The following is a 47,017-nucleotide window of genomic DNA, read 5'->3' as shown; positions in this document are numbered from 1 at the left end:
ACCGCCAGCGTCAGTGGTCTCGATCAACATGACCGGGGCCAACTCAGCAGCAATACCAGCCTCTCCCTTGACCTGAACAACGGCGTGCTCAATAACCAGAGCGCCTTGATCACTACGCCAGGCGCGCTGCTGCTGAAAAACCTCAACGCTGTCGTCAACCAGAGTGGCGAAATATTCAGCAATCAAGGCTTCACCCTGGCGGCCACCAGCCTCGACAATACCGCCGGCAAAGTCCTCAGCGAGCAATACCTCACACTGCTGATCAACCAGACCTTGAACAACGTCAAAGGTCTGGTTGCCAGCAATGGACTGACGATCAACGCCAACAACCTGCTCAATGCAACGGGCGTGTTGTCCAGCCGGGCCGGGATGAATCTCACCAGCGCCAACCTCGACAACCGTAGCGGCGAGGTCTCCAGCCAGAACCTTCTGACCCTGGCTGGTGGCACCCTGGACAACAGCAACAATGGCCGCCTGCTTGCCGGCGGCGACTTGAACCTGACCGCCACGCAGGTGAATAACTCGCTCAAAGGCCTGATTTCCAGTCAGGGCGCAGTACAACTACGTGCCGCACAACTGAACAACAGCCAGGGCGGTAACCTCTACGCCAAACGCAATATGGGCCTGACCCTGAGCGCGCAACTGCTCAACAATCAGGGCACGCTCAAGGGCGACGGTGCGATCCTCCTCAGTGCCGGCAGTCTGAACAACGATGGCGGCACCCTGACCAGCGTTAATGCGCTGAACCTCAACAGCCAGGGCCTGCTGAGTAACCTCAACGGCCAACTGACCAGCGGCGACACCCTCGATCTGACCAGTGGCCAGCTCAACAACGGTGCTCTCGGCCAGATCTCCAGTTCCAAGGCCCTGACCGCCAGCGTCAGTGGTCTGGATCAGCAAAACGGCAAACTGCTCAGCAACAGCTCGGTGAGCCTGGATCTGAACAACGGCCAGCTGAATAACCAGCACGGCTTGATTAGCGGCCCCGAGCAGTTGCTGCTGAAAAACCTTAACGGTGTGGCCAACCAGGATGGCGAAATCTCTAGCAAAAACGCCTTCAGTCTGACGGCGACGAGTCTGGACAACACCCGTGGCAAGGTCATCAGCAGCCAGCAAAGCCTGACCCTGCGCATCAGTCAGGCCTTGAACAACACGCTTGGGGTGATTTCGGCCAAGGGTATCGACGCCCGCACCGGCAGCCTCGACAACACCGACGGGACCTTCAGCAGCGCCGCCGCGTTGCTGCTTGATACCCGCGGCGCTGTGACTAACCTGAGTGGCGAGCTGTCGAGCGCCGGCACCTCGACCATCAGTGCTGCCAGCCTCGACAACCGCGATGGCGGCGTAGTGAGCGACCTGGGCCTGAGCATCGACCTTAGCGCCGCGCTGGATAACCGCAACGGCACTCTGGGCTCGAAAAAAGGCTTGAGCGTCAGCGCTGCCAGCCTGGATAACCGCAATCAGGGCAGACTGCTCAGCGACGGCAATCTGAGCGCACGCATCACCGGCAAGTTCGACAACCAGAGCCAGGGTGCTCTGCTGGCCATGGGCGACGTCGACATCACCACCGGCAGTCTCGACAACCGTGGCGGCAGCCTCAAGGGCGGTGGCCTGCTGACCTTGCGCGGCGACTCGGCGGATAACCGTGGCTCGCTGATTCATGCCGACAAGGCCCTGCAATTGTTCGTCGGGCAACTGGACAACCGCGACAAAGGCCTGCTCACCGGCAACGCCGCCATCGGCTTTACCGGCACCCGTCTGGACAATCAGGGCGGCCTGCTCAGCGCCGTTGGCCCGGTCAGCCTCAAGGCCGATGAAGTTGCCAACGCCGGCGGCCGCATTGCCAGCCAGACCGACCTGAGCGCCACCATTGGCGCCCTGAACCAACAAGGTGGCTCATTGGTTGCCCAAGGCAATCTGACCCTCACCGGTAGCAGCCTCGATAACCGCAACGGTGGTTTGGTCGGCACCTCAAAAGCGCTGAGCATCAACGTTGACCAGATCGACAACCGCGCCGGCGAGCTGTCCAGTACCGACACCAGTGTCAACGCCAGCGGGGTCAAGCTGACCAGCCAGCATCTGGATAACAGTGCCGGCGGCAAAGTCGTCTCGGGCACAGGCCTTGAGCTGAATGTGGCGCAATTGATCAACCAGACCAAGGGCCTGATCCATTCCCGCGATGCCATCCGCCTGAGTGGTTCGCGGCTGGATAACCTCGGTGGCACCCTCGACAGCAGCAACGCGCTGGACATCACCCTCGATGATGCGCTGCTCAACAACAACGGCGTGATCAGCGGTCAGACCGGGCTGAGCGTGCATGCCGCCAGTGTCGATAACAGCAGCGGCAAGTTGACCAGCGCCGGGGCTCTGGCGATCACCAGCAGTGGCGCCCTGATCAACCAGGGCGCAACACTGTTTTCGGGTACCGGCATGACGCTGCAAAGCGCTAGCCTGGATAACAGCCACAGCGGCCAATTGGCGGGTATCGGCCCGGTGCGTATCACCACGGGCACACTGGACAATAGCCAGAATGGCAGCCTGACCAGTAGCGATACCCTGGACCTGACCGCCACCAGCGTCAGCAATGGCGCGGGCGGCACCCTCTCCAGCGAAAAAGCCCTGACGGCGAGCGTCACCGGCCTCGACCAACAGGGCGGCGGGCTGTTCAGTAAAACAACACTGAGCCTGGACCTGAACCACGGCCAGTTGAACAACCAGGGCGGTTACATCAACGCGCCGGGTAGTCTGCTGCTCAAGAATCTCAACGGCGTCGCCAACCAGAATGGCGAGATATCCAGCACCGAAGCCTTCATCCTGGCCGCGCAAAACCTCGACAACAGCCACGGCAAGCTGGTGAGTAACCAGGGCCCGTTGACCCTGCGCATCGCTCAGGCGTTGAACAACACCTGGGGGGTGATTTCGGCCACCGCCATCGACAGTCGCAGTGACAGCCTGGGCAACAGCAACGGCCTGCTGAACAGCCATGGCCTGCTCGACCTGAGCGTCAACCAAGCGTTGAACAACCAGAACGGGGTGCTCATTGCCGAGGGTTCATTGCAGCTCACCGGCGCCAGCCTGGATAACGGCAACGGTTCGATCTCCGGCAAGCGCGACATCGTCGCCAACGTTACCAACCTGAACAATCAGAATGGCCTGTTGATCGCCAGCACCTCTCTGGACCTGACCGGCAGCACCCTCGACAACCGCCAGGGTGGTCTGCTGGCCGCGACAAAAGCGCTGAAACTCAACGTCGGCAGCATCGACAACCGAGGCGGCGAGCTGTCCAGCAGCAGCGGCACGGTGAACCTGCTCGGGCAAAAACTCGATAACAGCGACAGCGGCAAGGTGTTTGCCGAGCAAGACCTGAACCTGGGCGTGAGCCAGGTGCAAAACGTCAATGGCCTGCTTAACGGTAAAGTCAGCCTGAGCCTGGACGGCGGCGTTCTGAACAACTTGAGCGGCAGCCTGTATGGCCTGCAGAAAATGCGCCTGACCCTGAGCGGCGACCTGGATAACAGCCAGGGCCTGATCAGCAGCGAAGGTGCCCTCGACGTCACGGCGAACAACCTGAGCAACAATGCCGGCAAGCTCTCCAGTGCCGGCGCCCTCAACCTTAAGGCCCGTGGTGATCTGCACAACCAGGGTGGCAAGCTGATCACCGACAGCAGCCTGACCCTGAACAGCGCCAGCCTCGACAATCGCCAGAACGGCAGCCTTAAAAGCAAAGCCGCGATGGTGATCAATACCGGTGCGCTGGACAACAGCCAAGCCGGGCGCCTGGACAGTGATGACACGCTGAACCTGACCGCAGGCCAGGTCACCAACCAGGCCGGTGGCAGCATTGGCAGCATCAATACATTGACCGCCAGTGTCCGTGGCCTCGATCAACAGAACAGCAAACTCTTCAGTAACACCAGCCTGGCCCTGGACCTGAACCACGGCCAGTTGAACAATCAGAGCGGCTTTATCAACGCGCCGCTGTTGCTGCTCAGCAACCTCAACGGCGTCAACAACCAGGGCGGTGAAATCTCCAGCCCCCAGGCCTACACACTGGCGGCCACGAACCTGGACAACAGCAACGGCAAGGTGCTCAGCAATCAGGCCCTGACCCTGCGCGTGAACCAGGCGCTGACCAACCTCAAAGGCCAGATTGCCGCCGCAGCCCTCGACGTCCAGGCCGGCAGCCTGGACAACAGCGGCGGCATCGTCACCAGCCGCAGCGACTTCGGCTTGACCGTCAATGGCCTGCTGAGCAACCAGAGCCAGGGGCTGATCAACGCCGCACAGACCCTCACGATCAACAGCGCCGACATCAACAACCAGGGTGGCCAACTGCTCGGCGTCAGCGCCGTCAACCTCAACGCTATGGCCCTGGACAACAGCGCTAACGGCCTGATCAACAGCAAGGGCAGCCTGATCCTCAAGGCCACCAGCCTGAACTCCAGCAACGGCGGGGAAGTCTCGGCCAAGGGCGATATAGACCTGACCCTCGGCGCGCTGACCCAGCGCGGCGGGCGTCTGCTGGGTGACAACGGCCTCCGCCTTGACCTGGCCGGAGGCGACCTCGATAACAGCAACGGTTTGCTCACCGCCCAAGGCCCGCTGAGCATCAGCCGCATGCGCGACCTGAACAACCAGAACGGCGAACTCTCCAGCATCCAGAGCTTCAACCTGACCGGGCGCACCCTGGACAACACGGGCGGCAAACTCATCAGCAACAACCTACTGGGCCTGAGTGGCGAAACCTTGCTCAATCAGGGCGGGCTGATCTCCGGTTGGCAGGGCCTGAGCGTCAACGGCAGCAGCCTCGACAACCGCAGCGGCGGTGCCCTGTCCAGTCGTAGTGGCAACCTCGATGTGACCCTCAACGGTGCGCTGCTCAACAGCGGCGCCAGCGCACTGGTCAGCCAGAATACCCTGACCGTCAACGCGGCCAGCCTCGACAACAGCGCCGGTATTATCTCCAGCGGCGCGGGCCAGCGCCTGAGCATCAGCGGCCTGCTGACCAACGCCCAGGGTGGCTCGATCGACAGCGGCGCGGCCCTGACGCTGAGCGCCATGGCCCTGAGCAATATCGGCGGCAGCGTCAGCGCGCAACAAGCCCTGAACGTTAGCGGCACCAGCCTGGACAACAGCAATGGCCGCCTGTTCGGCAACGGCGCGGTGACCCTCGACCTGCTCGGTGCCCTGAGCAACAGCAACGGCAAACTCGCCAGCGGCGGGCCGCTGGTAATTAGCCGCAGCACGCAAATCAACAACCAGGGCGGTCAACTGGTGAGCCAAGGTTTGTTGAACCTGCTCACGGGCGGCCTCGACAACCGCAATCACGGCACCGTCGCTGCCAGCGACAGCCTCGTCATCAACGCCGGCGGCGCCGTGCAAAACAGCAGCGACGGCTTGATCTACAGCCAGAACGGCGACCTGCAACTGAATGCCGCGAGCCTGGCCAACGGCAAAGGCACCCTGCAAAGCCTGGGCGCCACCACCCTGACCGTCAGTGGCGATATCGATAACCAGAGCGGCCGGCTTCTCGCCCAGAACGGCGACCTCAGCGTGACCGCCGCCAACCTCGACAACCGCGGCGGCACTCTGGCCAGTCTCAAGGGCGCTCTTGCAGCCCGCGTGGTCGGTGTGTTGAAAAACGGCTACGACCTGAACAACAACCGCCAGGGCGGCATCACCCAGGCCCAGCGTCTGAACCTCAGCGCCCTGGGCGGTCTCGACAACTATGGTGGACGCATCTCTGCGCAGAGCGGCGATGCCATCGTCAATACCGGCAGCGCCGGCAACTTCGACAACCGCAACGGCGGGCTCTACGCCAAGGGACTGGTCCAGGTCAGCGGCAATAACTTCGACAACAGCGGCGACAACGACGGCCAGATCGCCGGCAGCCGGATCGACCTCAGCCTCAACGGCGCCCTGAACAACCGCCTGGGCATCATCGAAAGCGACAGCACCCTCAGCGTGCGCGCCGCCAGCCTCGACAACCAGACCGGCCAACTGCGCGCCCTGGGCACCAGCGGCAAGACCGACTTCCAGATCGGCGGTTTGTTCGACAACCGCAACGGCACCGTCGAAACCGCCAACAGCGACCTGACCCTCGGCGCCGGTGGTTTCATGAACGTCGGCGGCAGACTGCTGCATGTCGGTACCGGCACCTTCGACATCGCCACCGCGAACGTCATGGGGGCCGGTGGCACCCTCGTCACCCGAGGCGGCCTGACCCTCAACGCCGACACCTGGACCAACAGCAGCGTGATCCAGGCTGGGCGTTTGACGGTTAACGTGAATAATTTCAGCCAGAGCGCGGGCGGCCAGTTGTTGGCGTCCAACAGCTTTGTCGGTAGCGGCGGCAATTGGTACAACGATGGCCTGATTGCCAGTGACGGCAGTTTGAACCTGACCCTCGGCGGCACCTATAACGGCAATGGCCGGATCAGCAGTCTGGGCAACTTTGGCCTGAGCGCCGGGACACTCAGTCTGGCCAGCGCGGCGAGTCTTGCCGGGGGAGGCGATACCTGGATCAATGTCGGTGGTTGGCTCAATAACGCAGGACGGTTGACCTCCGCCAACAACCTGACCGTGACCGCGGGCGGGGTGTACAACACGGGCACCCTGGGCTCGGGCAACAACCTGACCGTCAACACCGGCGCGTTGGTCAACAACAATAGCCTGATCTCCAGCGGCGGCGACATGCAACTGCTGGCGTCCAGCGTCACCAACAGCTATGCGCAGATCTACAGCCTGGGCAACGTGCTGATCGCCAGAGACTCGTACCAGAACAAGGCCGATCTGCTCAATAACCGTTCCGGGAACATCGAGAGCGTCGGCAACCTGACCATCGCGGCAACCACCGTCAATAACGTCAGGGACATTCTGGAGTACACCGCCCACGAAAAAAGTTCTGCGAGTATTACCCAACTCGATTGCAACCTGATTCCCGGCCCTGGCTGCGACGAGCGCCATTGGGGTGGCATCAACGGGTTGTGGCGAGTGGATGAAGTCGATCGCTTGAACGTGACCAACAGTAGCGCGGCTTCCAGCTTGACCAGTGGCGGCAACCTACTGATCAACGCCCAGACGCTCAACAACACCAGCAGCACTCTGGCTGCCACCGCAAACCTGACGGCCAATGCCGACACCATCAATAACCAGGGGCTGCAGGCTCAGGAAATCAAGACCAGCCGCTCCTACTGGAACTTCGTCACGCAGATCAATCAGGCAACAGCCGCGGCGGCCACCTTCAATGCCTATAACAACCCAACGCCATCGGCCAGGTACGATTCGGACCTGAGTTACTTCCTTAGTCAGATGGGCGGTGGACTGATTCCTCAGTTCAACACCACCACGACCACCAACGTTGGCGGTCAGTCCTACGATGCCATCATCCAGGCCGGCGGCAACGTGAGCCTGAACGCTGCACAAAACATCAACAACAGTGTGATCCGGCCGTACTACGGGTACGTCGCCGCCGGGCATACCAACACCGGCACCGGTGCGGGACCGGCGTACTCCACGCCGATCTACATCAACGCGCAACTACCCCCCAACCTGGCCCAACAGCAGGTCAACCCACTGAGCCTGCCGGGCTTCAGCCTGCCCACCGGGCAAAACGGCCTGTTCCGCCTGAGCGGCCAGGGCGGCACCGTCCGTCAGGCAACCCAGGCCAACAACGCACCCCAAAGCTGGACCATGGGTGGCGCCAGCGTCAGCAGCGCCCAGCGCGAAATAAACCTGCCAAACGTTCAGGCTCGCAGCGTCCAGATCGGTGACATTGCCCAGGTCTCCGCCAGCGACCGGCAACTGGTGCAGACCGCCCGCCAGAGTGCCGGCGTCAGCGCCAGCGGCAGCGCGATCAACGTCACCGCGCCAAGCGACAGCAACATCGGCAATGTTCAGTTGCCCGGTCATGACCGCGCCACCGACACCATCACCCAGTCCGGTGTCGTGCGCGTCGATGCCGCGAGCCAGCCGCCAGTGGACGCCACCCACCCCGACCTGAGTCTGCCGACCCTGCCAGCCACCCAGCGTGACCCACTGACCGGGATCAGCGTACCGGGCGCGGCAGTACCGCCGATTGCCACGGCACCCGTGGCCAGCACCGCCGTGGCTGCCATTCCGGTAGCCATCGCAGCCGTGACCAGCACCCCGGCCACCAGCCAGACCGTGGCCCGGGTCCAGGGGCTGCCCGACACTTCGGGCAGGTCCAACCCGCAGAAATACCTGATCGAAACCAACCCGGTGCTCACCGACCTCAAGCAATTCATGAGCTCGGACTACCTGTTGGCGAACCTCGGCTACGACCCGGACAAAAGTGCCAAGCGTCTGGGTGATGGCTTCTACGAACAACGGTTGCTCCAGCAAGCGGTGGTTGCCCGTACTGGCCAACGCTTCATCGACGGCCAGAACTCGGACGAGAAGCTCTACAAGTACCTGATGGACAACGCCATCTCCAGCAAACAGCAACTCAACCTGACGGTTGGTGTGACCCTCACTTCCCAGCAAGTCGCGGCCCTGACCCACGACATCGTCTGGATGGAAAATGCCACGGTCAACGGCGAAAACGTACTGGTGCCGGTGCTCTACCTGGCCAACGCCAACAACCGTCTGGCCCCCAACGGCGCGTTGATCGCCGGTAACGACGTCTCGCTGATTGCCGGCCAGGACCTGAACAACGTCGGCACCCTGCGCGCGACCCACAACCTGTCGGCCGCCGCTGGCAACGACCTGGTCAACAGCGGCTTGATCGAAGCGGGCAACCGCCTGGACCTGCTGGCGGGCAACAACATTGTCAACAAGGCCGGCGGCATCATTGCCGGGCGTGATGTGAACGTGAGGGCGCTCAACGGCGACGTGATCAACGAACGCACCGTCACCACCCACGAAAGCAGCAATGGCGACTACAGCCAGCAACGGACCTTCGTCGACAGCGCCGCCCGCATCGAAGCGGCCAACAACCTGAGCGTCCAGGCCGGGCGCGATGTCAGCAACAACGGCAGCGTGCTGCAAAGTGGTGGTGATACGGCGATCAGCGCCGGGCGGGACATCAATATCGCGGCCACCGAGAGCCGTAACAAGGACGACTACGGCCGGAATAGAAACGGTAGCTCCGTCACCCAGTACGGCGCCACCATCAGCGCCGGCCGCGACCTGCAGATGAACGCCGGCCGCGACCTCTCGGCCATCGCCAGCCAGATCGAGGCCAAGCGCGACATCGCCATGGCCGCGACGGAAAACCTGACCCTGGCCTCGGCAGCCGACGAGAGCCACTCCTACTTCAAGAACAAGAAGGAGACCCGTCAGGAGGACCATGTCCAACAGATCGCCAGCACCGTGACTGCCGGTGGCAACGTTGCGCTGAGTGCGGGCAAGGACATGACGCTGATCTCCAGCCGTATCAGCGCGGGCGATGAAGCCTACCTGGTCGCCGGAGACAAAATCGAACTGCTGGCTGCGCAAGACAGCGATTACTCGCTGTACGACATGAAGAAAAAAGGCAGTTGGGGCAGCAGTAAAACCCAGCACGATGAAGTGACTCAGGTGACGAACGTCGGGAGTGAAATCAAGACCGGCGGGGATCTGACCCTGGCCAGCGGTGGGGACCAGAAGTATCAGGCGGCCAAGCTTGAAAGCGGTAAGGACATCACGCTGGACAGCGGTGGGGCCATCACCTTTGAAGGGGTGAAGGATCTGCATGATGAAAGCCATACCAAAAGCGATAACAACGCCTTCTGGGTCTCATCGAAAGGTGAAGGCAAAACAGACGAAACGCTTCGTCAGAGCAGCCTGATTGCCGCTGGCAATCTCACGATCAAAGCCGTTGATGGTCTGAAGATTGACATCAAACACATCGACCAGAAGAGCGTCAGCCAGACCATCGATGCGATGGTCCAGGCGGACCCTCAGCTCGCCTGGTTGAAGCAGGCTGAAGCGCGCGGTGATGTGGACTGGCGGCAAGTCAAGGAGATTCATGAGTCGTTCAAGTACAGCAACTCAGGATTAGGGCCTGCGTCGCAGTTGATCATTGCGATTGCATTGGCAGCAGTCATGGGGCCGATGATGGCCGGCATGAATTCGATATTGCAGGGTGTAGCTATCGATGTCGCAACCAAAGCCACAGTCAGCACTATCAACAACCGAGGCAATCTTGGGAAGGTCGTCAAAGACGTTACTTCTAAAGAAAGTATCAAAGGCTATGCCGTAAGCGCCGCAACGGCGGGTGTCGCTCAGGGGCTCAATTACAGCCCGGGAAGTGTTGGTTTTGATGTCAAGAGCCTGCAAACCGTCGCGATGAAGGTAGCGGCTGATGCGGTGATCAAAACGGCAGTTTATGGCGGCAGTTTCAAGGACAATCTTGCCAGCTCGGCTGCTGGTACGGCTGCAAGTATTGGTGGTGCTTTGGGAGCCGGGAAAATCGGAGACCTGGAACTGGCAGAGGGTGGCTTAGCGAAAATTGCCTTGCATGCCGGTCTCGGTGGTTTGCTAGCTGAAGCGATGGGTGGTGATTTCCGTACCGGAGCAATCGCTGGTGGCGCCAACGAAGTGTTGGTCGGATTGCTAGGGGACAAGCTCCTACCCTCCAATCTTGTTCAGGGCTCCCCGGAGTACAACCAGGCTCAAGCCAACCTAATGGCGCTCTCGCAAGTTGTCGGTGTGCTCGGAGCTGCTGCTACGGGTGGGGATAGTTCCGTCGCTGCTACCGTGGCGGCGAATGCAACCCAGTACAATTTCTTGGGCGATCACTCACAGGCTCAGCGTGATCGTGCGCGGGAAGCGTTTAAAAACGATCAGGGGATTGAATCTGCCAAGCAATTGGTAGGTTTAGAGACAGCGGACCAGCGCAGTGATGATCTGCTCGCGGCATATCATCAAAATCCTGATTCCCTTTCCAGGGCCGACAAAATAGAGCTCCAAGCCTATCTCCAGGTATACGGGTATGAGCAAACCCTCAAGTACGGTCCAGAGGTTGCCGAGGCCAGCATTCAGAAGCTGCTTCGTGACGGACCGGTTCCCGTCAGTGACTATCACTATGCAGGCATGGATGATGTCAAAAATGCTTACGCTGATGCAGCGCGTGCCCAAGCAGGAGGGTTTTGGGACCAGTTGGGTTGGATCAGGCCGAAATCCGAAAATGAGCTGATTTACAAAGATGCTCAAGGTTATCTGCGTATCAATAATGAGCAGCAAGGACTCGCAAATATCGGTGGACCGGCAATCTATGCGCTTTCAGGTCCACTAGGCGCTAGTATCCGTCTTGCTGCCACTGCGAACGGGGTTCTTCAGGCAAGCTATGGCGTCAACCAGGCGATCAATGGCGATACATGGAATGCCGTTGGAAATATCGTTGTTGGGGCGATGGGGGCTGCCAGTCTTGGTATTCCAGGCGTCAAGTTACCTAATGCTGTCAAGGGTGGGACTGGTGAAATTGTCAGCTCGCCTTCAGTGCCAGCCTGGAGCGCCTCTGAAGGAAGCTATAGCGGGAAACTAACGGGAAGTTATGCTCCGGGAAATGTCAGCTTTAATGGTAAGGCAACCGAAAGTATTTCTGATTGGCTCAGCGGGTTACTCGGTTCAAATCGGGTAACGTCTGTAGGCGGCAACTCTGTGGTCGGAGAAACCACAACAGTGTCCCGCGTGCAGGGCGGTGAAATGCCTTTCGCGAGCAAAGAGTTAATAACCTTCGATGCTGAAAACAATCCTCTCATTCGTGATGGAACGTTGAATATCAGCATGGGAGACGGAACTCATGCAGAGTATTTTCAGTCGCTGAGGCCTGGAAGTAATATTGTGACGTTTGAGATTCCAAAGTGGCTGGAGTCTTTTATTGTAGAGAATGCAATTTCGCAGTATAAGTACAAGACTAACCCCTTGAACCAAGGTGGCTTGGCACCTAAAATTGTGGATGTAGGAACGCCGGGACAGTCCTATGAGTTACCATCTATTTGGGCTGCTTGGTTGCAAGAATATGCTATTCCGGGTTCAGGTAAAGTCAAATGAGGGACTGGAAGGTGATAGACCTGTTGAGCGATGACGATGTAGTGGCCGTTGTACGATACAAAGAGCACATTCGTTGGTTTCGAAGCGACCGAGATATGTGGATTCTTGATTGGAGGAAGTGGCGGAATCATTTCGTGCAAGCTGGAATTGATGTTCCCGATGAAGAGGCATCAGCACCGGAGCGATTTGATATTGTGGTTGTCGATGAATACTCGGTCGATGAATTTCTTCAAGGTATGCATGAGTTTGAACTGTCAAAACATGATCTGCGCCTGCAATTGCTCAATCGTTATGAGGCTGCCACTTCGTGGTGGGATGTTTCTGATCTGTTTCCTATTGTTTTTGTGGACTTTGATAATAAAAAGTTGGGGGCTTTTTACTTTGATGGTGCGAAAATGGAGCGCTATGCCCCCGATGGTTGGGAGGCAGAGTTCGTTGATTTCGCTAACTGTTATCCCGATGAGATCTTTCCTGAAGGCGAGAAGTTCTGGGTGGCAAACGGGATGGATATGCTGAAGGGGCTCAATGAGCGTGGTGCGTCGAAAGTCTAGAGTGTTGTATTGGCTACACAATATTGTTAGCTGTTCATGGTTTTTCTGCAAGTAAGTGTTTTTCGAAAGCCTGTTAGGCTATAACTTTCCCTTTAGAGCTAGATCTCTAGTGGCTAAAGTCTTGAGTTTCAGAGTTTCTCTCTGTATAGCCACTTCTGGTCAGTAATATATCGAAGGATAGGGTTGCTCTTCAGGCAGCATTTTCTCGGCTTCCTCAAGCTGGTGATGGTTGATCCGTTCATGGATGCTATGTGCCAGCGGAGTTACGTCGGTTATATGCTGTATCCATTCATTTACATAAAGCTCAACGGCTTGATTGCTTAGGCCAATCTGGATGGCACGGTGCGTTTGCGGTTGCAGGTGCAAATCCCGCTCTGGGTCCCACTGGATCCGCACGGGGGTATTTTCCTTCACTGCTAGCCATTCTTCTTTACTCATCAAATCGCCAGGGTGGCTCAAGCAGCTATGGGCTAACGCCCACTCGAAGCCTTCGCGTGAAATGTCGATCGCCAAAATGCGGGACTGGCCAGCGTCTTTCAACCCCCATCCAGATCGATACATCATCCATAGGAATGAAGGCTTTATCCACGTCATTCGCCCCATCTTGAATGGCGGTGAGGCGAAGGTCCCAAGCGCCAGCGCGGCATCGGCAATAGTGTTCGAATAGGCCTGATAGACGCGAATCGTCTTATCGTCGTACAAGGCGCGAATTTGGCGGAGAGGCGGCATTAGATAGGCATATTCTATTTGATTGGGCATGTTCGTATTCTATGTTTGAAAAGGGTGAAAATTCATTTTTTTTTGTTATGACGATGCCTAAATTGATTTTTTGGTTCTTGTCCTGACGAGTAAAGGGGGGCTTCAGGAAAAGGCTGAGGGCCCCCCATTAGCCGGTCTAAAGTCAAGGCCAATGGGGGGCCCCTTTTGGAAATCATGATCGGGACCGGTAGCCCCAATAATTTGAATCAGAGCTTTTCCTTTGGCTTTCCAGCGACTAAGGATGGATTGAAGGAATTTTTAAAGGGGATTGGGCAGTGAAAATTAAGCGAAAAGGGGACAGATTTATTTATTGATGAACGATCTTGGTCGTCTAAAATAAATCTGTCCCCTTTTTTTGTTATCAAAATTTGAAATTAAGAGAAGTGGTTGGAGATGGCCTAGAGCATGATCATATCCCTTCATTTGCTGCGTTACGTACGGCGAAGGAAGCTGAGTTAGGTCGTCCCCTTACTGAAGTGGAAACGAAGGCTCTATATCAAAATGCTACTGCTGTAGAGGTGCCGAGAGATGTACATATTGCAGGTACTACTTATGGCGGAAAAAATACGCCTGCACAGATTCAGCGAGATGCGGCGGATCTCTGCGGTGCTGTTTGTCGTGATACAGACGCATTGCGAACAAGCTTAACGAGTCGAGGTTATGACTCGAAGCTTGTGGAAGAGACAGTTCAAAAAATCGTGGAAAGAAATCGGCAAATAGGGGTTATTAAATAATGAATATTTGGTCGGATTTTGTTCTGGCCCTTGGTCAAAAAGAGGCTGGGGACGTAGTAGAGAATGTGTTTCGGCGGATTGGAGAGTCTCCGAGTGTTTCAGAAACTCCAGATAGTTATAATGATCCGTTAGGGAAAACTAAGTTTTATAAGTTTTATGAGTCGGGTTTGGAATTTGGATTTCGTTCTGGGAAACTGAATCATGTGCATTTTTTTGTGCAAGATCATGAGGGGTATTCAGCTTATAGGGGGGATATGCTTGGTCGAGTTGCGCAAGTCTGGAGCTGTAAAGAAGTTGTTAGAGAGTTAGGTATTGCTAGTAGAGCGGGGGAGGGTAGGGTCGATATGCTCATCGGCTATGTACATCAATGGATGAGGTATGAGTATGGGGAATATGCGCTACGTATGGAGTTTTCTCAAAATGGTGATTTGTGGAAGGCAACTTTAATATCGACATAAAGATCGCTTCTATGAGCTGGACGAAAAGAGGACACCCATTAGCCGGTCTCAAGTCAAGGCTAATAGGTGTCCCCTTATGGGTGCAGATCAATTGCAGCTTGGAAGGCTCCACCATCGGGCCCACTCCGAAAACGAACCTTACCCTCAAATAAATCGAAAAGGGGACAGATTTATTTATGGATGACCGAGTTTTGTCGTTGTAAATAAATCTGTCCCCTTTTTGTTGACGAAATTGGCACTAAGGCCTACTACACCAGATGAGATTCCATAATGAAAATTAATACAATTAGGCCGTTTAGTGGTTTGAGTAGATATGAGTTGTGGAAGTCGAGTTGGGCTGATGAGGATAAGGTCGATATATTTTCTTATGTGAGCGCTGTGTGTAATCCTGAAGATGTTTTGTTGTTTTGTAGGCTGTTGTTTCCAGATTTTATAGTTAGTAATGGTGCGATTTTTTTAGATGCTAAGTATGATCCTGATGTTTTTGATTTGTGGTTAAGTAAGCTGGGTGGTGATGTGTGTGCGGTTGAAAGAGTTATGAATCACACTCATTTGTACGATGTTTTTTCAGGTTGTACTGATGAGGTCGATGATGTTGTTTTTGAACAGTTGTCTGAAGCTGTTGCCTTATCATGGCGTCTAGTCTTAAAGGATAAGTTTCCAGGGAGAAGATTTTCTGTTGAAGTTTCTAACTCGGATCAGGATTACGGGCCAACTGTTACTTTTTATCAAATAATTGGCTAGGTGCAAAAGGCTCGCTCGGAAAAGAAACGAAAAAGGGGACAAAACGAAAAGGGGACACCCATTAGCCGGTCCTACGTCAAGATCCAAAGCCGACCCGCCCTGCTTTTTAACGGCAGGGTGTTTCCTTCGTTAAACCTGATTGGTTGCACCGATCGAACCCGTTTCCTCAGCATTGGCTACGACCGAGTCGTGCCTGACACCCATATGGATCAAGCGGTAACGGTATTGAAAAGGGGACAGATTTATTTTCTGCTGATTTGCTAGGCTGAAAGCTCCATGGAAGGAGGTTGCTCATGCCCAGGATGGGACGCATTGTTTTGCCGAACTACCCGCATCACGTTGTCCAACGCGGTCATAACCGTCAGGTGGTGTTTGCTGCTGCCGAGGACTATCAGCGTTATCTTGCCGACCTTCGAGAGTTGGGGTAAGGGTGTATGCCTACTGCCTGATGACCAATAGACAGAAAAGGGGACAGATTTATTTATGGATGACCGAGTTTTGTCGTTGTAAATAAATCTGTCCCCTTTCTGTTTCACTAACTTGTGTCGAAACGCAGCCGGCGCATGCGCGGAGGTGTCAGCGGTTGACAAGTTGGTAAGGTTGGGGGTTAATCCGGAAAATGTGAAGTTTACAGATGCTTTGCGTCCGAAGACAGTCAGGGACGAAGGTGGGATCACCCCGAAAGCAATCATAGATACCTGTCCGAACTGTAAGGTTACTTGGCCGGAGAAGAAATAATGACCCTGAACAAGTATTGGAAGCCTGGATTTGGCGAGTTGATTACCTGGTTCGCCATGGATAAATATGGAGCCATCGCAGTTATGGTGAATAACTGCTTTGGGGCGCTGCCAGCAGCATTGCTGGAGTTGCCCAGTCTGGATGAGGAGCTTGATAGGTTTAATGAGTTTATGTGGGAAGAGTCTGCGGAGTTTAATACCTACCCTGAGAATAAAAAGGGGCAGGCGATTCTGGATTTGTATTCGGCATATGCCTATAGGCATACATCTTCAAGGTGGGAGGTTGAAAGTTGGGTTTCCGAGAGGTCTTTGTTTGGTGGGAAATTGACGGAGTATAGTTTACCTTCTATTAAAGGCTTCTATGTGTTTCATGGTGTAGAGGGAAGTGTTCCTGGTGAGGACTTTCCTGTTGGATATGACGGTCCTACGGTGATGGGGGATTATTTTCGCTACTTAATGCCGAGTGTATTTGCTGGAATAGAAGATATTCCCGTTGAGCTCAGAGGATTAATCGCTGTATCCGATTCCTTGGATTTTTCCAATGCGCCTATCATTTTTAGTCAGCGGATTGATTGTCTGTTTCCGCATACTTATGGGGGGTAATTGTCTGCGAAAAGGGGGCAGATTTATTTGTTGATGGACGATCTTAGTCGTCGAAAATAAATCTGTCCCCTTTTTCCTCGCTTTTTTCGGAAATGGTGAATAAGCTAACCGATCAGTTTAAAAGGTAGTGGTGTGATGAGTAAGTATTTTGATGATGAGTTGATTAGTGATTTGCATGATAAGGTTTCATCCGGTGAGTTGCGTATTTCTCGAGAAATAGATATTTATTTTGAGGCGTTAAGTTCAAGGTTCTCGATTAAAAATCGCAGGCTTGACTGGGTGGCGATGCCGTTCTCAAAGGAGAGGCTTGAAACTGATAGTAAAAAAAAGCCCGATGCTTTTGCATCTTTTTTTAAAGATGTAATGCTTGAGTTTGGGCTCGTGGGTGAAGTGGTGTATGTCGGTGATGGTGCGACGGATATTGCGGTACATGGAGGTGTGGAAGCGTTTGTTGATGTGCTTGAGTGTTTGGTGTCTATTCCTCAACATCACTATTTTTTGTCAGTGGACTGTTCGTGGCTTATATGTTTTACAATGGAGGGGGATATGGGTGTTGTGGTTGTATGAAGTGAAGGTTGATAGCGAAACGAAAAGGGGACAGATTTATTTATGGATGACCGAGTTTTGTCGTTGTAAATAAATCTGTCCCCTTTTTGCATCCGGCTCTTATGATTTTGTAACAATGCCGGATGGAGTGGTAAGGGTCAGCAGGTCAAACGTGAATCAGGACTTCTCGACTCACCTTGGACTTAGTGGTGGAGGTGAGGTGAAGTACGCTGGGTCTATACGTTTTGGGAATAATGATGGTCCCAATCGCGGAGAGATAACTCAGTGGACTAATAGTTCTGGACATTATAAACCGCCTGCTTCTTTGAGTGGTAGCGCGGGGTTGCCAGGCAGCTTATTTAATCCGAGGTAGTTTGAAGTATGGATGAGCGATTGAGATCGTTATGCGCGGAGCTCGTCAAGATGGAGTCTGAGCAAGCGGCTAACTGGGTTTTAAATAGATATCCAATAGAGTCTGTTAACTATGGGGAGGCTTTGTTGTTGCTTCCTCATCGTTCTTGGAAAAAGCCAGATCAAAAGCGTTTGGCGCAATATTACTTTAAGAAGTTGCCGTTTTCTGGCTCAAAAGGATATGAGGCTTTTTCAGCTTTTATGTCTGTAAAGTTAATGCTGGAGTGCGTCAGGGAGAATTGCCCTGTGGAAGCGCCAGATATTGATTTGTTATTATATTATGTGGTGCCAGTTTTAGAGGGGATGGCTAAAAATGACGCTGATAAAAAATTAATTAGATGTTTTGTTGAGGGGCTTGGAAGAGGGGGTGGACTCTAAGGGGGAAGGAGGCGGACTTATTTATTGATAGACGATTTTGGTCGTCGAAAATAAATCTGCCCCTTTACTTCTTAAAAGGTAGTGGTGTGATGAGTAAGTATTTTGATGATGAGTTGGTTAGTGATTTACATGAGGAGGTTTCATCCGGTGCGTTGCGTATTGCTCGAGTGAAAAAGGGGACAGATTTATTTATTGATAAACGATTTTGGTTATCGAAAATAAAACTGTCCCCTTTTTTGTTCCGTAACAGAAAACAATCCTCAAACTGGTCAAACTAGGCAGTGGATGGAAAGCTATGACAAGTCTGGGAATGTGATCCGCGTTCATCCGAAAAGCATAAATGGCCAGCCAGTAGATGCTCAACACTACCCTCCAACTGGAGTAGAACTGGAGAGTTGGAAATGACGTATTCAATCCGAGACATGATTCTAGAACTTGAGAAGGCAGCCGTTGGTGGTTATGACGCCCATGAAATTTCAAGGTCAGCGTTTAAGATTTACCAAGATCATGGTTTGGAGTTGGTGGAGAGTATGGATCGTATATTGCTGACTCTAATGGCAATGGATGAAGGGCCGGCGAAAAGGTGACAGATTTATTTATGATGCCGCCTGGCTCATCACCTGTTCCAGGATATGAGGATGGATACTGGCGTTGGCAGAACTCCGGCAAGCAACCGATGAATCCGGCGACGGGTAAACCGGGTATAGGGCAGGGAGATACACACGCTCCACTTCCACCAGACTCTTTACCGCCTGTTCGTCGTTGAAAGGCTATGGATTTAATTAGGGGGAGACATGTACACATTGCCAGATGATTTTGATTTTCTGCTGCTTTCCGGGTGTTACTTGGAAATGGTTTGTTTTGGGGGGCGTGTCACAAGGCTGGACTTTTCACGCCCACAAATTGCCCCTGGTGTTCCTCCATATAAGGTTTCCTTCTGTGTTGAAGCAGGATTGACGTACCAAGTTGGTGATGTTTCGGGGAGGCGAGAATTCACAGACTCATCTACCAGTGCGCCCTTGTTAGATTTTTTGTTGAAAGACGTCGTTTTGGTTGAGGAAATCGAGACTGCTACACTTCAGGTGTCATTTAGTTTCGGCGATAAGATTGTAATCGAGGCTGATTGCGGCGGCGACTATGAGTCCTATTCGATTTATCTGGATTCTGGTGATGTTGTAGTTGTTTAGTTGATTTGAAAATTGAAGGTTCGAAAAGGGGACAGATTTATTTATTGATGAACGATCTTGGTCGTCTAAAATAAATCTGTCCCCTTTTTTTCTCCGTCGGTTTGGGAAAACGCGGTATCGAGAGTTGATGGGGACTTTGGATACTTAAATCAGACACCAAAATTTGGAGTGAATCCGAATTACCTCGAGGAAATTACAGCAAATGGAGTGAAATATACTCCTGAAAATGTTATTGCAACGACTCGTAGCCAAAGTGGGCAGGTTGTGTTCTTGGAAACAGGGAGTTCAAAGGCAGGTTTGCAACATATTATTGAAGAGCATGGTTCTCAATTTACGCAAATGGGTGTCACTGAAGCACAAATTCCGAGCGTTGTAATGAAAGCTGTTTCTGAAGGCAAGCTTATTGGCTATCAAGGTTCTGGAGTTGGTCGTCCGATTTATGAGTTGACTATAAACGGACAATCTCAACGAATAGCGGTTACTGTTGGGGATAATGGTTATGTTGTTGGCGCTAACCCAAGAGGAGGTGTGAGGTGAGATATATAAGGTTGATGGCTGATTATCAGTGTCACCCTGTTTGGGATATTTCTCCGGGTGAGTATGGAGACATAGATCCTAGTGCTCTTCCTATTTCTAAAGAGCTTAAATCTCGGTTGGCGAAATGGGCATGCTTGTATGATGAAACTCTGGATTTGGACTGTCCGCAATGTTCGGGATTTAAAAGTGAAGAGTTGGAGGCTGAGTTTAACAGAGAAGGTAGGTTGCTCGCTGACTGTCTACAAAACGAGCTTGGCGCTGATTTTGTTGTTACAGCTAAAATTTAGCTATATAAAAGGCGCAGCGAAAAAGGGACACCCATTAGCCGGCCCTACGTCAAGATCCAAAGCCAACCCGCCCTGCTTTTTTAACGGCAGGGTGTTTCCCTTGTTAAACCTGATCGGTTGAACCGATCGAACCCGTTTTCTCGATACGAAAAGGGGACAGATTCTGAGGGATTCCCACAAATCTACTCCAACGCCTGCGCCTGTTGATGTACCTCGTCTCGCAACGCGCGCTCAAGTCTCTCCAAGGCTTTTCGAGAGCTTGAGCCGCGTCCGCTGCGCCAGGACCGGCTAATGGGTGTCCCCTTTTTTGTTTGCCTTTTTTGTTTCAGGGACAAAAAGTGATATTTAATTCTTCCACCAATACGTGGGTGCCGGAATGACATCATCTAACGATTTTTCAATATCTTGGATGGCACCAATCGTGCCATCCAAGTCTCTTGCAGGTATTCCGCTGGATGTTAATGCGGAAGTGTTGGAGCGTGTTTTGCTTAAGTATTTGGTTGATCCAGCTAGTTTGTTGTACAAATTTGAAAGTGCGCCAGATCTTCGATTAAGAACGTATGGCCTGGATGAGCATGGAAATGGCGGTTACTCTTTTTCGCTATTTGATGATGCAATTATTAATAATGTGCTAAAAGGAACTCCTGCTCTATCGATAGTGGTTAGAGAGGGCAGGGTTTATGCTGTTAAAGTTTACGACTTTAGCTTTTCTGGAGAGCTTGCGCAGGAGTTTGTTTATAAGGGTGTTTTGCCAGCAGGTATAGGCTTAGGTGGGTTGGTTTCTGACCTTCTGCCATTTACACCTTTAGAGTTTGATGAGTCTGAAGAGTGGTTTTATGCCAGCCAAAATTATAATGGTCTTGAGATTACTGGTTGGGGCGTTTCTTTAGAGGAAAGGCCGGATCAGATAATTACAGCTGTGTGTGTAATACCTAGGAGTTTTCCCTAAATATCGAAAATTGCATCGAAAAGGGGACGGATTTATTTATTGATAAACGATTTTGGTTGTCGAAAATAAATCTGTCCCCTTTTTTGATTCAATCCACGCTTTATGCCTTGTGGTGATGCCTCTTGCGTAGCGGTTGGGGCTAACATAGATCTGAATGATCCAGAGACCAAGCGTTGGATTGAAGCCGGGGATGCAAAAGCCAAGAGTGACGCGCTGGCCATTGGGTCGCTTGTGCCGTTGCCGATGTCTTGGGTTGGAAAGGCTCTTGGGTCTATTCTTGGCAAAGGGGCTTTGAGAGAGGCGATTGTTGTTGGTGAGGTGGCGGGGGGTGTAAAAGAGGCAGTAATTCCTAGTGGTTTTGCAAGCGCAGATAACTTTGCACGTTTTGGTTCGGATATGCGGGATGGCCTATCCCGTGCGGGTTATGGAGATGTAGAGCCCATTCTTCAAGGTAGCTCCGTAACGGGGCAAAGCTTTAAAACTGGGCAAGCATTTGATGCAGGAAGGGTTAGCGATTTCGATGTGGCACTGGCAAGTCCAGAGCTGTTGCAACGTGCTCAATCTTTAGGTATCGGGGTTAGAAGCGGTGGAACGCGTACTGGCCCATTGAGTGCAAGAGATTTGCAAGCTCTCGGATTGCGGGACCTGGCTAGCGAGTTAAGTTCACAGGCAGGTCGTGAAGTTAACTTTATGATTTATGACTCTTCGGCTGCAGCTACAAGCCGAGCACCAAGCGTAGTGCTACCAAAATGAAGACTTATGATTTGTATGGAACGAAATGTTTGAGCCTGGTTTTGGCAAGGGCACAGGTAGAAGAACTTGTAGGGGTTTTACTTGAAGAAAGAGATAGTACTTATCATGGAGGTATTTATTACCTTCATGGCTCCAACAGTTCGGAACACTTTGTTCTGAAAAATAATATTGACCCTTTTGATGGCGAACCTGTAGAGCAAGCATTTTCGGATTACCCGATTCTGCTTTATGTAAACGCAACAAATCGTTCTCTTGAGTTAATGGATGCACTAAAAGTAGAGGGAGGATTTAGTTTGCTTAGGCACGAGATTTTTTGATGTGTCGATGGTGGATCTTTCACGTCTTGCCTTCCGATGGCTGCGCCACAGCCGAAAAGGGGGGGGTGAAAAGGGGCAGATTCTGAGGGATCCCCACAAATCTACTCCAAAACCTGCGCCTGTTGACGTACCTCGTCTCGTAAGGGACCCGAAAAGGGGACAGATTTATTTTTCGCTGATTTGCTAGGCTGAAAGCTCCATGGAAGGAGGTTGCTCATGCCCAGGATGGGACGCATTGTTTTGCCGAACTAACGAAAAGGGGACAGATTTATTTATGGATGACCGAGTTTTGTCGTTGTAAATAAATCTGTCCCCTTTTTGTTTGGACGGGAAGTTGATTATCCTTGATGGCCACCATCGCGCGGAGGCTGCTTCAAAAGCTGGGATCAAAGACGTGCCAGTCAATGTGCATAGCGTGACTAAGGAAGAGGCAGACCAACTTATGCGAGAGGCTGCTGAAGCTCGGGTGAGATACTAGTTATGAGGCAATTAGTATGAATGATGTATTTCTTTTCGTAGAGCTTCAGTGCCAATTGGTGTTTGCGTTCGCAGAGCTACATCCCAACGTAAAGGATTTGAAATGGCTTATCGATTTTCCTCGGAGTGGAGAAATAATAGTTGATGGTGTTCAGTGGCGATTTGTTAAGCATGGTGCAGGATTGCGTTTTGAGAAAACGTCATGCGAGCCGCATTGGGTTGTGGACGTACATAAGTTTTTTGGTGAGCCAATAAGAATCGATGAATGGCGGCTAATCAAATTTCTAGAGTCGTGTGGGAAATGTGTAGATAGGAGAAAAGTTTCATCGTTATTAATAGAAATGTGCTTGGAAGGTCGTTTGATTGATCTCGGTAGTGGGCAGTACTTTTTTGTCGGGTAGTTGTCGGTGCAAAAGAAGTAGCGAGCAAACCATTGAAAAGCTCTAGCGGCGGAAAAAACGAAAAGGGGACAGATTTATTTATGGATGACCGAGTTTTGTCGTTGTAAATAAATCTGTCCCCTTTTTGTTCCAAAAGGAGGATTGGGGAGAATTGAGCCACCCATTCCAAAGCAGAATAGAGGACAGACCCTGAGGGATCCCCACAAATCTACCCCAAGCCCTGCGTCTGCTGATGTACCATCAAAAAGGGGCAGATTTATTTATGGCTAATTTATTTACGGGGTGCCGGATTTTGTCGTTGTAAATAAAGCCGTCCCCTTTTTGGAATACAAGCGTGTGCTGAAGGGTAAGATGTGAATAAGTTAATTTTTGAGTTTTCTCCTGTTGGTAAGATTCGCAGAATTATCCCCGCTGCGGGCGGTGAGTGGTTTTCGAATGTGGTTCTAAAAGTTAGAACAGTGGCGGGCTGTGAGTGTGTCTTGTTTAGTATTAATTGGGACTCAAGGGTTTTAATTGAATGGTTAAGTGCTAACGCGGATGAAATTATCAATGAGCCATTTATTTTTTTAAGTGATCGTTCTTTGGCCAGGACTATTGCAGATAAAATTGAGGAGGATTTGTCAGAGAGTGACGAGGATCTTTTGTACGAATACAGAGTTAAGCATGACCTGCGGTTTGCGCTTAGGGGCGTCGATATTCCGTCGATAATTCTCGGGGTTGGCGTCAGAGGGTATGAGATTTCGGTATGCGGTATGGGTTTCGAGATGGTGTTCGCGGTTGATCTTGGGGCGCTATTACATGGATTGGCTGCGCTCGAAAAGAAAATGGGTGAGGATGTCCAGTCGGGATATTTTGAGGGCGAGCGATTGGCTCTTAGTTCGTAACTTGTTTCTAACCACGCATTGATCAATTTGGGAGGCAAAGCCAGTCTCGGAAAATTCAATCCACTTTTTCGTGTGAGCTTTTCACCTTGATGAGCGAGGCGTGTTTTGGGAAAGATAGAAACTATAAAAAAGCTAATTGGTGTCGGGCGAGCTAAAGATGTATTGGATTTTGTTGAAGGGGACTCTCCTTACATTTCTGAGCTGTCCTTAGGTGCTCCTCAAGAGCCAGAACTGCGGCGTCTATGGATTGTTGCAGTGCATCATTTAAGGTTTGTTTCAGAGTTTGGTGTTTTTTCTTCAGGCGTTCATAAAGATGGAGAGTATTTAACCGCCTTTCCTGAGGGATTTGAGCAATGGCTCCAAGCAGGAGCTCCGGGGGTTGCAGACGAAGATATTAGTGCCTTTCTGAAGGATCATCCTTTGTCAGAGTGAAGCGAAAAGGGGGACACCCATTAGCCGGTCTCCGGTCAAGTCTAATAGGGGGCCCCCATTATGGTGAAGATTGTTTGCAGCTTGGAAGGCTCCACCATCGGGCCCACTCTGAAAAAGAGCCATACTCTCAAATAAATCGCACCCCGCGATGAGGTACATAGTTATCGCGGGGTACGGCGTTGAGCACCATCGCTTTGCAAGATTTTGCACGCACTACCTGAGGCTCATCAGCTCCTCCCCGCAACGTGCGGGAACTACGCATGCGTTACTTCAATGCTGCGCCCGAATCTGGCGCCCCAACACATCCATCACATCACAACCATCACGCAGCAACATCGCCGCTGCGTGGGCAATTTGCTGCACGTCTGCGCCTTTGGCATGGGCAATGTCGAGGCTGGCCAGGCTTTCCATCATCTGCGTGACCGCCAGAAACCGGGCAGCGGCGTTGCTGTGCAGCACTTCCAGCGGCGCTTGGGTGGCGACCAGCAGCACCGGGATGTCGCAATCGTTGTTGGTCATCGGTATGTGCGGGTTCATGCGTCATCCTCCGGTTGGGCGGCGTGCAGTCCGTCGATCGACGCCTGGACCAATGATCGGGCGGTGCCGAGCATCTGCTGGCTGGCCCAGCGTAACGAGACGATGTGTTCCGGGGTGGTGGCGGTGGGGGCTTGATGGGCGAGGGCTTCGGCGCAGCTCAGGTAGATCGAGGCGTGTTCGAGTGCGTCGAGTAACGGGATGTCGGGTTGGACGGCGAACAGGTAATGGTCGACGTGGTCGCAGCGGGCGAAGGGGGTGGATTTTGTGGTTGGATCGGTCATGGGTGTAGCTCCTTGGAAGTCAGAGAGCTGCCACTGAGTCGCCGTCAAACGAATGGGTGGCAACTGTGCGCAGGTTGACGGACCGGTCCAAGATACCCGGCGCACTCGAAAGTGCCCCGCGCACAGTTACCATTAAGCTGTGCAGCGGGCACACAAGTGCACGAGCAAAGTTGAGGAACCATGCGCATCTTGGAATTGCCGAGCCGTCAAACCCGATCACGAATGAGTCGTGACAGGCGCGAGGATAGGGAGTGGGGCGGGGTCAGTCAATCGACCTAAGGTCTGACGCAGGTGGTTTGTTTGTAGGTTTGTTCCGAAACTGACAGTTGTCCCGCCCTGAACAAGGTTTACACCAGTTTCAGGACCAGACACCCAGCAAAAAGCCCAGACACGTGTCCGGGCTTTTTTACATTTCAGCTCACCAACAACTGATTAACTCCCCAACAATCCCGTAGTGTCCGCATCAAACAGTTTTTTGGTCTGGTTGGCGGCAGGCGTCAGCAGGGCAAGCAATTTCGCCTCGTTATACAACTGCGTACTGGCCAGGCTGTTGGGTGTCGGTTCTATCGGAATAATGATGTCCTCGTTACCCGCGTCGTTTGCATGCAGCCAGATCGCCACAAAGTGCAGTGCCGAGACAAACAACACTCTGAGTTCATAGGATTTCCCCTGCAAACTCGCCGAGTTTTCTGCCAGGTTCAGCGCGCTGACGGTGGCGGGGGCCATAGCGCCATGGTTCAGCGATGAGAACTCGACATTGCCGTGTACTTCGGCCAGTTCTGCATCGGCAATGGTCGTTCCATCGGAAAACACCAGGTAGTGCCAGTTACCTTGGGTGGCCGCTTTCAAGCCTTTGCCGTGGGTCAGGTCCTCCAGGCTCAGTGAGTAACCACGGTAAGGTTCGGAGAGGCTGATTTTGCTCGGGACGGCATTTGCAAACTGACGGTTGATGCCGAAGCCTTTTGTTTGCAAAGCTGCTTGAAGAGCAGGGCGCAGTGTTTGTACGCCGTTGGAAGGCGCCATTGGGTAAGAAAGTTTCATGATGCCCTCCTAGTTTTTCCGGGTGAAGTAAGTGGTGGTCCAGTTGCCGCCGCCGTTGTATGAGCCGGGGAACGTATTTAATGCGCGCGTTGAATAGCCATAGATGGAATCTGCAACCAATACATAGTTGCCGTTGGTCCCATAAAACGTCAGGAAGTGAGCGCCACCGCCATACCAGGCAACGCGTATGCCGATGGGTCTTCCCATGTTGATCTGGTTTTCGATGGCGCTCATTTGAATAGAACCCTGGCTCATGCTGGCAAAGCTTCTTGTGGTCCTGAGGGCCGAGTCCAGATAGCCATAAACGTTGCAGGGGCCTGGTTGGTTGCAGCAGGAGTTCTTGTCGAGTTCATAGTTGGCGACGACGCATTGGGTCCAGGTCCCGGTGCCGTAATAGTTGCCAACAGACGCCGAAACTGCTGCCCAGCACCAGTTGGTCTGGGTTTGCCGCTGCATGCTGAAGTTGAGGCTGGCAGCGGCCAAGGCTGCTTGCTCCACCGATACTTCACTATCGGCCAGTTCAGGGTTGATAAGGTGTTGGGACAGGCATTTGGGAAGTGCTTCGCCGGTGGCCGAACTTTTAAGCTGTGTTTCTTCAGTCAGTAACATGATTCATCCTCCATGAATGAACGTAGCGTCCAGCTTGGGTATGTGTACCTTTTTGAAATAAAACGGCTTTGTCGTCAGTGAGGGATCGGCTTGCGCTATTTGCCATCTTCGATGGCTTGCTCCGATCGGGCCTCGCTGTAACCTTAGGATGGGATATGCGTTTGTGCAAATTTATGATGCGCTAATGCATGGCTTGGCGATGGACGGCATCGCGTGACGAGGGAGAGCAAGCTCCCTCGGCACGGGTGTGGTTCAGCGCTTCTTCACCGCTATACACATGTCCATTTCCATCACATCGGTCTTCTGGTCGTAGGAGACGTCTACCGGGTAGCGTTCGAAGTTGGGACGTTTGTCGTAGTCCAGGCCACTGGCCGGCATCCACTGACCGCAGAGTTCGCCCCATGCCGCGGCAATCTGCAACGCCGGGCCTTTGAAGCGGGCCACTGCGTAAAGACCGCCGGGCAGGGTGGTGACGGCGAACGGGAAGGCCGCATTAAAACCGTCCGGGACTTCTACGCAAGCGTCGTAGCGGCAATACGCGGCCGGGGTGACGCTCGGGTCGTCGTGCCCGATGCCGTAGCGCACCTTGTTCAGCAGATCGTTTTCGATCATCCAGGGGGCAACGGTCTCGCGCCAGAAGGTGCCGATGCCTGGGCCGTAAGGGCCGGTGTAGCGCAGATAGGCGACGCGAGTGGGGGGCAGTTCTATCAAGGTGACGTTCATCGCGGGTGTCCTTTTATGATGTTCGAGTGTCGAGCCTTGTCGTGAAGGGCCGGCAGCGCTACTCGCAGCCACAGTGTTTGGCGCTTGGCGCGGTCTCGTAACGATCGTGATGGCGCACCCATTTCATGCCCTGCTCTTCGTTGCGGCCCTTGGGCGTCAGGTCGAGGAAGTTATAGGCACCGACCAGCAAGTCCAGGCCGCGAGCGTAGGTGGAATAGGTGTGGAAGATTTCCCCGGCGTCATTGCGATAAAACACGCTCAGCCCCGGCAGTTCGCCTTCAGTGCTGGTGCTTTTTTCGTAGTTGTAGGTCGCGGTGCCGTCCGCGAGTTCCTGATCGCTGATGGTCACCTTGTAGTCGGCGTTGAAGTCGCTGCCGGCCGATGAGACCCATTTGAACTGCCAGCCCATGCGTTTGCGGAACGCCTGGAATTCTGCCAATGGCGCGTGGGAAACCACCACCAGTGAAACGTCGTGGTGGGCCAGGTGCAGGTTGGCGCCGTCGAAGTGGTCGGACAGAAACGAGCAGCCATGGCAGCCTTCTTTCCAGCCCTTGGCAAACATGAAGTGATAGATGATCAACTGGCTGTTGCCACCGAAAAGGTCGGCGAGGTTTTGCCGTCCGTCGGGGCCTTCGAACACATAGTTCTTGTCGACTTTTACCCAGGGCAGTGCGCGACGTTCGGCGCTGAGTTTGTCGCGTTCCCGGGTAAAGGCTTTTTCGTGGATCAAATGCTGTTTACGGGCCGCAATCCATTCATCTCGGGACACGACCTTGTGCTGTTGCACGCTGTTCATGACTTTTCCTCCTGCGAGGTTGGCGTGTTGTGGCTTACACAGCCTAGTCGTTTGGCCGACGCTCTAATCGACAAGCCGCTGATCGGTTGTCGCCGTCATCTGCCCGCATGACAACCTGGCTGAACGGCTGCCGATGGTGCCGGTCACAACTTATGAGAGGCCTCTCACTGTCGGTCTGGAGGTTGATATCGGATGACGGCTTATAACTGGGATTTGCTTGAGCGATTGCTGCACGAAGTGCAGAACTGCGCCGATCACAGCTTTGCCCCGCGCGTCTACGCCGAGCAGCATGCGGCGGAGAAGGCGGCAGAAGGTGAGCCCATCGGCAATCTGGATGAGCTGAAAGTGACCGCCACCGCGTATGAAAAGCTCCTGCTGGACCGTGGCTATATCGAGCCACGTCCCGAGGAAGACGGTGGTAACGGCGAGAACTTCATCCTCACGCCTCGCGGTTCACGCCTGCTGGGCATGATCGACAGCAGCAGTGCGGGCAATGACCATCCAAGGCAGGTGCTCGACGAGCAGGTGGATGCGCTGGATCCGGCGACCTTTGATGAAGTGGCGTCTAAAGTGCAGATCGCTTAAGACGCTCCTGCGACCTTCAAGCACTTCAATGCGTTGAAATCGCTGCGCATCTTGTCGATTTTTTTCAGCAGGTGTTGGCGTTGATCGGTGGTACTGTCAGCCATCAGGTCGACAATCAGGCTGCGCGCCTGGGCTTCGGTGTTGCTGTAAGCCTGGCGATACGCCGGGGTCCATAGTGTCTCGCGATCGACCAGCAGGGTTTCGATGCGTTGCGCAAAGTCGCTGTTGTGGCGTTGTTCCACTGCTGCGCTGAACAGTGCCTGCCAATGAGCGCGGTTGGCGATCCATTGCTGATTTTGCTCGCCCAGCGCGTTGGCCCAGACAACAACGCGCTGCGCTTGAACATTGTTGAGCGGGCCAAGCCAGTCTCCCAGGCGTTTATCCATCCGTTCGATGCGATGTTTGATCTGCAGTGCCAGCGGCGCTTTGAGGTATTTTTCCTGATGCGTGCGCTGGTCTTTGGCGAAGGCCTGCTTCATTTCGTTGACCTGCTGGTCATTCAAGCCTTGCAACAACTCGACCGCCGACGGGGTGATTTCCCGGGCGGTCTGGGCAATGGCTTGCTTGGCTTCCTGGATGCGCGCTTGCAGTGCGGCGTCTGTGACCTGATTGGTTTCGACCATCTGCTGCAAGCGGTCGAGCCAGTCGACATAGCCGGGTAATTGCGTGGAGCAATGCCAACTGAGGTGTTCCTTGAGACGTTCGCTGAGCCAGCCTTTCTGCTCGCTGTTCATGTCCAGGTAGTCGTTGAGCGTCCAGGGAATGATTATGTCGAGATTGCGGTAGGCCAGGCTCACTCGGTTGCAGGCCGGTAGCGACAGGCACAGGGTCAGGAACAGGGCGAGGTGTTTCAACCAGCGCGACATGAGCCAATCCTTGCAAGGGCGTAGTTCTGGTATCTGAATGCAGGATGGACCCGGCTGTTCAGCTGATCAAATCGAACGCACGTTTGGTCTTGAAGGGTGTGGCAGGGGAGGAGGGTTCCAGTCCTAGCGCTTCGAAGCTCAAAGCGCTTAGGGACCAGGGTGACGCGAGGGGGGTATTACTTTTTGCCCAGGGTGATCTGCTTGGACGGGCCGAATGTCTGGCCGCTGACGCCTTTGGCAATTTGCTGGATCTCGCCGCCGGACTTGAGGAAAGCAGCAATCTGGTCGTTGATCGACTCGCTGGTTTCAACGGCTGGAGCTGGCTTTGCTTTGCTGTTGGATGCTTTTACACGCATGGCGGCCATTAACCTGTAGAAATTAACTTGGCCAGGCATCGTACAGGAAATACTTGACAATTGCTTGGTAAATATCCCCTGAAATAACCGAGGGCGGGCGTCGATTAATCATAAGTTGCTGTCCGTAATAACCAGCTAAGCGACTGTTTTAAATAAGAACACTGGCGTGAAAAATATCGTGTATGGCTTACCGATATCAGCGAAAACCGTCTGGGTGGCCTGACGAGCGGGCTCTGCTCTGGTGCAAAATCCACGAAAAATGAGCCTCGCAGCGGATTTTTCTTCGCAAGCCGGCCAGTCACCCAACGGCGCCGGTAAAACCGGGTAGAATGCCGCCCAAGCAACGAGGGTATTGGAAATGGCTTTAGTCGGGCGCTACAACAGCTTGCAAGTGGTTAAACACACTAACTTTGGTTTATATCTGGACGGTGGCGCGGATGGCGAAATCCTTCTGCCGAATCGTTATATTCCCAAAGATATTCCCAGCGAAGATGAAGATTGGCTGAACGTTTTTGTTTATCTGGACAGCGATGACAAACTCATCGCAACTACCGAAAAACCGAAAGTTCAGGTCGGTGAATTCGCCAGTCTTAAAGTCGTTGAAGTCAACAGCATCGGTGTGTTTCTCGACTGGGGTCTGCCCAAGGACCTGCTGCTGCCGTATTCCGAAGAAAAGCGTCAAATGACCGCTGGCGAATACTGCGTGGTGCACGTCTACCTCGACAAGCACACCCGCCGTATCACCGCGACCGCGCGTCTGGATCGCTATCTGGACAAAACCCCGGCCAACTACAAACCGGGCCAGGAAGTTGACTTGCTGGTAGCCGAAGCCACCGACATGGGCTTCAAGGCGATCATCAACAACAAGCATTGGGGTTTGATCCACAAGAACGAAATCTTCAAGTTCATGCGTGCCGGCAAGGAAGAGAAGGGCTTCATCAAGGAGATCCGTGCCGACGGCAAGATCAGCCTGAGCCTGCAGCCAGTGGGTGAAGAAGCCGCCACCAGCCTGAACTCGAAGATTCTCGCCAAACTGCGCGACAACAACGGCACCTTGCCCGTCAGCGACAAGAGCGACCCGGCGCTGATCAGCAGCCTGTTCGGCGTCAGCAAAGGCAACTTCAAGAAGGCCATCGGCGCGCTCTACAAGAACGGTCAGATCGTCATTCATGCGGATCGCATTGAACTGAGTTGATCCGAGCTGACCTGACCTGACTGCCCCGGCCAAGTACCGGGGCATTTTGTTTTTAGTGAGTAACTGCCATGTCGTTAACCGTTCGCGAGGTTTCGCGGTGATTGCCACTCGGCGCAGCGCCGATGGTTTTGCCCTGCAAGTGATGTTCGGGTTGTGCCTGATCTGGGGTATCCAGCAGGTCATGATCAAATGGGCGGCGGCGGACATCGCACCCGTGATGCAGGCTGCCGCACGTTCCGGGATTTCCGCATTGCTGGTGGGTTTGCTGATCTGCTGGAAGGGCGGCTGGAATCAGGTCGGCAGCACCTGGCGCGGCGGTTTGCTGGCGGGAGGTCTGTTTGCCACCGAGTTTTTGTTCATCGCCGAAGGCCTGAAACTGACCACGGCGGCGCACATGTCGGTGTTCCTCTATACCGCGCCGATCTTCACCGCACTGGGCGTGCATTGGCTGCTGCCAAGCGAGCGTTTGCGGCGGTTGCAATGGCTGGGGATTTTGCTGGCGTTTATCGGCATTGCCGTGGCCTTTGCCGGCGGCGTGTCCTGGGACAATCTGGACCGGCGGATGCTGCTCGGCGACGCGTTCGGCGTTCTGGCCGGGGCCGCCTGGGGCGCGACGACCGTGGTCGTGCGCGCCTCGCGGTTGTCGGAAGCGCCGGCGACCTTGACCCTGTTTTATCAACTGATCGTCGGCTTTCTCGGTCTGCTGCTGATTGCCGCGCTAAGCGGGCAGATCACCCACGTCCACCTGACTAACGTGGCGGTGGCCAGCGTGCTTTTCCAGGGGCTGGTGGTATCGTTTTTCAGCTACCTGACGTGGTTCTGGCTGCTGCGCCGTTACCTGGCATCGAACCTCGCGGTGTTCTCTTTCATGACGCCGCTGTTCGGTGTCACCTTCGGGGTGTTGCTGCTCGGTGAGCCATTGAGTGTCAACTTTGTCGTCGGTGCCGTGCTGGTGTTGCTCGGCATCACCTTTGTCAGCGCAGAACAGTGGGTGCGCCGTCGTTTGCGCACAATGCTGGAGCGTTGAGTGGACGCAGCAGCAAACCACCGGCTACCAGCAGACCGCTGCCCGCCATCATCAACGCCGGTTGCAAGCCACTACTGAAGTGGCTGCTCAGCGCTGCCAGTAATGGCCCACTGAGCTGACCCACGGCAAAGCACGCGGTCAGCAGGCCGGCATTGCGCTGGGTGGCCTGCGGCGCCAGTTCTCGCGAGCGTTGCATCACCAATTGCATGCAGGCCAGAAACGGCGTGCCACAGAGAATTACCCCCAGGGCCAGGCCAAGACCGCTGCCCAGCAGGCAAGCGAAGACCCCGGCCGCTTGTAGCCACAACGTCGCGATCAGCCAGTGACGCGTGGCGTTGGGGTTATGCCTGCGCAAACTCACCAGCAGCACACCGGTGGCGGACGCCAGGCCAAAACACGGCCAGAACAGATCGGCCTGCCATTGACCGTGAAAACGGGCGCTGGCCATCTGCGACAGGAAGGTCGCCGGAATGATGTAGCCCAGGCCGTACAGCGCGTAGATCAAGCTCAGTCGCGGGATACCGGCACTCTTTGAAGCGCCGGCCGTTGCTGTGGCTGTGGCTGCCACGCTCGCGGTCGGTTGCGGCAGGATCGGCAGAATCACCAACAGCATTGCCAGGCCTACGCCGGCATACACCAGCCACAAGGTTGCGGAGCTTTGTCCCAACAGGTTCGAGCCAAGTGCGAGCATACCCGTCAGAAAAATCCCCAGGCCCGGTCCGGCGAATACCAGTGCACCAAGCCGTGGACGTCCGGCGGCCATTGCCAATGGCTGGCTCAACGCGGTGATCATGACCAGCACCCAGGCGCTGGCTACACCGGTACCGAAGCGTAAAACCAGATGCGGCCAGAAGCCCTTGGCCCAGAACGAGGCGAGGGTCAGAAGCACGCACAGCCACAATCCGCCGAGCAAGCGCCGACGGACTTGCTCGGGGCGACGGGCGAACATCGCGTCTACGGCGCCGATGAAGTAGCCCAGGTAATTGGCTGCCGCAATCAGACCGGCGGCAGTCAGGTCGATCTGACCTTCGCTGAGCAAGTGCGGCAGCTGCGGAGTGAGCGCAAAGCGCCCAATGCCCATGGCCATCATCAAGGCAATGAAACTGGCGAGTAAGCGTACAAGCGGCGACATGGTCAGGATTCCTGCAGCGGAGCAATGACCGTCAGGCTAGGACTGATTGACTTTCTTTAAAAATGAATAATAGTGAGTAACTTGTTCTTATTTGGAGAAAGGTGTGGAATTCAGCCAATTGCGCATCTTCCAGGCTGTGGCCGAGGAAGGTTCCATCACCCGCGCCGCCGAACGCTTGCATCGGGTGCCGTCCAATCTGTCGACGCGGCTCAAGCAGCTTGAGGATCAGCTCGGCGTAGAACTGTTCTTGCGTGAGCGTCAGCGCTTGCAGCTTTCGCCCGCCGGCAAAGTGCTGTTGGACTACACCGCCAAGCTGTTTGCCCTGCATGACGAAGCCCACGCAGCCGTGCAGGGCGGGCAACCGGCCGGCGATTTCGTGCTGGGCACCATGTACAGCACCGCGGCGATTCACCTGCCGGGTTTGCTGGCGCGCTATCACCGCACTTATCCGGCGGTGAACCTGCAAGTGCAGTCGGCGCCCAGTGGCGAATTGCTCGAAGGCCTGCTCACCGGGCGCCTTGATGCCGCGCTGGTCGATGGCCCGCTGCAGCTGGCCGGGCTCGACGGTGTGCCGCTGTGTGACGAAAAACTGGTGCTGATCAGCGAAGCCGATCACCCGCCGGTGCGCAGCGCGCTGGATGTGCAGGGGCGCTCGGTGTTCACCTTTCGCCAGGGCTGTTCCTACCGGATGCGCCTGGAGGCCTGGTTCGCCCATGATCATGCGGCGATGGGCCGGGCGATGGAAATCGAGTCCTATCAGGGGATGCTGGCGTGTGTGATTGCCGGTTCCGGCGTGGCGCTGATGTCCGAGTCGATGCTGGCCAGTCTGCCGGGACGCGAGAGTGTGGCCGTGCATCCGTTGGCCGAGCCTTTCGCCAGTGCCACCACCTGGCTGATGTGGCGCAAGGGTATGCTCGGCGCCAATCTCAATGCGTGGATCGAGGTGCAACAAGCGGTGTTCGGTGGTGGCCGCCCGATGGGGGCTGATTTTGATGAATTCGGTAACAGATCTTTGCCTTTTGAGGCGAGCATTGCGTAAGACTTCGGACTACTATCTGTATGAAGCGTCTATAGAACCCGGTCGCTCAGCACTACCCTGAAGGGGGGGCACCATGAAAGAGAAACTGCAAAACTGGCTCCATGACCTCGGTGTCGCGCTTGGTTTGATCGAACCACCTCTGCAACCCGTGCCCATCCGCACCGACGATGAGCAACGTCGCCGTCAGCAACGCCGCCGGTAAACGAGGTAAGGCGTGAATAGATCGCAGCCTTCGACCACCGCGTCGGAGGCGCGGCTGCGCTAGCGCACTCGCCTCAAGCGTGCTGTTGCAGCCACTGGTCAATCATCGTGTGCAACTTCTCCCCGGAAAAACTTCCGAAATGTCCGCCGTGTACGGTGCGAATCGGCAACGAGCGCAAGCGTTGCAGGCTGCGGGCGTAATCCTCGAGGTTGGAATGATAGGCGTCTTCGACCAACGGTCCGTCGTAGATGATGTCGCCGCTGAACAGCGTGCCGGTGGCAACTTCAAAAAGGCTGATACCACCCGGTGAATGACCGGGAGTATGCAGCACCTGCAAGGTTCGATTACCCAGATCCAGCACGTCACCTTCTTTGATCAGTCCCGTGGCGGGTGCGGCTTTGACCCGGTATTCGGCGTAGCACAACGGGCAATCGGGGTGGGCTTCGAACATCTCGTCGCCGACAAACGCCCTGGAAAGGGTGTTGTCGCCGTCGGGTTCGGCGAGGATCTGCGCTTCGGCCGGATGCACCAGCCGCTCGGGGAATTCGTGATGACCGGCGATATGGTCGAAATGGCAATGACTGGCCACGGCCACCAGCGGCCGTTCGGTCAGCCAAGGCAGTTGCTCGCGCAGGCTGACCAGGCCCGAGCCGCTATCGAGCAGCAGGTCTTTGTCGCGGCCCTGAATGTGCCACAGATTGCAGCGGTAGAACGGTCGAATGTACGGCTCGTGAATCAGTCGAATGCCGTCACTCAGCTGTTTGACTTCGAACCATTGGTCGCGACTGACGATCTTCATGGGACTTTTCTCCAGACGAAAAAAACGGGTGCAGCAACCGACGCTGCACCCGCCGAAGAAAGGTGTATGGCGTCTAACCTGAGGTTAGATCGCGTTCGCCACGGCAACCGGGCGAGGGGACAGCAGGCTGACCACGACGAAGCTCACCAGGCCAATCGCCAGGCTGTAGTAGATCGGGGTGTTGGCATCCAGGCCATCCTTGAACATGAACACCAGGGCGGTCACGAAGCCCAGGCCCATGCTGGCGATAGCGCCGGAGGTGGTTGCACGTTTCCAGAAAATGGCCCCGATCAGCGGAACCAGCATGCCGCCCACCAACAGGTTGTAGGCCAGGGTCAGGGCACTGATCACGTCACTCACCACCAATGCGATGCCCAGCACGACAATTCCGGTCAGCAGGGTGAACAGGCGGTTGATGCTCAGGCTCGACTGTTTGCCGCCGCGCAGTTTTGGCAGCAGGTCTTCGGTCAGGGTGGTGGACGCGGCGAGCAGGCCGGCGCTGGCGGTGGACATCATGGCGGCCAGGGCTGCTGCGATGACCAGGCCACGGATACCATCAGGCAAGGACAGTTTGACGATCGCGGCGAAGGCGTTGTTGACGTTGTCCAGGTCCGGGATCAGTACATGCGCAGCCATACCGATCAGCGCACAGGCCAGACCGTAGAGGATGCAGTAGAAACCGGAGATGGTGCCTGCGTATTGAGCGACTTTTTCGTTCTTGGCGGTGAACACCCGTTGCCAGATGTCCTGGCCGATCAGGATGCCGAAGAAGTAGATCATGAAGTAGGTGATGATGGTGTCCCAGCCGATGGTGGTGAAGCTGAAGCTGGACGCTGGCAGTTTCAACACCAGTTCATCCCAACCACCCACGCGGTACAGGCAGATTGGCAACAGGATGAACATCAGGCCAACGGTTTTGATCACGAACTGAACGATGTCGGTCAGGGTCAGCGACCACATGCCGCCGATGGTCGAATACACCACCACCACGCCACCGCCGAGTACTACCGAAATCCAGAAGGGCAGGCCGAACAACACTTGCAGCACGGTGCCGATCGCGAGGATCGAGGTCACGCCGATCATCAGCGCGTAGGCCAGCATGATCACCGCACTGGCCTGGCGGGCCATTGGGTTGTAACGCTTTTCGAGGATCTGGGTAACGGTGAAGATCTTCAGTTTGAGCAGCGGCTTGGCCAGGAACAGGTTCAGCGCGATGATCCCGCAACCCAGTGCGGCGCAGAGCCAGAAACCGGAAATACCGTGGACGTAACCCAGGCGAACGGTGCCGACGGTTGATGCACCGCCCAATACGGTAGCGGCCATGGTGCCCATGTACAGGGTTGGACCGAGGTTACGACCGGCCACGAGGTAGTCTTCGTGGGTCTTGGCCTTGCGCATGCCGTAATAGCCCAGCACGAGCATGCCGGCGGCATAGATGAGTACAACGAATAAATCCAAAGCCATGAAGCGTGTCTCCGATTGTCTTTCTTATAAGAGCCCGGCAGGCACGTGGCTTGTTGTGACGAGGGATTAAAATCCCGTGCCACAAAAGTCCGTTCCTGCAGGTAATGCGTCAGTCAGGCGGTTTTGCACATGACCGGTTTAGCGAGTAAATCCGTGCCCGTGCTGCCTGAACACTGCCACTGGTGCGGGGAACAGGCTCGACAACGTCGGCTGTCGCACAACGCCTGATTGGCATTGCGCGATAGCTGCGGTTGTTCGAGGGTGCAGAAAGCCAAACCGTTAGCGGTGCTGAAGCAAGCTGGGGATCGCCGCCTCAGCGGTGCGCCACGCCCGGCAGTACGCAGAGCATTTCGTACAGCAGGTTGGCGCCCAGCAGCGAGGTGTTGCCGGTGGTGTCGTACGGCGGCGAGACTTCTACCAGGTCGCAGCCAACCAGGTCGAGGCCTTGGCAGCCACGGACGATTTCAATCGCCTGAATGGTCGTCAGACCGCCGATTTCCGGGGTGCCGGTGCCGGGTGCCCAGGCTGGATCGATGCCGTCGATGTCGAAGCTCAGATACACCGGGCCACCACCGACTTTATCGCGGACTTCAGCCATCAGAGGTTCCAGCGACTTGTGCCAGCACTCCTCGGCCTGAACCACGCGGAAGCCCTGTTTGCGGCTCCAGTTGAAGTCTTCAGCGGTGTAGCCCTGCGCGCGCAGACCAATTTGCACGACGCGATCGCAATCCAGAAGGCCTTCTTCAACGGCGCGACGGAAGGTGGTGCCGTGAGCGATCTTCTCGCCGAACATGTGATCGTTCACATCGGCGTGGGCATCGATGTGGACCAGGCCGACCTTGCCGTGCTTTTTATGGATGGCACGCAGGATCGGCAGGGTGATGGTGTGGTCGCCACCGAGGGTCAGCGGGATCACGTCGTGTTCGAGGATCTCGTTGTAGGACTCTTCGATGATCCGCACGGCGTCCAGCAGGTTGAAGGTGTTGATCGCCACGTCACCGATGTCGGCAACCGACAGCGAGTCAAACGGCGCAGCGCCGGTGGCCATGTTGTACGGACGGATCATTACCGATTCAGCACGAATCTCGCGCGGTCCGAAGCGGGTGCCGGCGCGCAGGGAGGTGCCGATGTCCAACGGGATGCCAATGAAGGCAGCGTCCAGGCCGGCAGCGGTTTGCAAGTGGGGGAGTCGCATCATGGTGGCGATGCCGCCGAAGCGCGGCATTTCATTGCCGCCCAGTGGTTGGTGAAGAATCTTGTCCACGGGTAGGGCCTCATCATCATTGTTTTATTTATGGGGTTGCACCGCGCAAGGGGATCGCACAGGCACCTGTTGAGCGGATTCTGCGAAATGCCGGGCGGGAGAGGAATCGCTGCCGGCAAATACTTAGTTCAGATTTTTCTAAACTAATGGCCTTGGCAGCGATAGACTTCACACTGATCGTTCCCATGCTCTGCGTGGGAATGCATCCCGTGACGCTCCGCGTCACATCCCGAAGCGGACGCAGAGCGTCCGAGGCTGCATTCCCACGCAGAGCGTGGGAACGATGTTTGGAGTGCCTCATGGCCAACGCTTTACCCGACCTGAAACTGTTGCGCATCTTCGTCAGCGTGGTGCGGCATCAGGGGTTTGCCAATGCGCAGCACGAGCTCAACCTCTCGACATCGGCCATCAGCACCTACATGAGCCAGCTCGAAGCGGCGTTGGGGCTGGTGCTCTGTCATCGCGGGCGTGGCGGTTTCAGCCTGACCAGCAAGGGCGAGCTGTTCCATCAGGAAACCTTGCGCTTGTTCGGTGAACTTGAAGGTTTCGAGCAATACGCCGCCGCGCTCAAGGGCGAGTTGCGCGGCACGCTCAACCTCGGGGTGATCGACTCGACCGTCAGCGACAAGGCTTTGCCGTTCGCTGAAGCCATTGGTGCCTACAGCCAGGAGCACCCGGCGGTGCATTTGCACCTGTCGGTGATGAGCCCTTACGAACTGCAACTCGGCGTGCAGGACAACCGCCTCGATCTGGCCATCGGTGCGTTCTCCACGCGCATGAGCGGGCTGGTCTACATGCCGCTATACCGTGAACAACATTGGCTGTATTGCAGCAATCGTCATCCCTTGTTCAACGAGCGGCGCATTCCCGAACAAGTCATCACCCAGCAGCGCATGGTCGGTCGCGGTTACTGGAGCCAGGCCGAACTGGCGCGCCACGGCTTCAAGCACAGCGCAGCGACCGTGGAAAGTATGGAAGCGCAGCTGATTCTGGTGTTGTCCGGCGCCTACATCGGCTATCTGCCGGAACACTACGCTCAAGCCTGGGCCGACAAGGGCGATTTGCGCGTGCTGCTGCCGGCCACTTTCGGCTACCAGGCCCCGTTTTCGATGATCGTGCGTCGTGGGCGCAGCCGCGAGCCGTTGATCCAGACCTTCCGCGACTTGCTCAAAGCGCAGCTCAACCAGGCCTGATCGGGGGGAATCGTATGTCCAGAATTCAATGCGCCCGCTGCCTGCGCCCGCAAACCCATTGCCTGTGCCCGTTGATTCCGAGCCTCGACAGCCGCACCCGGGTGCTGCTGTTGCAGCATCCGAGCGAGGTGAACCATGCGTTGAACACCGCGCGGCTGGCGGCGTTGGGGCTGAACTATGCCGAGCTGATCGTCGGCGAAGTGTTCGAGGATTTACCGCGTCTGTTGAATCAACCGGGTTACCGGGCTCGCTTGTTGTTCCCGGCCGACGATGCGCAACCGTTGCAGGCCTATACGCCTGACGATCAACCGTTGCTGCTGGTGGTGCCGGACGGGACCTGGCGCAAGGCGCGCAAGATGCTGCACCTCAATCCATTGCTGGCAGCGTTGCCCCGAGTGACGTTGGCTGAAGGCGCGGTTTCGCGCTATCGCTTGCGCAAGGCACCGGGGCCGGGAGCGTTGTCGACGGTGGAGGCGATCGTGCAGGCATTGCAAACGCTTGAAGCACCGACGACCTTCGAGCCGCTATTGCGACCGTTTGAAGCGCTGATCGAAGGGCAGATCGCGGCGATGGGGGAGGAGACGTACCAGAAAAATCATGGTGGGGCTGATTCATAATCAGCAGGTCTACCAAGTCGTCCCCATCGCGAGCAAGCTCGCTCCCACAGTGGATCTGCTGTGAACACAGTATTTGTGACCACCGCAGTTCAAATGTGGGAGCGAGCTTGCTCGCGATGGCAATGGACCAATCAAAGCCGATCCCGGTAAAAAAACCTACCTCTCGCGCATCGCTTCGGTGCGGGCCTTGAGCACCGGTTTGAGCAAGTAATCCAGCACGCTTTTCTCGCCGGTGATGAGGTCCACCGTAGCGACCATCCCCGGGATGATCAGCAGCGGCTTAACGTCGCCGCCCAAGTGGTTTTTGTCGGTGCGTACCTGAATCAGGTAGAAGCTGTTGCCCTTGTCGTCGGTGATGGTGTCGGCCCCGAGCAGTTCGAGTTTGGCGCTCAGGCCGCCATAGATCGTGTAGTCGTAGGCGCTGAACTTGACCATGGCTTTCTGGCCAGGATGCAGGAACGCCACGTCTTGCGGGCGGACCTTGGCCTCGATCAGCAGGTTGTCTTCCAGCGGCACGATTTCCACTATGTCGCTGCCCGGCTGAACCACGCCACCGATGGTGTTGACCTTCAGTTGCTTGATCACCCCGTGCACCGGCGACACCACCGTGGTGCGGGTGACCTGGTCATCGATGGCAATGCTCGACGCGGTGATTTTCGACAGGTCGGTGCGTTTCTCGTTGAGCTCCTTGGCGGCGTCCGAGCGAAAGCCTTGCACTGATTCATCGATCTTGCTTTTGATCTCGTTGATCGCCGATTCGGCTCGGGGAATCGCCAGGGTGGTGGCGTCCAGCGAACCACGGATTTCCACAGCGCTGCGTTTGAGACGAAGCATTTCCACTGGTGACACCGCGCCGGTTCCCACCAGCGGTGCCGACATGTTTATTTCCTGTTGCAGCAAACCCAGACTGGAACTGAACTGGCCCTGCTTGGAACGAAACTCTGCCAATTCCTGGGTTTTTTGTCGAAGTTGCTCCGTCAGTGTGCGTTGCTCGCTGGCCAGGCGACGTTGCCGTTGTTCAAACAGCGAGCGCTCGTCTTCAGCCACTTGCGGGGCGTTTGCGATGACCTCGTCAGAAAGCTTGAAAGGCCGACCCTCGGCTTCGGCAGACAGCCGCTCGACCTTTGCGATCAAAGCAAGGCGATCCGCCTCACTCTCGCCCTTGTTAGACAGAAACCGTGTGTCATCAAGGCGCAGCAGGGTATCGCCCTTGTTCACGATTTGCCCTTCCCGCACGAATATCTCGGTGACGATACCGCCCTCCAGGTTCTGGATCACCTGAACCTTACTGGACGGTATGGCCTTGCCCTCACCCATGGTGACTTCTTGCAGCACGGCGAATTTGGCCCAGACCAGCGCAGTGATGATCAGCGCCGCGGCGATCCATACGGTCATCCGCGACCAGCGCGGCGAATCCTGCAGCGATGCTGCGTAGATGTCGGGCATGAATTCGCTTTCTGCGCTTTTGCTGAAGCTATTGAAATAGCCGCGTGAACCTTGTGACGCAGACATAGGCGACTCCTAAACAGCCACAGAACCGACACGGCCCTTGCGCAGTGCATCGATGACCGCTTCTTTCGGACCGTCGGCGACGATCCGGCCGTTGTCCAGCACTACCAGACGGTCCACCAGGCTGAGCATCGAGGTACGGTGGGTGACCAGCAGCAAGGTTTTACCCTGAACCCACTTATGCAGGCGTTGGCGCAGAACTTCTTCGCTGCTGTTGTCCATGGCGCTGGTGGGTTCGTCGAGCAACATGATCGGCGGGTCGAGCAACAATGCTCGGGCCAGCAGCACCGCCTGACGCTGGCCGCCGGACAGCAACTGGCCGCGCTCACCGACAGGCCGATCAAAGCCTTGTGGGTGTTGGCGGGCGAGGTCAGTGACACCGGTCAGTTCGGCCACTTCGAGCATCCGCGAGTCGCTGATATAGCGGGCGCCGAGGGTCAGGTTGTCCCGCAGGCTCCCGGCCAGTAGCGGAAGATCGTGGGCGACATAACCGATTTGCTGGCGCAGGTCGGCGACGTCCAGTTGCCTCAGGTCCAGACCATCGAGCAGCAGTTGGCCTTCTTCCGGTGCATAGAAACCCATCACCAACCGCGTCAGGGTGCTTTTGCCCGAGCCGCTGCGGCCGATGACACCGATCCGTTCGCCGGGTTTTACACTGAAGCTGACGTTGGACAGCGCCGGGGAGTTTTGCCCGTTGTAGTGGAAGGTTACGCCGCTGACGTCCAGTGCACCCAGCAGCTGCGTGCGCTCAAGTGGCCGCTGTTTGGCATCGCGTTCTTGTGGTAGGGACATCAGCGTATCGGTGCTGCGCATGGTCAGTTGGGCTTGTTGGTAGCGGGTGATCAGCCCGGCGATTTGCCCCAACGGTGCGAGGACGCGGCTGCCGAGCATGTAGGTCGCCACCAGAGCGCCGACGCTGAGGTTACTGGCGATGATGCTGTAGACCCCGGCGACGATGGTCGCCATGCCGGAGAACTGCTGGATGAACTGTGTGCCGTTGGTGACCAGCGCCGACAGGTGGCGGGCATGGCTATCGAGGCGGGTGAGGGCGCCGTGGGTGCTTTCCCATTTGTGCTGGCGTTCGCTTTCGGCACTACAGGCCTTGAGGGTTTCAAGGCTGCCGAGGGTTTCGATCAGCAGTGCCTGGCGTTCGGCGCCAAGCGCCAGACTCTTGCGGACCGTGTCGCGCAGACGGATCTGGACCATCATCGCGAAGAGGATAGTGATCGGGAACGCCAGCAGCGGGATGACCACCAACCAGCCACCGAGCAGGCCGATCACCACCAGCATCAGCACCGTAAACGGCAGGTCGATCAGGCTGGTCAGGGTCACGGCAGTGAGAAACTCGCGCAGTCCCTGGAAGTCGTGGATGCTTTGGGCAAAACCGCCAATGGTTGCCGGTCGCGCTTTCATCGACATGCCGGTGATACGTTCGAACAAAGTCGCGGAAAGGATCACGTCGGTTGTTTTCCCGGCGGTGTCCAGCAAATGCGCGCGTACGATCCGCAGTACCAGTTCAAAACCGGTACCGATCAACAGCCCAATAGCCAGCACCCACAAGGTCGAGGTGGCCTGGTTCGGCACCACCCGGTCGTAGGTCTGCATTACAAACAGCGGAACCATCAGCCCCAGCAGGTTAATCAGGAGACTCGCCAGAATCGCATCGCTGTAGAGCCAGCGCGACAGCTTCAAGGTGTCGCGAAACCAGGCCTCGACGCGCGGCACCAGTGGTGAGCGCAAGTCTTCGAGCTCATGCCGTGGCCGGGCGAATAACGCCTGGCCACTGTATTCCTCGGCCAGTTCTTCACGGCTGACCCATTGTTCACCGCCTTCGGCCTCGCTAGGCAGAATCAGCGCCTTGCCATCGTCGCCCCAGCGCCGCAAGACCGCGCAGCGGCCATTCTTGAGAATCAGCATCACCGGCAGGTTGAGCGTTGATATCGACGCCAGTTCACGCCGCAGCAATCGCGCCTGCAAACTGGCCCGCGCCGCTGCACGGGGCAGCAGCTCCAGGCTCATGCGTTGCCTGGCCAGTGGTAGCCCGGCACTGAGGCTGGCCCGGCTGACGGTGCAGTCGTGCAGCTTGCAGAGGATCAACAAACCATCCAACAGCGGATCATCAAAGCTCAGACGTGGATCAACGCCATTGTTGCCGGGTTCCATGCTGGTCAAATCGATCTCTCCAGTGAGCTATCTCATTTCAGGCAAACGGGCTTCGCTCTTCACTTCGGTCTGGGTGATCGCTTCCGCTGGTTCGAAATGGCCATAGTCCTTGATCCTGATGGTGTTTATCAGTCGCCAAATAATTGACGAGCCTTATAGATCAAGCTGTTTCAAGCTTGTAACAGAGAGCTAAGAACATCTTGGAGAGAAACCAAGAGGAATTTCTCATAAGGCCTATGTCAAAAAAAGCTAATGCGCTCTGCTAAATCCGGTACATCGTTCAAACCGAAGACCCTTGGTTTATAAGCTTTAGAGAACTTTGGCGGTCTGAAGGAGCGCTCAATCACGATTTTCAACGTAGGGCGGTGAAGTGGTGGAGGGGATGGAACGACGCGTTTTCTTGAATGGCATTTTTTTTGACACTCTTCTCGAGAAATCTTGACGCTGCTTACGCAGGAGGGGTGTCCTGACGAGAAGTTGATTTCATTCGGTTTTACCCCGGCAGAAACAACCAACCTGCGAGGGCCATGTGGGGCGAGAAGATGGCAACGGAGCGCAGTTTACGCTGAGCCAGGTAACTGCAGTGCGAACAGGCAGAAGAACTTGCGTCGGTACAGACTCAGCCAGCCCATACCCCATTTGGGTTTCAGCTCATTCGAGCCGCGCCAGTGTTGAGTGACCATGGCCCTCTCGGCCCTTTTTTTGCCAAAAATAGACCGCCAAAATATCGACACTGAAGTGTCCGCTTGTCGGAATATTGGCGCTTTTCACCTTTCCCTTCGGGTAGCACCTTTACAAGGTCTGACCCGACAGCTAGACAAATATCAACCTGATATCAGGAAAGGCCGTCTCCCTGACGCAGTGATATCCCAAGGCACGGCCCCCCACCCAGCCATTATTTCAGGAGTCCCTTCCACATGGGTGCTCTCGGTTTATTGCGTGCCATGCGCAGCGCAGTCCCAGGCTTGGTCCCACGTTCGCCCAACCTGTCTTGCGATCCGTTCCTCAAGCGCGGCGAGCTTCTCCACCTTCGCGATACCGGCGCCCCTCTGCCGGCAGCGCCCATCCAGTCAGGCCCGGCAGTCGGCTGCCCAGCTGGCCGACGATGTCTGGCGACCGTCTCGTACCGCTCCCGAACAACCTGAACGGTACAAAAACGGGACTTCGTCCCCATCGCCTCACAGACATCGGATGACGACATCGTGAATGGACAGAACACTGCGCCGGTTTGCTCCAGCAAAGAAGAGTCCGTTTTGTGGCTGTTAGCAGTCCGTAGCGATTTTTAAAGAACTGGCATTCTCGGGAGTAAGACATGGCTACCACCACTACCAGCGGCGGAACCGTTACTTCGTTTTCCAACACCCCGCAGGCAACGGATGACATCTTCACTACTGGTGTTATTGGCACGGGCAGCGCGACCATCACTGAAGATCTGCAGGGGGTCGTGTATCTGGACGTCATGTCCAATGATCTGGGCGGCAACGCGAAAACGCTCTGGTCGCTTGATGATGCGCTCAGCGCTTCCACTGCGACCAAGATCTATGCCCCCGCCGACCTCCTGACCCAAGACACGAGCAGAATTGAGGCGCTTGATCCGCTCAGTGGTGACCACAGTCGCCAGGGTGCCAAGATCTGGATCACCCAAGATGGTAGGGTCGGCTACGATGCCGCTACTTTGTCGGATGCTTTCAAGGTACAACTCCAGGCGCTTGCTGTCGGCGAGTCCCTGACGGACAGCTTTACCTATGCGATTCGTCTCGGCAACGGCACGCTCAGTTGGGCCACTGCGACCGTGCAGTTTGCGGGGCGCAATGACGCTCCGGTGGTGACTGGCACAGTAACCGGTAATGCCGATGAGGACGGGCATGCTGTCACGTTGAACGCGCTAGCACACGCCTCAGACGTCGATCATGGCACTACACTTTCTGTCGTTAACCTCCCGGCTTCCCTACCAGCCGGCGTGAGCTATGACGCGATAACGCATTCTTTCACGCTTGACCCGACGAACGCAGCCTACCAACACCTCGCAGCAGGCGAGCCGATGACGGTGACCGTGAGCTTTGGTGTTACCGACGGCATCGCCACGACTCCCGGGTCGATGTCATGGTTGATCACCGGCACCAACGACGGTCCGGTAGCAGTGGCCGATGTCGCCGCTGGCACGGAGAACCAGACCCTGACCATCAACGTGCTCGGCAACGACACTGATGTCGACGACGGTCACGCGTTCACCTTGGTCAGCGCCAGCGCGCCGGCAAACAAGGGCACGGCCAGCGTGGTCGGCAACCAGTTGTTGTTCACCCCGGGGGCCAACTTCGATCACCTGGCGCAGGGCGTGGTCGAGCACGTGACGCTCAGTTACCAGATGCAGGACGAACACGGCGCGCTCTCGAGTTCTACGGTGGACGTCACCATCACCGGGACCAACGACGCACCGGTGGCGGTGGCCGATGTCGCCGCTGGCACGGAAAACCAGACCCTGACCATCAACGTGCTGGCCAACGACACCGATGTCGATGACGGTCACCTGTTCACACTGAACTCGGCCAGTGCACCGGCAAACAAAGGCAGTGCCAGCGTGGTCGGCAACCAGCTGGTGTTCAATCCGGGGAGCGACTTCGATCATCTGGCGCAAGGCGTGGTCGAGCACGTGACGCTCAATTACCAGATGCAGGATCAGTACGGAGCGCTCTCAAGCTCCACGGTGGACGTCACCATCACCGGCACCAATGACGCGCCGGTGGCGGTGGCCGATACGGCCGCCGGTACGGAAAACCAGACCCTGAGCATTGACGTGCTGGCCAATGACACCGATGTCGACGACGGTCACCTGTTCACACTGAACTCGGCCAGCGCGCCGGCAARCAARGGCACGGCYAGCGTGGTYGGCAACCAGCTGGTGTTCACCCCCGGAACTGACTTCGACCACCTGGCGCAAGGCGTGGTCGAACACGTGACGCTCAGTTACCAGATGCAGGACGAACACGGGGCACTCTCGAGCTCTACGGTGGATGTGACCATCACCGGCACCAACGACGCGCCGGTGGCAGTGGCCGATGTCGCCGCCGGCACGGAAAACCAGACCCTGAGCATCAATGTGCTGGGCAACGACACCGATGTCGATGACGGTCACCTGTTCACACTGAACTCGGCCAGTGCACCGGCAAACCAGGGTACGGCCAGCGTGGTCGGCAACCAGCTGGTGTTCAATCCGGGAGCTGACTTCGATCATCTGGCGCAAGGGGTGGTCGAGCACGTGACGCTCACTTACCAGATGCAGGACGAACACGGCGCGCTCTCGAGTTCCACGGTGGATGTGACCATCACCGGCACCAACGACGCGCCGGTGGCGGTGGCCGATGTCGCCGCTGGCACGGAAAACCAGACCCTGACCATCAACGTGCTGGCCAACGACACCGATGTCGATGACGGTCACCTGTTCACACTGAACTCGGCCAGTGCACCGGCAAACAAAGG

Annotated in this window: 42 protein-coding genes and 1 pseudogene; 28 read left to right on the top strand and 15 right to left on the bottom strand. The window is 55.7% G+C overall.

What is annotated here, in order from left to right; translation table 11 throughout:
- Positions 1-84: 84 nt before the first annotated feature.
- Both AC1DIG_RS28045 and AC1DIG_RS28040 read left to right on the top strand, forming a co-directional pair.
- Entirely contained in the window at positions 85-11,997 is an 11,913-nt protein-coding gene (locus AC1DIG_RS28045) for a hemagglutinin repeat-containing protein (RefSeq protein WP_477769932.1), read from the top strand.
- Between the two features lie 134 nt (positions 11,998-12,131).
- The gene (locus tag AC1DIG_RS28040) at positions 12,132-12,548 is read left to right on the top strand and encodes a hypothetical protein (RefSeq protein ID WP_477769931.1); all 417 of its coding nucleotides are present in this window, start codon (positions 12,132-12,134) and stop codon (positions 12,546-12,548) included.
- A gap of 159 nt (positions 12,549-12,707) precedes the next feature.
- Here the strand turns inward: AC1DIG_RS28040 and AC1DIG_RS28035 are convergent, their stop codons facing one another.
- On the bottom strand, positions 12,708-13,307 hold the full coding sequence (locus AC1DIG_RS28035; RefSeq protein WP_477769930.1) for a DUF4291 domain-containing protein: 600 nt from the start codon (positions 13,305-13,307) through the stop codon (positions 12,708-12,710).
- A gap of 368 nt (positions 13,308-13,675) precedes the next feature.
- Between AC1DIG_RS28035 and AC1DIG_RS28030 the strand changes: the two genes are divergently transcribed.
- From AC1DIG_RS28030 to AC1DIG_RS27945, 18 genes and pseudogenes are all read left to right on the top strand, one after another.
- A complete protein-coding gene (locus AC1DIG_RS28030; protein ID WP_477769929.1) occupies positions 13,676-14,041 on the top strand; it encodes a hypothetical protein in 366 nt (121 codons plus the stop codon).
- Positions 14,041-14,499, top strand: coding sequence for a hypothetical protein (locus tag AC1DIG_RS28025; RefSeq protein ID WP_477769928.1), 459 nt, complete (start codon positions 14,041-14,043; stop codon positions 14,497-14,499). Before AC1DIG_RS28030 ends, AC1DIG_RS28025 begins: the two co-directional genes overlap by 1 nt.
- A 270-nt stretch (positions 14,500-14,769) precedes the next feature.
- A complete protein-coding gene (locus AC1DIG_RS28020) occupies positions 14,770-15,243 on the top strand; it encodes a hypothetical protein (RefSeq protein ID WP_477769927.1) in 474 nt (157 codons plus the stop codon).
- Positions 15,244-15,536: 293 nt separating this feature from the next.
- Positions 15,537-15,700, top strand: a pseudogene (locus AC1DIG_RS28015) (transposase); the annotation flags it as partial.
- Positions 15,701-15,980: 280 nt separating this feature from the next.
- On the top strand, positions 15,981-16,583 hold the full coding sequence (locus AC1DIG_RS28010) for a hypothetical protein (RefSeq protein WP_477769926.1): 603 nt from the start codon (positions 15,981-15,983) through the stop codon (positions 16,581-16,583).
- 135 nt (positions 16,584-16,718) lie between these two features.
- Positions 16,719-17,150 carry a hypothetical protein gene (locus AC1DIG_RS28005; RefSeq protein WP_477769925.1) on the top strand — a complete coding sequence of 144 codons (432 nt, stop codon included), beginning with the start codon at positions 16,719-16,721 and terminating at the stop codon, positions 17,148-17,150.
- Between the two features lie 402 nt (positions 17,151-17,552).
- Entirely contained in the window at positions 17,553-17,918 is a 366-nt protein-coding gene (locus AC1DIG_RS28000; RefSeq protein ID WP_477769924.1) for a hypothetical protein, read from the top strand.
- Positions 17,919-18,007: 89 nt separating this feature from the next.
- Positions 18,008-18,196: a hypothetical protein gene (locus AC1DIG_RS27995; protein WP_477769923.1), complete on the top strand. Its 189-nt coding sequence runs from the start codon at positions 18,008-18,010 to the stop codon at positions 18,194-18,196.
- Between the two features lie 123 nt (positions 18,197-18,319).
- Positions 18,320-18,505 carry a hypothetical protein gene (locus AC1DIG_RS27990; protein WP_477769922.1) on the top strand — a complete coding sequence of 62 codons (186 nt, stop codon included), beginning with the start codon at positions 18,320-18,322 and terminating at the stop codon, positions 18,503-18,505.
- A gap of 207 nt (positions 18,506-18,712) precedes the next feature.
- Positions 18,713-19,105 carry a hypothetical protein gene (locus AC1DIG_RS27985; RefSeq protein WP_477769921.1) on the top strand — a complete coding sequence of 131 codons (393 nt, stop codon included), beginning with the start codon at positions 18,713-18,715 and terminating at the stop codon, positions 19,103-19,105.
- Positions 19,106-19,273: 168 nt separating this feature from the next.
- On the top strand, positions 19,274-19,642 hold the full coding sequence (locus AC1DIG_RS27980) for a hypothetical protein (protein ID WP_477769920.1): 369 nt from the start codon (positions 19,274-19,276) through the stop codon (positions 19,640-19,642).
- A 14-nt stretch (positions 19,643-19,656) separates the two neighbouring features.
- Positions 19,657-19,929, top strand: a complete 273-nt coding sequence (locus tag AC1DIG_RS27975) for a hypothetical protein (protein ID WP_477769919.1) — start codon at positions 19,657-19,659, stop codon at positions 19,927-19,929.
- A 376-nt stretch (positions 19,930-20,305) separates the two neighbouring features.
- Complete coding sequence (locus AC1DIG_RS27970; RefSeq protein WP_477769918.1) at positions 20,306-20,878, top strand: hypothetical protein; 573 nt, start codon at positions 20,306-20,308, stop codon at positions 20,876-20,878.
- Positions 20,879-21,121: 243 nt separating this feature from the next.
- Positions 21,122-21,631: a hypothetical protein gene (locus tag AC1DIG_RS27965; RefSeq protein WP_477769917.1), complete on the top strand. Its 510-nt coding sequence runs from the start codon at positions 21,122-21,124 to the stop codon at positions 21,629-21,631.
- Positions 21,628-21,948 carry a hypothetical protein gene (locus AC1DIG_RS27960; RefSeq protein WP_477769916.1) on the top strand — a complete coding sequence of 107 codons (321 nt, stop codon included), beginning with the start codon at positions 21,628-21,630 and terminating at the stop codon, positions 21,946-21,948. The genes AC1DIG_RS27965 and AC1DIG_RS27960 overlap by 4 nt, the downstream gene beginning before the upstream one ends.
- A 494-nt stretch (positions 21,949-22,442) precedes the next feature.
- Positions 22,443-22,826 carry a DUF6896 domain-containing protein gene (locus AC1DIG_RS27955; protein ID WP_477769915.1) on the top strand — a complete coding sequence of 128 codons (384 nt, stop codon included), beginning with the start codon at positions 22,443-22,445 and terminating at the stop codon, positions 22,824-22,826.
- Between the two features lie 353 nt (positions 22,827-23,179).
- Positions 23,180-23,710 carry a hypothetical protein gene (locus tag AC1DIG_RS27950; RefSeq protein ID WP_477769914.1) on the top strand — a complete coding sequence of 177 codons (531 nt, stop codon included), beginning with the start codon at positions 23,180-23,182 and terminating at the stop codon, positions 23,708-23,710.
- A 105-nt stretch (positions 23,711-23,815) separates the two neighbouring features.
- Positions 23,816-24,142, top strand: a complete 327-nt coding sequence (locus tag AC1DIG_RS27945) for a hypothetical protein (protein WP_477769913.1) — start codon at positions 23,816-23,818, stop codon at positions 24,140-24,142.
- Between the two features lie 270 nt (positions 24,143-24,412).
- On the opposite strand, the gene AC1DIG_RS27940 is transcribed toward AC1DIG_RS27945, so the two are convergent.
- The 6 genes from AC1DIG_RS27940 to AC1DIG_RS27915 all read right to left on the bottom strand — a co-directional run bounded on the left by AC1DIG_RS27940 (position 24,413) and on the right by AC1DIG_RS27915 (position 28,129).
- Positions 24,413-24,679, bottom strand: a complete 267-nt coding sequence (locus AC1DIG_RS27940; protein ID WP_477769912.1) for a short-chain dehydrogenase — start codon at positions 24,677-24,679, stop codon at positions 24,413-24,415.
- Positions 24,676-24,960 carry a DUF3077 domain-containing protein gene (locus AC1DIG_RS27935; RefSeq protein ID WP_477769911.1) on the bottom strand — a complete coding sequence of 95 codons (285 nt, stop codon included), beginning with the start codon at positions 24,958-24,960 and terminating at the stop codon, positions 24,676-24,678. The genes AC1DIG_RS27940 and AC1DIG_RS27935 overlap by 4 nt, the downstream gene beginning before the upstream one ends.
- A gap of 432 nt (positions 24,961-25,392) precedes the next feature.
- Positions 25,393-26,001, bottom strand: coding sequence for a hypothetical protein (locus AC1DIG_RS27930; protein ID WP_477769910.1), 609 nt, complete (start codon positions 25,999-26,001; stop codon positions 25,393-25,395).
- Positions 26,002-26,010: 9 nt separating this feature from the next.
- Positions 26,011-26,610, bottom strand: a complete 600-nt coding sequence (locus AC1DIG_RS27925; RefSeq protein WP_477769909.1) for a papain-like cysteine protease family protein — start codon at positions 26,608-26,610, stop codon at positions 26,011-26,013.
- Between the two features lie 252 nt (positions 26,611-26,862).
- Positions 26,863-27,333, bottom strand: coding sequence for an AraC family transcriptional regulator (locus AC1DIG_RS27920; protein ID WP_477769908.1), 471 nt, complete (start codon positions 27,331-27,333; stop codon positions 26,863-26,865).
- A gap of 58 nt (positions 27,334-27,391) precedes the next feature.
- Positions 27,392-28,129: a DUF899 domain-containing protein gene (locus tag AC1DIG_RS27915; RefSeq protein WP_477769907.1), complete on the bottom strand. Its 738-nt coding sequence runs from the start codon at positions 28,127-28,129 to the stop codon at positions 27,392-27,394.
- Between the two features lie 192 nt (positions 28,130-28,321).
- Here AC1DIG_RS27915 and AC1DIG_RS27910 point away from each other — a divergent pair, with 192 nt between their 5' ends.
- Positions 28,322-28,714: a transcriptional regulator gene (locus AC1DIG_RS27910; RefSeq protein ID WP_477769906.1), complete on the top strand. Its 393-nt coding sequence runs from the start codon at positions 28,322-28,324 to the stop codon at positions 28,712-28,714.
- On the opposite strand, the gene AC1DIG_RS27905 is transcribed toward AC1DIG_RS27910, so the two are convergent.
- Entirely contained in the window at positions 28,711-29,580 is an 870-nt protein-coding gene (locus AC1DIG_RS27905; RefSeq protein ID WP_477769905.1) for a DUF6279 family lipoprotein, read from the bottom strand. The genes AC1DIG_RS27910 and AC1DIG_RS27905 overlap by 4 nt on opposite strands.
- A 176-nt stretch (positions 29,581-29,756) precedes the next feature.
- Positions 29,757-29,945: a hypothetical protein gene (locus AC1DIG_RS27900; RefSeq protein ID WP_030131898.1), complete on the bottom strand. Its 189-nt coding sequence runs from the start codon at positions 29,943-29,945 to the stop codon at positions 29,757-29,759.
- A 349-nt stretch (positions 29,946-30,294) separates the two neighbouring features.
- Here AC1DIG_RS27900 and AC1DIG_RS27895 point away from each other — a divergent pair, with 349 nt between their 5' ends.
- Both AC1DIG_RS27895 and AC1DIG_RS27890 read left to right on the top strand, forming a co-directional pair.
- Complete coding sequence (locus tag AC1DIG_RS27895; protein ID WP_145014929.1) at positions 30,295-31,131, top strand: CvfB family protein; 837 nt, start codon at positions 30,295-30,297, stop codon at positions 31,129-31,131.
- A 97-nt stretch (positions 31,132-31,228) separates the two neighbouring features.
- Positions 31,229-32,158: a DMT family transporter gene (locus tag AC1DIG_RS27890; protein ID WP_427529810.1), complete on the top strand. Its 930-nt coding sequence runs from the start codon at positions 31,229-31,231 to the stop codon at positions 32,156-32,158.
- On the opposite strand, the gene AC1DIG_RS27885 is transcribed toward AC1DIG_RS27890, so the two are convergent.
- Entirely contained in the window at positions 32,106-33,290 is a 1,185-nt protein-coding gene (locus AC1DIG_RS27885) for an MFS transporter (protein ID WP_477769904.1), read from the bottom strand. The genes AC1DIG_RS27890 and AC1DIG_RS27885 overlap by 53 nt on opposite strands.
- 103 nt (positions 33,291-33,393) lie before the next feature.
- On the opposite strand from AC1DIG_RS27885, the gene ptrR reads away from it, so the two are divergent.
- Both ptrR and AC1DIG_RS27875 read left to right on the top strand, forming a co-directional pair.
- Positions 33,394-34,329, top strand: a complete 936-nt coding sequence (gene ptrR / locus AC1DIG_RS27880; protein ID WP_477769903.1) for a putrescine utilization regulator PtrR — start codon at positions 33,394-33,396, stop codon at positions 34,327-34,329.
- A 73-nt stretch (positions 34,330-34,402) separates the two neighbouring features.
- Positions 34,403-34,531, top strand: a complete 129-nt coding sequence (locus AC1DIG_RS27875) for a PA1414 family protein (RefSeq protein WP_009042667.1) — start codon at positions 34,403-34,405, stop codon at positions 34,529-34,531.
- 73 nt (positions 34,532-34,604) lie between these two features.
- Here the strand turns inward: AC1DIG_RS27875 and AC1DIG_RS27870 are convergent, their stop codons facing one another.
- From AC1DIG_RS27870 to speB, 3 genes are all read right to left on the bottom strand, one after another.
- Positions 34,605-35,330: an MBL fold metallo-hydrolase gene (locus AC1DIG_RS27870; RefSeq protein ID WP_477769902.1), complete on the bottom strand. Its 726-nt coding sequence runs from the start codon at positions 35,328-35,330 to the stop codon at positions 34,605-34,607.
- Between the two features lie 84 nt (positions 35,331-35,414).
- Complete coding sequence (locus AC1DIG_RS27865) at positions 35,415-36,794, bottom strand: sodium:solute symporter family protein (RefSeq protein ID WP_427529818.1); 1,380 nt, start codon at positions 36,792-36,794, stop codon at positions 35,415-35,417.
- A gap of 313 nt (positions 36,795-37,107) precedes the next feature.
- Entirely contained in the window at positions 37,108-38,058 is a 951-nt protein-coding gene (speB, locus tag AC1DIG_RS27860) for an agmatinase (RefSeq protein ID WP_477769901.1), read from the bottom strand.
- 299 nt (positions 38,059-38,357) lie between these two features.
- Here speB and AC1DIG_RS27855 point away from each other — a divergent pair, with 299 nt between their 5' ends.
- Both AC1DIG_RS27855 and AC1DIG_RS27850 read left to right on the top strand, forming a co-directional pair.
- Positions 38,358-39,251 carry a LysR family transcriptional regulator gene (locus AC1DIG_RS27855; protein WP_477769900.1) on the top strand — a complete coding sequence of 298 codons (894 nt, stop codon included), beginning with the start codon at positions 38,358-38,360 and terminating at the stop codon, positions 39,249-39,251.
- 14 nt (positions 39,252-39,265) lie between these two features.
- Positions 39,266-39,868, top strand: a complete 603-nt coding sequence (locus AC1DIG_RS27850; RefSeq protein WP_477769899.1) for a tRNA-uridine aminocarboxypropyltransferase — start codon at positions 39,266-39,268, stop codon at positions 39,866-39,868.
- A gap of 156 nt (positions 39,869-40,024) precedes the next feature.
- Here the strand turns inward: AC1DIG_RS27850 and AC1DIG_RS27845 are convergent, their stop codons facing one another.
- Positions 40,025-41,380, bottom strand: a complete 1,356-nt coding sequence (locus AC1DIG_RS27845; protein WP_477769898.1) for an HlyD family type I secretion periplasmic adaptor subunit — start codon at positions 41,378-41,380, stop codon at positions 40,025-40,027.
- Positions 41,381-41,389: 9 nt separating this feature from the next.
- Positions 41,390-43,549, bottom strand: a complete 2,160-nt coding sequence (locus tag AC1DIG_RS27840; RefSeq protein WP_427540725.1) for a type I secretion system permease/ATPase — start codon at positions 43,547-43,549, stop codon at positions 41,390-41,392.
- Between the two features lie 1,303 nt (positions 43,550-44,852).
- On the opposite strand from AC1DIG_RS27840, the gene AC1DIG_RS27835 reads away from it, so the two are divergent.
- Positions 44,853-47,017, top strand: a 2,165-nt coding sequence (locus AC1DIG_RS27835; RefSeq protein ID WP_477769897.1) for an Ig-like domain-containing protein, incomplete at its 3' end; no start/stop codon positions are given.

Source organism: Pseudomonas sp. 05N431 (assembly GCF_056397005.1).
The sequence above is the reverse complement of the archived record's forward strand: the minus strand, read 5'-3'. Positions and strand labels throughout refer to the sequence as shown.

Coding starts and splice junctions, on each gene's coding strand:
- AC1DIG_RS28035 (WP_477769930.1), bottom strand. CDS start 13,307: ATGCCCAATCAAATAGAATATGCCTATCTAATGCCGCCTCTCCGCCAA.
- AC1DIG_RS28025 (WP_477769928.1), top strand. CDS start 14,041: ATGAATATTTGGTCGGATTTTGTTCTGGCCCTTGGTCAAAAAGAGGCT.
- AC1DIG_RS28020 (WP_477769927.1), top strand. CDS start 14,770: ATGAAAATTAATACAATTAGGCCGTTTAGTGGTTTGAGTAGATATGAG.
- AC1DIG_RS28010 (WP_477769926.1), top strand. CDS start 15,981: ATGACCCTGAACAAGTATTGGAAGCCTGGATTTGGCGAGTTGATTACC.
- AC1DIG_RS28005 (WP_477769925.1), top strand. CDS start 16,719: ATGAGTAAGTATTTTGATGATGAGTTGATTAGTGATTTGCATGATAAG.
- AC1DIG_RS28000 (WP_477769924.1), top strand. CDS start 17,553: ATGGAGTCTGAGCAAGCGGCTAACTGGGTTTTAAATAGATATCCAATA.
- AC1DIG_RS27995 (WP_477769923.1), top strand. CDS start 18,008: ATGAGTAAGTATTTTGATGATGAGTTGGTTAGTGATTTACATGAGGAG.
- AC1DIG_RS27990 (WP_477769922.1), top strand. CDS start 18,320: ATGACGTATTCAATCCGAGACATGATTCTAGAACTTGAGAAGGCAGCC.
- AC1DIG_RS27985 (WP_477769921.1), top strand. CDS start 18,713: ATGTACACATTGCCAGATGATTTTGATTTTCTGCTGCTTTCCGGGTGT.
- AC1DIG_RS27975 (WP_477769919.1), top strand. CDS start 19,657: ATGGCTGATTATCAGTGTCACCCTGTTTGGGATATTTCTCCGGGTGAG.
- AC1DIG_RS27970 (WP_477769918.1), top strand. CDS start 20,306: ATGACATCATCTAACGATTTTTCAATATCTTGGATGGCACCAATCGTG.
- AC1DIG_RS27965 (WP_477769917.1), top strand. CDS start 21,122: ATGTCTTGGGTTGGAAAGGCTCTTGGGTCTATTCTTGGCAAAGGGGCT.
- AC1DIG_RS27960 (WP_477769916.1), top strand. CDS start 21,628: ATGAAGACTTATGATTTGTATGGAACGAAATGTTTGAGCCTGGTTTTG.
- AC1DIG_RS27955 (WP_477769915.1), top strand. CDS start 22,443: ATGAATGATGTATTTCTTTTCGTAGAGCTTCAGTGCCAATTGGTGTTT.
- AC1DIG_RS27940 (WP_477769912.1), bottom strand. CDS start 24,679: ATGAACCCGCACATACCGATGACCAACAACGATTGCGACATCCCGGTG.
- AC1DIG_RS27935 (WP_477769911.1), bottom strand. CDS start 24,960: ATGACCGATCCAACCACAAAATCCACCCCCTTCGCCCGCTGCGACCAC.
- AC1DIG_RS27930 (WP_477769910.1), bottom strand. CDS start 26,001: ATGAAACTTTCTTACCCAATGGCGCCTTCCAACGGCGTACAAACACTG.
- AC1DIG_RS27925 (WP_477769909.1), bottom strand. CDS start 26,610: ATGTTACTGACTGAAGAAACACAGCTTAAAAGTTCGGCCACCGGCGAA.
- AC1DIG_RS27920 (WP_477769908.1), bottom strand. CDS start 27,333: ATGAACGTCACCTTGATAGAACTGCCCCCCACTCGCGTCGCCTATCTG.
- AC1DIG_RS27915 (WP_477769907.1), bottom strand. CDS start 28,129: ATGAACAGCGTGCAACAGCACAAGGTCGTGTCCCGAGATGAATGGATT.
- AC1DIG_RS27910 (WP_477769906.1), top strand. CDS start 28,322: ATGACGGCTTATAACTGGGATTTGCTTGAGCGATTGCTGCACGAAGTG.
- AC1DIG_RS27905 (WP_477769905.1), bottom strand. CDS start 29,580: ATGTCGCGCTGGTTGAAACACCTCGCCCTGTTCCTGACCCTGTGCCTG.
- AC1DIG_RS27900 (WP_030131898.1), bottom strand. CDS start 29,945: ATGGCCGCCATGCGTGTAAAAGCATCCAACAGCAAAGCAAAGCCAGCT.
- AC1DIG_RS27895 (WP_145014929.1), top strand. CDS start 30,295: ATGGCTTTAGTCGGGCGCTACAACAGCTTGCAAGTGGTTAAACACACT.
- AC1DIG_RS27885 (WP_477769904.1), bottom strand. CDS start 33,290: ATGTCGCCGCTTGTACGCTTACTCGCCAGTTTCATTGCCTTGATGATG.
- AC1DIG_RS27875 (WP_009042667.1), top strand. CDS start 34,403: ATGAAAGAGAAACTGCAAAACTGGCTCCATGACCTCGGTGTCGCGCTT.
- AC1DIG_RS27870 (WP_477769902.1), bottom strand. CDS start 35,330: ATGAAGATCGTCAGTCGCGACCAATGGTTCGAAGTCAAACAGCTGAGT.
- AC1DIG_RS27865 (WP_427529818.1), bottom strand. CDS start 36,794: ATGGCTTTGGATTTATTCGTTGTACTCATCTATGCCGCCGGCATGCTC.
- AC1DIG_RS27855 (WP_477769900.1), top strand. CDS start 38,358: ATGGCCAACGCTTTACCCGACCTGAAACTGTTGCGCATCTTCGTCAGC.
- AC1DIG_RS27850 (WP_477769899.1), top strand. CDS start 39,266: ATGTCCAGAATTCAATGCGCCCGCTGCCTGCGCCCGCAAACCCATTGC.
- AC1DIG_RS27845 (WP_477769898.1), bottom strand. CDS start 41,380: ATGTCTGCGTCACAAGGTTCACGCGGCTATTTCAATAGCTTCAGCAAA.